Annotated in this window: 54 protein-coding genes (2 of these 54 only partly in view); 29 read left to right on the forward strand and 25 right to left on the reverse strand. The window is 59.7% G+C overall.

Annotation, left to right across the window (positions count from 1 at the left end; genetic code table 11):
* The 3 genes from mak to ACJ8HT_RS08785 form a co-directional block, all read left to right on the forward strand.
* On the forward strand, positions 1-395 hold the end of the coding sequence (mak, locus tag ACJ8HT_RS08775; protein ID WP_049199829.1) for a fructokinase. The gene continues 520 nt to the left of window position 1, outside the view; only the last 395 of its 915 coding nucleotides appear in the window; its start codon lies beyond the left edge, outside the window; its stop codon occupies positions 393-395.
* 102 nt (positions 396-497) lie between these two features.
* Positions 498-731, forward strand: a complete 234-nt coding sequence (locus ACJ8HT_RS08780; RefSeq protein WP_049199831.1) for a type II toxin-antitoxin system Phd/YefM family antitoxin — start codon at positions 498-500, stop codon at positions 729-731.
* Entirely contained in the window at positions 728-1,114 is a 387-nt protein-coding gene (locus ACJ8HT_RS08785) for a type II toxin-antitoxin system VapC family toxin (protein ID WP_194571473.1), read from the forward strand. Before ACJ8HT_RS08780 ends, ACJ8HT_RS08785 begins: the two co-directional genes overlap by 4 nt.
* On the opposite strand, the gene licT is transcribed toward ACJ8HT_RS08785, so the two are convergent.
* The 3 genes from licT to sbcD form a co-directional block, all read right to left on the reverse strand.
* Positions 1,111-1,959 carry a BglG family transcription antiterminator LicT gene (licT, locus tag ACJ8HT_RS08790; protein WP_197652302.1) on the reverse strand — a complete coding sequence of 283 codons (849 nt, stop codon included), beginning with the start codon at positions 1,957-1,959 and terminating at the stop codon, positions 1,111-1,113. The genes ACJ8HT_RS08785 and licT overlap by 4 nt on opposite strands.
* A gap of 231 nt (positions 1,960-2,190) precedes the next feature.
* Positions 2,191-5,442 (reverse strand): exonuclease subunit SbcC, encoded by a 3,252-nt coding sequence (gene sbcC / locus ACJ8HT_RS08795; RefSeq protein WP_197652301.1) that lies wholly within the window; start codon positions 5,440-5,442, stop codon positions 2,191-2,193.
* Positions 5,439-6,671: an exonuclease subunit SbcD gene (gene sbcD, locus ACJ8HT_RS08800; protein ID WP_197652300.1), complete on the reverse strand. Its 1,233-nt coding sequence runs from the start codon at positions 6,669-6,671 to the stop codon at positions 5,439-5,441. Before sbcD ends, sbcC begins: the two co-directional genes overlap by 4 nt.
* A gap of 215 nt (positions 6,672-6,886) precedes the next feature.
* On the opposite strand from sbcD, the gene phoB reads away from it, so the two are divergent.
* The 5 genes from phoB (at position 6,887) to proY (ending at position 13,185) form a co-directional block, all read left to right on the forward strand.
* Complete coding sequence (phoB, locus tag ACJ8HT_RS08805; RefSeq protein ID WP_004940438.1) at positions 6,887-7,576, forward strand: phosphate response regulator transcription factor PhoB; 690 nt, start codon at positions 6,887-6,889, stop codon at positions 7,574-7,576.
* A gap of 24 nt (positions 7,577-7,600) precedes the next feature.
* Positions 7,601-8,926, forward strand: a complete 1,326-nt coding sequence (phoR, locus tag ACJ8HT_RS08810; protein WP_442520128.1) for a phosphate regulon sensor histidine kinase PhoR — start codon at positions 7,601-7,603, stop codon at positions 8,924-8,926.
* Between the two features lie 14 nt (positions 8,927-8,940).
* Positions 8,941-9,903, forward strand: coding sequence for a PstS family phosphate ABC transporter substrate-binding protein (locus ACJ8HT_RS08815; RefSeq protein WP_197652299.1), 963 nt, complete (start codon positions 8,941-8,943; stop codon positions 9,901-9,903).
* Between the two features lie 485 nt (positions 9,904-10,388).
* The gene (gene brnQ / locus ACJ8HT_RS08820; protein WP_038873241.1) at positions 10,389-11,705 is read left to right on the forward strand and encodes a branched-chain amino acid transport system II carrier protein; all 1,317 of its coding nucleotides are present in this window, start codon (positions 10,389-10,391) and stop codon (positions 11,703-11,705) included.
* Positions 11,706-11,778: 73 nt separating this feature from the next.
* Entirely contained in the window at positions 11,779-13,185 is a 1,407-nt protein-coding gene (gene proY, locus ACJ8HT_RS08825; protein ID WP_019454218.1) for a proline-specific permease ProY, read from the forward strand.
* A gap of 46 nt (positions 13,186-13,231) precedes the next feature.
* Here the strand turns inward: proY and ACJ8HT_RS08830 are convergent, their stop codons facing one another.
* The 4 genes from ACJ8HT_RS08830 to ACJ8HT_RS08845 form a co-directional block, all read right to left on the reverse strand.
* Positions 13,232-13,519 (reverse strand): HigA family addiction module antitoxin, encoded by a 288-nt coding sequence (locus tag ACJ8HT_RS08830; RefSeq protein ID WP_025160069.1) that lies wholly within the window; start codon positions 13,517-13,519, stop codon positions 13,232-13,234.
* Positions 13,519-13,797 (reverse strand): type II toxin-antitoxin system RelE/ParE family toxin, encoded by a 279-nt coding sequence (locus ACJ8HT_RS08835; RefSeq protein ID WP_019454217.1) that lies wholly within the window; start codon positions 13,795-13,797, stop codon positions 13,519-13,521. Before ACJ8HT_RS08835 ends, ACJ8HT_RS08830 begins: the two co-directional genes overlap by 1 nt.
* An 85-nt stretch (positions 13,798-13,882) precedes the next feature.
* Entirely contained in the window at positions 13,883-14,152 is a 270-nt protein-coding gene (locus ACJ8HT_RS08840; protein WP_049199847.1) for a hypothetical protein, read from the reverse strand.
* 132 nt (positions 14,153-14,284) lie between these two features.
* Positions 14,285-15,541: a mechanosensitive ion channel family protein gene (locus tag ACJ8HT_RS08845; RefSeq protein WP_197652298.1), complete on the reverse strand. Its 1,257-nt coding sequence runs from the start codon at positions 15,539-15,541 to the stop codon at positions 14,285-14,287.
* Between the two features lie 247 nt (positions 15,542-15,788).
* Between ACJ8HT_RS08845 and malZ the strand changes: the two genes are divergently transcribed.
* Positions 15,789-17,612 carry a maltodextrin glucosidase gene (malZ, locus tag ACJ8HT_RS08850; RefSeq protein ID WP_197652297.1) on the forward strand — a complete coding sequence of 608 codons (1,824 nt, stop codon included), beginning with the start codon at positions 15,789-15,791 and terminating at the stop codon, positions 17,610-17,612.
* A 53-nt stretch (positions 17,613-17,665) separates the two neighbouring features.
* Here the strand turns inward: malZ and ggt are convergent, their stop codons facing one another.
* From ggt to ACJ8HT_RS08865, 3 genes are all read right to left on the reverse strand, one after another.
* Complete coding sequence (gene ggt, locus ACJ8HT_RS08855; RefSeq protein WP_197652296.1) at positions 17,666-19,429, reverse strand: gamma-glutamyltransferase; 1,764 nt, start codon at positions 19,427-19,429, stop codon at positions 17,666-17,668.
* A 233-nt stretch (positions 19,430-19,662) separates the two neighbouring features.
* Positions 19,663-20,265: a peroxiredoxin C gene (locus tag ACJ8HT_RS08860; protein WP_019454212.1), complete on the reverse strand. Its 603-nt coding sequence runs from the start codon at positions 20,263-20,265 to the stop codon at positions 19,663-19,665.
* A gap of 229 nt (positions 20,266-20,494) precedes the next feature.
* Positions 20,495-21,076 carry an ACP phosphodiesterase gene (locus ACJ8HT_RS08865; RefSeq protein ID WP_046688353.1) on the reverse strand — a complete coding sequence of 194 codons (582 nt, stop codon included), beginning with the start codon at positions 21,074-21,076 and terminating at the stop codon, positions 20,495-20,497.
* Between the two features lie 120 nt (positions 21,077-21,196).
* On the opposite strand from ACJ8HT_RS08865, the gene queA reads away from it, so the two are divergent.
* From queA to secF, 5 genes are all read left to right on the forward strand, one after another.
* Positions 21,197-22,267: a tRNA preQ1(34) S-adenosylmethionine ribosyltransferase-isomerase QueA gene (gene queA / locus ACJ8HT_RS08870; RefSeq protein ID WP_197652295.1), complete on the forward strand. Its 1,071-nt coding sequence runs from the start codon at positions 21,197-21,199 to the stop codon at positions 22,265-22,267.
* Positions 22,268-22,339: 72 nt separating this feature from the next.
* Positions 22,340-23,464 carry a tRNA guanosine(34) transglycosylase Tgt gene (gene tgt, locus ACJ8HT_RS08875; RefSeq protein WP_033647322.1) on the forward strand — a complete coding sequence of 375 codons (1,125 nt, stop codon included), beginning with the start codon at positions 22,340-22,342 and terminating at the stop codon, positions 23,462-23,464.
* A gap of 33 nt (positions 23,465-23,497) precedes the next feature.
* The gene (gene yajC, locus ACJ8HT_RS08880) at positions 23,498-23,830 is read left to right on the forward strand and encodes a preprotein translocase subunit YajC (protein WP_004940391.1); all 333 of its coding nucleotides are present in this window, start codon (positions 23,498-23,500) and stop codon (positions 23,828-23,830) included.
* 24 nt (positions 23,831-23,854) lie between these two features.
* Entirely contained in the window at positions 23,855-25,702 is a 1,848-nt protein-coding gene (gene secD / locus ACJ8HT_RS08885) for a protein translocase subunit SecD (RefSeq protein ID WP_071845295.1), read from the forward strand.
* 10 nt (positions 25,703-25,712) lie between these two features.
* Entirely contained in the window at positions 25,713-26,681 is a 969-nt protein-coding gene (gene secF, locus ACJ8HT_RS08890) for a protein translocase subunit SecF (protein ID WP_019454209.1), read from the forward strand.
* Between the two features lie 63 nt (positions 26,682-26,744).
* On the opposite strand, the gene ACJ8HT_RS08895 is transcribed toward secF, so the two are convergent.
* Positions 26,745-27,305, reverse strand: coding sequence for a DUF3251 domain-containing protein (locus ACJ8HT_RS08895; RefSeq protein ID WP_194572998.1), 561 nt, complete (start codon positions 27,303-27,305; stop codon positions 26,745-26,747).
* A gap of 175 nt (positions 27,306-27,480) precedes the next feature.
* On the opposite strand from ACJ8HT_RS08895, the gene nrdR reads away from it, so the two are divergent.
* From nrdR to pgpA, 6 genes are all read left to right on the forward strand, one after another.
* On the forward strand, positions 27,481-27,930 hold the full coding sequence (nrdR, locus tag ACJ8HT_RS08900) for a transcriptional regulator NrdR (protein ID WP_004940387.1): 450 nt from the start codon (positions 27,481-27,483) through the stop codon (positions 27,928-27,930).
* A gap of 10 nt (positions 27,931-27,940) precedes the next feature.
* Positions 27,941-29,050, forward strand: a complete 1,110-nt coding sequence (gene ribD, locus ACJ8HT_RS08905) for a bifunctional diaminohydroxyphosphoribosylaminopyrimidine deaminase/5-amino-6-(5-phosphoribosylamino)uracil reductase RibD (protein ID WP_197652294.1) — start codon at positions 27,941-27,943, stop codon at positions 29,048-29,050.
* Between the two features lie 107 nt (positions 29,051-29,157).
* Complete coding sequence (ribH, locus tag ACJ8HT_RS08910) at positions 29,158-29,628, forward strand: 6,7-dimethyl-8-ribityllumazine synthase (protein ID WP_004940385.1); 471 nt, start codon at positions 29,158-29,160, stop codon at positions 29,626-29,628.
* 20 nt (positions 29,629-29,648) lie between these two features.
* Complete coding sequence (nusB, locus tag ACJ8HT_RS08915; protein WP_004940384.1) at positions 29,649-30,065, forward strand: transcription antitermination factor NusB; 417 nt, start codon at positions 29,649-29,651, stop codon at positions 30,063-30,065.
* Positions 30,066-30,116: 51 nt separating this feature from the next.
* Positions 30,117-31,109 (forward strand): thiamine-phosphate kinase, encoded by a 993-nt coding sequence (gene thiL / locus ACJ8HT_RS08920; protein ID WP_070915536.1) that lies wholly within the window; start codon positions 30,117-30,119, stop codon positions 31,107-31,109.
* Positions 31,102-31,596: a phosphatidylglycerophosphatase A gene (gene pgpA / locus ACJ8HT_RS08925; RefSeq protein ID WP_004940382.1), complete on the forward strand. Its 495-nt coding sequence runs from the start codon at positions 31,102-31,104 to the stop codon at positions 31,594-31,596. The genes thiL and pgpA overlap by 8 nt, the downstream gene beginning before the upstream one ends.
* 33 nt (positions 31,597-31,629) lie before the next feature.
* Here pgpA and ACJ8HT_RS08930 read toward each other — a convergent pair whose 3' ends face one another.
* From ACJ8HT_RS08930 to xseB, 4 genes are all read right to left on the reverse strand, one after another.
* Positions 31,630-32,604, reverse strand: coding sequence for an aldo/keto reductase (locus ACJ8HT_RS08930; protein WP_197652293.1), 975 nt, complete (start codon positions 32,602-32,604; stop codon positions 31,630-31,632).
* A 114-nt stretch (positions 32,605-32,718) separates the two neighbouring features.
* Complete coding sequence (gene dxs / locus ACJ8HT_RS08935; protein ID WP_055316790.1) at positions 32,719-34,584, reverse strand: 1-deoxy-D-xylulose-5-phosphate synthase; 1,866 nt, start codon at positions 34,582-34,584, stop codon at positions 32,719-32,721.
* A gap of 34 nt (positions 34,585-34,618) precedes the next feature.
* Positions 34,619-35,539, reverse strand: a complete 921-nt coding sequence (ispA, locus tag ACJ8HT_RS08940) for a (2E,6E)-farnesyl diphosphate synthase (protein ID WP_016928868.1) — start codon at positions 35,537-35,539, stop codon at positions 34,619-34,621.
* 5 nt (positions 35,540-35,544) lie between these two features.
* Positions 35,545-35,808: an exodeoxyribonuclease VII small subunit gene (gene xseB / locus ACJ8HT_RS08945; RefSeq protein WP_015376838.1), complete on the reverse strand. Its 264-nt coding sequence runs from the start codon at positions 35,806-35,808 to the stop codon at positions 35,545-35,547.
* 160 nt (positions 35,809-35,968) lie between these two features.
* Here xseB and thiI point away from each other — a divergent pair, with 160 nt between their 5' ends.
* Positions 35,969-37,417, forward strand: a complete 1,449-nt coding sequence (gene thiI / locus ACJ8HT_RS08950; RefSeq protein ID WP_047728729.1) for a tRNA uracil 4-sulfurtransferase ThiI — start codon at positions 35,969-35,971, stop codon at positions 37,415-37,417.
* Positions 37,418-37,483: 66 nt separating this feature from the next.
* On the opposite strand, the gene yajL is transcribed toward thiI, so the two are convergent.
* On the reverse strand, positions 37,484-38,074 hold the full coding sequence (gene yajL, locus ACJ8HT_RS08955) for a protein deglycase YajL (RefSeq protein WP_063918839.1): 591 nt from the start codon (positions 38,072-38,074) through the stop codon (positions 37,484-37,486).
* Positions 38,037-38,948 (reverse strand): 2-dehydropantoate 2-reductase, encoded by a 912-nt coding sequence (gene panE / locus ACJ8HT_RS08960; RefSeq protein ID WP_033647309.1) that lies wholly within the window; start codon positions 38,946-38,948, stop codon positions 38,037-38,039. The genes yajL and panE overlap by 38 nt, the downstream gene beginning before the upstream one ends.
* Before the next feature lie 182 nt (positions 38,949-39,130).
* On the opposite strand from panE, the gene ACJ8HT_RS08965 reads away from it, so the two are divergent.
* A complete protein-coding gene (locus ACJ8HT_RS08965) occupies positions 39,131-39,622 on the forward strand; it encodes a YajQ family cyclic di-GMP-binding protein (RefSeq protein WP_025301759.1) in 492 nt (163 codons plus the stop codon).
* Between the two features lie 34 nt (positions 39,623-39,656).
* On the opposite strand, the gene ACJ8HT_RS08970 is transcribed toward ACJ8HT_RS08965, so the two are convergent.
* The 8 genes from ACJ8HT_RS08970 to ACJ8HT_RS09005 all read right to left on the reverse strand — a co-directional run bounded on the left by ACJ8HT_RS08970 (position 39,657) and on the right by ACJ8HT_RS09005 (position 48,564).
* Positions 39,657-41,021 (reverse strand): MFS transporter, encoded by a 1,365-nt coding sequence (locus ACJ8HT_RS08970; protein ID WP_060423360.1) that lies wholly within the window; start codon positions 41,019-41,021, stop codon positions 39,657-39,659.
* Between the two features lie 198 nt (positions 41,022-41,219).
* Complete coding sequence (gene cyoE, locus ACJ8HT_RS08975) at positions 41,220-42,110, reverse strand: heme o synthase (RefSeq protein ID WP_197652354.1); 891 nt, start codon at positions 42,108-42,110, stop codon at positions 41,220-41,222.
* A 17-nt stretch (positions 42,111-42,127) separates the two neighbouring features.
* Positions 42,128-42,466 (reverse strand): cytochrome o ubiquinol oxidase subunit IV, encoded by a 339-nt coding sequence (locus ACJ8HT_RS08980; RefSeq protein WP_019454195.1) that lies wholly within the window; start codon positions 42,464-42,466, stop codon positions 42,128-42,130.
* Positions 42,466-43,080, reverse strand: a complete 615-nt coding sequence (locus tag ACJ8HT_RS08985; protein WP_019454194.1) for a cytochrome o ubiquinol oxidase subunit III — start codon at positions 43,078-43,080, stop codon at positions 42,466-42,468. The genes ACJ8HT_RS08980 and ACJ8HT_RS08985 overlap by 1 nt, the downstream gene beginning before the upstream one ends.
* Positions 43,070-45,061, reverse strand: coding sequence for a cytochrome o ubiquinol oxidase subunit I (gene cyoB, locus ACJ8HT_RS08990; RefSeq protein ID WP_004940366.1), 1,992 nt, complete (start codon positions 45,059-45,061; stop codon positions 43,070-43,072). Before cyoB ends, ACJ8HT_RS08985 begins: the two co-directional genes overlap by 11 nt.
* Positions 45,062-45,064: 3 nt before the next feature.
* Positions 45,065-46,015, reverse strand: a complete 951-nt coding sequence (gene cyoA / locus ACJ8HT_RS08995) for a cytochrome o ubiquinol oxidase subunit II (RefSeq protein ID WP_033642069.1) — start codon at positions 46,013-46,015, stop codon at positions 45,065-45,067.
* 440 nt (positions 46,016-46,455) lie between these two features.
* Positions 46,456-47,934 (reverse strand): muropeptide MFS transporter AmpG, encoded by a 1,479-nt coding sequence (gene ampG, locus ACJ8HT_RS09000; RefSeq protein ID WP_194573004.1) that lies wholly within the window; start codon positions 47,932-47,934, stop codon positions 46,456-46,458.
* 51 nt (positions 47,935-47,985) lie between these two features.
* Positions 47,986-48,564, reverse strand: coding sequence for a lipoprotein (locus ACJ8HT_RS09005; RefSeq protein ID WP_197652292.1), 579 nt, complete (start codon positions 48,562-48,564; stop codon positions 47,986-47,988).
* Between the two features lie 314 nt (positions 48,565-48,878).
* On the opposite strand from ACJ8HT_RS09005, the gene bolA reads away from it, so the two are divergent.
* From bolA to ppiD, 7 genes are all read left to right on the forward strand, one after another.
* Entirely contained in the window at positions 48,879-49,193 is a 315-nt protein-coding gene (gene bolA, locus ACJ8HT_RS09010; RefSeq protein WP_004940361.1) for a transcriptional regulator BolA, read from the forward strand.
* 367 nt (positions 49,194-49,560) lie between these two features.
* Positions 49,561-50,865, forward strand: coding sequence for a trigger factor (gene tig / locus ACJ8HT_RS09015; RefSeq protein ID WP_004940358.1), 1,305 nt, complete (start codon positions 49,561-49,563; stop codon positions 50,863-50,865).
* Positions 50,866-51,303: 438 nt separating this feature from the next.
* Positions 51,304-51,927, forward strand: coding sequence for an ATP-dependent Clp endopeptidase proteolytic subunit ClpP (gene clpP, locus ACJ8HT_RS09020; RefSeq protein WP_004940356.1), 624 nt, complete (start codon positions 51,304-51,306; stop codon positions 51,925-51,927).
* A 143-nt stretch (positions 51,928-52,070) separates the two neighbouring features.
* The gene (gene clpX, locus ACJ8HT_RS09025; protein WP_004940354.1) at positions 52,071-53,342 is read left to right on the forward strand and encodes an ATP-dependent protease ATP-binding subunit ClpX; all 1,272 of its coding nucleotides are present in this window, start codon (positions 52,071-52,073) and stop codon (positions 53,340-53,342) included.
* Between the two features lie 194 nt (positions 53,343-53,536).
* Positions 53,537-55,891, forward strand: coding sequence for an endopeptidase La (lon, locus tag ACJ8HT_RS09030; RefSeq protein ID WP_033647305.1), 2,355 nt, complete (start codon positions 53,537-53,539; stop codon positions 55,889-55,891).
* A gap of 216 nt (positions 55,892-56,107) precedes the next feature.
* Positions 56,108-56,380, forward strand: coding sequence for a nucleoid-associated protein HU-beta (hupB, locus tag ACJ8HT_RS09035; RefSeq protein ID WP_004940351.1), 273 nt, complete (start codon positions 56,108-56,110; stop codon positions 56,378-56,380).
* A gap of 178 nt (positions 56,381-56,558) precedes the next feature.
* Positions 56,559-56,982, forward strand: partial view of a peptidylprolyl isomerase gene (gene ppiD / locus ACJ8HT_RS09040; protein ID WP_197652291.1) — the 5' end (the start) only. The gene runs 1,460 nt beyond the window's last position; the window shows 424 of its 1,884 coding nt (coding positions 1-424); its start codon is at positions 56,559-56,561; its stop codon lies off the right edge, out of view.

Raw genomic sequence — 56,982 nt, forward strand, 5'->3', positions numbered from 1 at the left:
TGCCGTGCTACTGCGGCAAGCCGGGCTGCATCGAAACCTTTATTTCCGGCACCGGTTTCGCCACCGACTATGCGCGCCTGAGCGGCAACGCGCTGCAAGGGCACGAGATCATGGCGCTGAGCGAGCGGGGCGATGCGCTGGCGGAGCAGGCGATCGTTCGCTACGAAATGCGGCTGGCGAAAGCGTTGGCGCACGTGATCAACATTCTGGATCCGGACGTGGTGGTGCTCGGCGGCGGCATGAGCAACGTGGATCGCCTGTACCGCACGGTGCCTGAAAGGGTGAAAGGTTGGGTATTTGGCGGCGAGTGTGAAACGCCGATCCGCAAGGCGGTGCACGGCGACTCCAGCGGCGTACGCGGTGCGGCCTGGCTGTGGCCGCAACAGCAGCGCTAAGCGTTGCAACAAAGCGCGAGACTGCTCGCGCTTTAAACGACTCCCTGTACAAAAACTGGACGGCGCTTTATGCTTTAGCTAACTTAGCTAAGGAGGACGCGTATGGCAATTCAGGCCAATATGCACGAAGCCAAATCCAATCTGAGCCAGTTGGCAGATAGAGCCGCGGAGGGAGAAACCGTGATTATTGCAAAAGCAGGGAAGCCGTACGTACAGCTGGTCGCCATCCAGGGCGAAGCGCGCCGCCCCGGTGCCGCCAAGGGCAAGTTCACCGTACCGGCGGATTTCAACGCGGGGGATGCGGCCATTGCGGCGCTGTTTGAGGGCGATGAATGAAGCGTCTGCTGCTGGATACCCACACATTGCTGTGGTGGCTGATTGATGACGCCTGCCTGGGCGCGAACGCCAAAAGGCAGATCGCCGATCCGGGCAATGCGGTGTACGTCAGCGCGGCCAGCATTTGGGAGATCTCGATCAAACAGGCGCTGGGCAAGCTGGCGCTGCCGGAGGACATCTTTGCGATCATCGAGGCCGAAGATTTTCTGTCGCTGCCGATGGACGCCTTTCACTGCCAACAGGCCGGGCAACTGCCGCCCTATCATCAGGATCCTTTCGATCGCATGCTGATCGCACAGGCGCAGGCCGAAGGGCTGACGCTGATCTCTGCCGACGCGGTGTTTCCGCAGTACGGCGTGCGGGTGGCGGACGCCCGCCGTTAATCCGGTTTTTCCTCGCTTTCGCTGCGCACTCGTTCGATATGAATGGTCAGGAACATCATCTCTTCCGTGGTGAGCTGATGCTGATAGTGTTTTTCGATGTGGCGGTTGATCTTGCCGGCGCAGGCGAATGACTCACGGTATTTCTCTTTCACCACCTGATACAGCGAGTCGTCGTCGCTGTCGACGTAGTTTTTCCCCAGCAGGCGCTGGGCGAAGAATTTCAAATGGGTGACGAAACGGTGGTAGCTCAGTGCCTCCTCGTTGTAATCAAAGCGGAAGTGGTATTTGACCAGGTTGAGGATCTCTTGCATCACGCGGGTGATGTGCAGCGTATTGTGCATCTCGTCGTTAAGCTGGGCGTTGACCAGGTGCAGGGCGATAAATCCGGCTTCGTCTTCCGGCAATGCGGTATCCAGCCGTTGGGCGATCAGGGCCAGCGCCTCCAGGCCGACGGCGAACTCGGCCGGATAGAGCTTTTTAATCTCCCACAGCAACGCATTTTTGATATCCAACCCTTCCGCATGGCGCTGCAGGGCGAAGTGGATATGATCGGTCAGCGTGATGTAGACGATGTTGTGCAACTTGCCCGGCAGCCGTTCGCGGGCGAGGGTAATAATCCTGTCGGCGGTGGTGACGCAGGCCAGCGGGATCTCGGAGAGCAGCTCTTTATAGCGCTCGGCGATTTCGCCGCCGTTATGGGTGAACACCTTTTCGATCAGGCTTTCGTCCAGCGTGTCGCCGGGCTTCTTTTTAAAGCCGATTCCTTTTCCCATTACCACCGTCTCTTCCTGACGGTCGTCCAGCGTAATCACCACGTTATTATTGAGTATTTTAGCGATTTTCATGGTCTTTCCCGGTGTTTCAGCATCCTGAAAACGAAAAAACCTGACGCCCGGAAGCGATCCCGGGCGTCAGGTTTTGCCTGTATTTTATGTTTCTGTCCTGCGGCCTGAGCGGCGGAGGGGATACAGTAACAATCCTGTTATGCCTGCATAATAACCCGTGCTCGCCGCGGCTCAACGCTTTTCACCGCGGAGTGCCGCCGCGGTCACACTTCTGTGCCGCGCACGGCGGGATCATTCCAGCCTGAAGTGCGCCTCCAGCCGGCTGACGCCGAGCCCGTTGACCTTTTTCACTTTGATCTGCACCGGAATGCGCTCTTTCATCGCCTCGACGTGGCTGATCACGCCAATGGTTTTACCGGAAGCATTCAGGCTGTCCAGCGCGTCCAGCGCGGTATCGAGGGTTTCGGCGTCCAGCGTGCCGAAGCCTTCGTCGAGGAACAGCGAGTCGATGCTGGTTTTGTGGCTGACCAGATCGGACAACGCCAGCGCCAGCGCCAGGCTGACCAGGAAGCTCTCGCCGCCGGACAGGGTACGGGTATCGCGCAGCGCGTCGGCCTGCCAGGTGTCCACCACCTGCAGCTCCAGCGCGTCGCTGGTTTTGCGCTGCAGCAGGTAGCGCCCGTGCAGCCGGCCGAGCTGAAGGTTGGCCAGATAAACCAGATGATCGAGCGTCAGCCCCTGCGCGAAGCGGCGGAACTTGTCGCCTTCTTTCGAGCCGATCAGCTGGTTGAGGTAGCTCCAGTCGTCGTAGTCTTGCTGGCTGCGGGCGATTTGCTCGAACAACGCCTGTTGATTGAGACGGCGGGCGGCGTCGCTTTCCAGCTGGTTGCGCAGCTCGCCCTGGCTCAGCTGCAGCGCCTTCAACTGCTGTGCCAGCTCGGCCAGCGATTGGGTGAGCGCGTCGAGATCCGCGTTGGCCTCATCCGTCCCTTCCGGGCGGTTCTGCCGATGCTGCTCCAGCGTTTGCGTCGCCTGAGCCAGCAGGGCCGCAGCCTCTACCTGCCGCTGTTGCAGCTGCTCTTTGCGCTGCTGCAATTCGCGGCGCAGGGCGTCGTCCAGCAGCGCGGCGGCGAAGGCAGTTTCATCGGCGAATTCGCTGTCGGCCAGCGCCTGCTGCCATTGCTGCTCCGCCTGCTGCAGCCGTTCCTGCATTTGGGCGTGCTGTTGTTGCAGCCCGGCCTGCTGGCCGGCCAGGCGCTCGCGCAGTTCCTGCGCCTTTTGCCACTGCTCGGCGGCCTGCAAGCTGGCCTGTTCACAGGCGGTTTGTTTGGCGCGCAGCTGTTCGCGCACCTCGGCGACCCGCTGTTCGCCGAACAGCGCCAGCCGCTGCGCGCGCCGCTCGGCGAGGGTCTTCTCGCCTTCCTGCCAGCGTTGAAGCAGGTCTTGCTGCTGTTGCAAGCTGTCGGTGTGGGTTTTCTGCAGCAGCGTAAAGCGCTCTTCGAGCAGCGCCAGCTGTTGCTGCGCCTGCTGCTGCTGTGTTTGCAGGGCGGCAAGCGCGTCTTTTGCCTGCTGTACCGCCTGCGCCGCCTGTTCATGCTGCTGCAGCGCGTGCTGCCCGCGCCGCTCTTCGTCGTCGCAGCCGCTCAGCCAGGCGCTGAGTTGCTCGCCCTCCGCCAGCGTAAAGTCGAATGCCAGCGGCGCGCTGAGCTGCTGCCACTGCTGCTGTTGGGCAGCTAGCTGCTGCTCATCCTGCGCGATAGCCTGCTGCTGGCGTTGCTGCTGCTCTTGCAGGCCTTCACAGCGGGTGCGCAGCTCGGTGCCCTGGGTTTGCAGTTGCTCGGCGAGGGTGCGCATCTCAACCAAGCGTTGTTCCGTCGCCGAAGGCTGCACCGCCTGATATTGCTCCACCGCCGGGTGGCTGGTGGAGCCGCACAGCGGGCAGGGGGCGCCGCTCTGCAACAGGGCGCGCTCCGCTTCCAGACTGACGATGCGTTTTTCCAACTCGTGGATCCGCTCCACTTCCTGCAGCTGTGCCTTGTGCTGTTTGAATTGCTGACGCGCGTTCTCCAACTGGTGTTGCAGCCCGGCGAGCTGCGTTTGCCGCTCGGCGTGCTCCGCCTGTTGCCGGGCCAGACGCTCGCGGGTCTGACGGTTAAGGGAAGCGAGCGTAAATAACTGCTGGCGCGTCGGGCGCAGATCCGCCAGGGCGCTCAGGCGCTGGCGCAGCGGGGCCAGCGGGGTTTGCGCCTCCAGCGCCTGCTGCCGTTGCCGTTGAGCGGCCAGCGCTTCGGTCAGCGCGTTCAGCTGCTGCTGATGCTGTGCGGCCTGCGCCGTCAGTTGGCTGCGCTGGGCGGTGAGCTGCTCCAGGGCGGTCTGCTGCTGGGCGCACTGCTGCGCAGCGGCATCGCCGGCCTGTCGCCGCTCGGCCTGCGTCGACTGCAGTTGGGCGATCTGATGGTCGAGCGGGGCGACCTGGTCATCGATCAGCTGTTGCTGTTGCCGCATATGCTCGGCATGAGCTTGCTGCGCCAGACGGGCCTTTTCCACCGCCTGCTGCAGCGGCGCCAGCTGCGCCGAGTGCTGCTCCTGTTGCTGCGTCAGCTGGGCTGCCTGCTGTTGTATCGTCTGCAGCTCGGCGCGGCAGCGATCGCGTTCGCCGCGCAGCGGCCGCAATTTCTCGGCCGGTTCGCTCAGCGCCAGCCGCTGCAGCTGCGGGGCGGCCTCGGCCTGCTCGCGCTGGGCGGTTTCCAGCCGCCGTTGCCCTTCGTTTTGCTGTTGCTGGAGGCGCTGCCATTGCTGCAGCCAGCTCAGCGCCTGTTGCTGTTGCTGGGTTTGCTTGCCGAGAGCGCTTTCCTGCGCGCTCAGTGCCGTCAGCCGTTCAGTCAGGGAGTGGCGCTGTTCATCGTTCAGCAGTTCGATGCCGCTGGCGCGCTGGTGCAACGCATCCAGGTCGGTTTTGGCCTGCTTGTGGGATTCGAACACCTGTTCGGACAGCCGCCCATAGATTTCGGTGCCGGTCAGCTCTTCCAACAGCTCGGCGCGATCGTTGGCGTCGGCGTTGAGGAACGCGGCGAACTGCCCCTGAGACAGCATCATCGATTTGGTGAAGCGGCCGAAGTCCAGCCCGGTGATGGCCGCGGTGATCTCCAGCTTATCGCGTACTTTATCTGCCAGGATCTTGCCGTCCTCGCGCCGCGCCAGTTCGACTTTCGGCGCCTGCAGATTGCCGTCCGGCGCGTTTTTGGCGCGGCGCTGGCTCCAGAAGGCGCGATAGCCGACGCCCTTGACCTCGAATTCGACCTCCGCCAGCGATTCGGCGGTGTGGCGGGTCATCAGTTCATTCTGGCTCGGCGTAACGTTGAGACGCGGCGTCTGGTGGTACAGCGCCAGGCAGATGGCGTCCAGCAGGGTGGTTTTGCCCGCGCCGGTCGGGCCGGTAATGGCGAACAGGCCGTTGCTGGCGAACGGTTCGGCGGTGAAGTCAATTTTCCACTCGCCCTGCAGCGAGTTGAGGTTTTTTAACCGCAGGCTGAGGATCTTCATGGGTGGGTCTCCTCAGGATTGTGCTGCACCGCATCGACCACCTGACGGAACAGTTGATGCATCCGCCGTTGGCGCGCTTCGGGCATGTCGGCCTCCTGCGCCAGGCGCCGTTCGAACACCTCGTTGACGCTCAGCTCGTTCAGCGTTTCCTTGTCCTGCTGCGCGATCGCCTGGCGGCGTTGCTCTTTGCTGCGTCGCAGCAGCACCACTTCCACCGGCAGCTCATCCGCCATCAGCTGGATACGGCGCTGGATATCGCTGAGGTAGTCCTGCGTCGCCACTTCGATATCCAGCCACACCGGCAGCTCGCCGGCATAGTCGGCAAATTGCTGCAGCTGCCGTTCGATTTCGGCCAGATCGCCTTTGATCAGCTGCATGGGTTGGAACTGCGGGATCGTTAACGCTTCTACCTGCTGCAGGACGCCGTCGGCGAAATCGACCAGGAAGACACTTTTGGCTTTGCCCAGTTCATCGAAGCTGAGCGGAATCGGTGAGCCGCTATAGCGAATATGTTCCGACTTGGCGACGTTCTGCGCGCGGTGGATGTGGCCCAGCGCGATGTAATCGGCAGGGGGGAAGGCCTGCGCCGGGAAGGCATCGAGGGTGCCGATATAGATGTCGCGCACCGAGTCAGAGGTGGTGACGCCGACGGTGGTCAGGTGGCCGGTGGCGACGATCGGCAGCGGCAGGCCCAGCTGCTCGCGGCGTTCGCAGGCCGCCAGATACAGCGCTTGGTAATGTTCGGCGATGGCTTCCTGCAGCGCCTGCTGTTTCTGCGCGCCGGATTCGCCGGCGCGGCTGGTGAGCAGATCGCGCGGCCGCAGAAAAGGAATGGCGCACAGCACGGCGCCCGGCTGACCGTCGCGCCGGTTAAGCACCACGATCTGCTGCTCAAGGGAGCCCTGCGCACTCGCGATCACCGTGGTGTTCAGGCAAGAGAGCAGTTCCCGCGATTCGTTCAGCGTCGCTACCGAGTCGTGGTTGCCGCCTAACACCACCAGTTGGCAGCCGGTGCGCTGCAGTTCCACCACGAAGCGGTTGTACAGCTCGCGGGCGTAGCTGGGCGGCGAGCCGGTATCGAACAGATCCCCGGCGACGATCAGCGCATCCACCTGCTGCTGCTCGATCTGTTCGATCAGCCAGTTCAGAAAAGCCTGGTGCTCGGCGGCGCGGCTTTTGGTGAAAAAGTACTGGCCAAGATGCCAGTCAGAGGTGTGGATCAGGCGCATGACACTCCCGGATGCAAAGGTAATGGCGATGATTATAAAGGCCGCGGCGGCGGCTGTCCCGGCGCAATGGCGACGACTACGGAATGATTTTTCTTTGCACCGGGAAATAATCGCTATGCTTACTGCCTATAACAGCCGCTTTTTTTCATAAAAGTGTCACAAAACTGACGCATAATGGCGCCCGCAAAGTCGCTAACACATTGGCAGGATTGACGATGGCAAGACGCATACTGGTGGTGGAAGACGAAGCGCCGATCCGTGAGATGGTGTGCTTTGTGTTGGAACAGAATGGTTACCAACCGTTGGAAGCCGAGGATTATGACAGCGCCGTGACGCGCCTGTCTGAGCCGTTCCCTGATTTGGTGTTGCTCGACTGGATGTTGCCCGGCGGTTCCGGCATTCAGTTTATCAAACATATGAAGCGCGAAGCGCTGACCCGCGATATTCCGGTCATGATGCTGACCGCGCGCGGCGAAGAGGAAGACCGCGTGCGCGGCCTGGAAGTGGGGGCGGATGATTATATCACCAAGCCGTTTTCGCCCAAGGAGCTGGTGGCGCGCATCAAGGCGGTCATGCGCCGTATTTCACCGATGGCGGTGGAAGAAGTGATTGAAATGCAAGGGCTGAGCCTGGATCCGTCCTCCCACCGCGTGATGGCTAACGATCAGGCGTTGGACATGGGGCCGACCGAGTTCAAGCTGCTGCACTTCTTTATGACCCACCCGGAGCGCGTTTATAGCCGTGAGCAGTTGCTTAATCACGTCTGGGGCACTAACGTTTATGTGGAAGACCGTACCGTTGACGTGCATATCCGTCGGCTCCGCAAGGCGTTAGAAACCAGTGGGCATGATAAAATGGTTCAAACCGTTCGGGGCACCGGCTACCGGTTCTCAACGCGCTACTGATCGCGCCGCGCTGGAGAATATGCCGTGTTAGAACGTCTGTCGTGGAAGAGGCTGGCTCTGGAGCTGGCTCTTTTTTGCCTGCCCGCCTTACTGCTGGGGCTGATTTTCGGTTATCTGCCCTGGTTCCTGCTGGCCTCCGCGCTGGCTGCGCTGGCTGCGCTGGTGTGGAATTTCTACAACCAGCTCAAACTTTCCCATTGGCTGTGGATCGACCGCAGCATGACGCCGCCGCCCGGCCGCTGGAGCTGGGAGCCGCTGTTCTATGGCCTGTATCAGATGCAGCAGCGCAATCGCCGCCGCCGGCGCGAGCTGGCGCTGCTGATCAAGCGCTTTCGCAGCGGGGCCGAATCGCTGCCTGATGCGGTGGTGATGACCACCGTCGAAGGCAATATCTTCTGGTGTAATGGGCTGGCGCAGCATCTGCTCGGCTTTCGCTGGCCGGAAGACAACGGCCAGCACATCCTCAACCTGCTGCGCTATCCGGAATTCAGCCACTACCTGCAACAGCAGGAGTTCTCGCGCCCGCTGACGCTGCAGCTGAACAACGAACACTACGTCGAATTCCGCGTAATGCCTTACTCCGAAGGGCAGCTGCTGATGGTGGCGCGCGACGTCACCCAGATGCGCCAGCTGGAGGGGGCACGGCGCAACTTCTTCGCCAACGTCAGCCATGAGCTGCGCACGCCGCTGACGGTGCTGCAGGGCTACCTGGAGATGATGGGCGATGAAGAGCAGGACGGCTCGCTGCGCAGCAAGGCACTCGGCACCATGCAAGAGCAGACCCGCCGGATGGACGGGCTGGTCAAGCAGCTGCTGACGCTGTCGCGCATCGAGGCGGCGCCCAATGTCGACATGAACGAGCGGGTGGATATCCCGCTGATGCTGCGGGTGTTGCAGCGCGAGGCGCAGTCGCTGAGCGGTGGCAATCACGAGATCACCTTCCGGGTGAACGAACAGCTCAACGTGTTCGGTAATGAAGACCAGTTGCGCAGCGCGGTGTCTAACCTGGTGTACAACGCGGTTAACCATACGCCGAAGGGCACCCATATCGAAGTGAGCTGGCAGCAGACGGCGCACGGCGCACAGTTCCAGGTCAGCGATAACGGGCCGGGCATCGCCGCCGAACACCTTCCGCGCCTGACCGAGCGTTTTTACCGCGTCGACAAGGCCCGTTCGCGCCAAACCGGCGGCAGCGGGTTAGGGCTGGCGATCGTCAAACACGCGCTCAGCCATCACGACGCGCGGCTGGAGATCCTCAGCGAGCCGGGGATCGGCACGCGCTTTATCTTTACCTTACCCAACCGGTTGATTGTTCCCGCCGCTTTATCAGAGAATGCGGTGAAAAATTAACGCGAGACACCGGTATGACCCGAATAACCCGAGGGCTGTTGCTTTGCCTGGCGCTGCTGGCCGGACGCGGCGCGCTGGCGCAGCCCGACGGCATGTTGGCGGGCAACCTGTCCAGCGTCGGCTCCGACACCCTGGCGAATCTGATGGCGTTGTGGGCGCAGGATTTCAGCCGGCATTACCCCAACGTTAACCTGCAGATCCAGGCCGCCGGCTCGTCGACCGCGCCGACCGCGTTGGCGGCGGGCGCCGCGCAGCTGGGCCCGATGAGCCGGCCGATGAAGGCGGCTGAAGTTTCAGCGTTTGAACACCGTTACGGCTATGCGCCGCTGGCGGTGCCGGTGGCGGTGGATGCGCTGGTGGTGTTGGTGCATCAGGACAACCCGCTGCGCGGCCTCAATCTGCAGCAGCTCGATCGCATTTTCTCCGCCACCCGGCGCTGCGGTGAAAGCAAACCGCTGACGCGCTGGGGCGATCTGGGGCTGAGTGGCGACTGGGCGACGCGCTCGCTGCAGCGCTTCGGCCGCAACTCGGCTTCCGGCACCTACGGCTATTTCAAACTGCGCGCGTTGTGCGGCGGCGATTTTATGCCGCGCGTCAATGAGCTGCCCGGCTCAGCTTCGGTGGTGCAGGCGGTGGCCGGTTCGCTGAACGGCATCGGCTATGCCAGCATCGGCTTTCGCGCCAGCGGCGTGCGGCTGCTGCCGTTGGCGGAGTCGGGAGAGGACTATGTCGCGCCTACCGCCGCCAATGTGCGCAACGATCGCTACCCGCTGTCGCGCTATCTCTATATCTATATAAACAAAGCACCCAATCAACCGCTGGAGCCGCTGACCGCCGCGTTCCTCGACCGCGTGCTGTCGACCGCAGGGCAGAGCCTGGTCAATCACGACGGCTATCTGCCGCTGCCGCCGGCCGCCCTGCAGAAGACCCGCCAGGCGCTCGGCTTGCAGCCGCTCGCGTCGGCCACGGTGCAATAAGCGGCAAAAACGGCGTAATTTTCGCCTTTTTTCACGGCCAAACGGAGCTTATGCCACGCGAAAACCGGGCATTTATTGGCGTTTTCGCGCGGTAAAGTGATATATGCTTCACGTTTCGTGAATCTGTTGTTCAAAAATGATACAAATCATGTAGTGTATATTTATTGATAGCCAATATGATCGACTGGTGGCAAAAGTTTATATGGTCGATAGCTCTGCTTTTCGCCGTGCGCCTTGCCTTGAAGCGCTATAAACGTTTACCTTAGCCTTCGTTGTCGGATTAAACCTCCATTTTTATAACTCCTAAAATTTTGCCCATCTTCATGAGCGGCCACTTTCGAATAGGGACATAAACGCCGGATCTATTGCGTTTAGGGTGCTTATTTTGCGCTGCAACGATCGGGCATGCCGGCAACCGGGTGGGGCGTCACGCCACCACGCTATCGGACCATATTTTTTCATTTGAACAGGCAACACGACATCGTATGAGTCATCGTTTAACGTCAAAAGATATCCTGGCACTGGGCTTTATGACCTTTGCCTTATTCGTTGGGGCCGGGAATATCATCTTCCCGCCGATGGTCGGCTTGCAGTCCGGTGAACACGTCTGGACCGCGGCGCTGGGCTTCCTGATCACCGCCGTTGGTCTGCCGGTCATCACCGTCATCGCGCTGGCGCGCGTCGGCGGCGGCATCGACGCCCTCAGTTCACCGATTGGCCGTGGCGCCGGCCTGCTGCTGGCGACCGTCTGCTACCTGGCCGTCGGCCCGCTGTTCGCCACGCCGCGTACCGCCACCGTGTCGTTTGAAGTGGGTATCGCCCCGCTGACCGGCGACGGCGCCATGCCGCTGTTCATCTACAGCCTGGTGTACTTCGCGCTGGTGATCGGCATCTCCCTGTATCCGGGCCGCCTGCTCGACACCGTCGGCCACGTGCTGGCACCGCTGAAGATTGTGGCGCTGGCCGTATTGGGCATCGCCGCGCTGTTGTGGCCTGCCGGCGCGCCGATTCCGGCGACGGCGGCTTACCAGAGCGTGCCTTTCTCCTCCGGCTTCGTTAACGGCTATCTGACCATGGATACGCTGGGTGCGCTGGTATTCGGCATCGTTATCGTCAACGCGGCGCGCTCGCGCGGCGTGAAAGACGCCGGTCTGTTGACCCGTTACACCATCTTGGCCGGTTTGATTGCCGGCGTGGGCCTGACGCTGGTTTACCTGAGCCTGTTCAAGCTGGGCTCCGGCAGCGGCGCGCTGGTGCCTGACGCCACCAACGGCGCGGTGATCCTGCACGCTTACGTTCAGAACACCTTCGGCGGCCTGGGCAGCTTCTTCCTGGCGGCGCTGATCTTCATCGCCTGTATGGTGACCGCAGTCGGCCTGACCTGCGCCTGCGCCGAGTTCTTCGCACAATACCTGCCGTTCTCGTACAAGACGCTGGTGTTTATCCTGGGCCTGTTCTCGATGGTGGTGTCCAACCTCGGCCTGAGCCACCTGATCCAGATCTCCATTCCGGTGCTGACCGCGATTTACCCGCCGTGCATCGTGCTGGTGGTGCTGAGCTTCACCCTGCGTTGGTGGCACAGCGCGCCGCGCATCATCGCGCCGGTGATGCTTGTCAGCCTGTTGTTTGGTATCCTTGACGCGGTGAAAGCCTCCAGTTTCCAGCAACTGCTGCCGGCCTGGACCACTCACCTGCCGCTGGCGGAGCAGGGGTTGGCATGGTTGCCGCCTTCGCTGCTGATGCTGGTGCTGGTCGCGATTTATGATCGGGTGTGCACGCGTTCCCAAGTGACCGCGCACTGATAATCCCCCGGCTTAATCCAGGGCCACGGACATGTCCGTGGCTTTTTTACGTTTAAAACTATGGGTCATCTTCATGCAACAACAGTCACCCACCACTGCCCCCGACAATAAGCTGAAACGCGGCCTCAGTACGCGTCATATCCGCTTTATGGCGCTGGGATCGGCCATCGGCACCGGGTTGTTCTACGGCTCGGCGGACGCCATCAAAATGGCCGGCCCGAGCGTGCTGCTGGCTTACCTGATCGGCGGCATCGTGGCCTTTATCATCATGCGCGCACTGGGGGAGATGTCGGTCAACAACCCGCAGGCCAGCTCGTTTTCCCGCTACGCGCAGGACTACCTCGGCCCGATGGCGGGTTACATCACCGGCTGGACCTACTGCTTTGAAATCCTGATCGTCGCCATCGCCGACGTGACCGCCTTCGGCATCTATATGGGGGTCTGGTTCCCGGAAGTGCCGCACTGGATCTGGGTGCTGAGCGTGGTGCTGATCATCGGCGCCATCAACCTGATGAGCGTCAAGGTGTTCGGCGAGCTGGAGTTCTGGTTCTCGTTCTTCAAGGTCGCCACCATCATCATCATGATCGCGGCCGGCATCGGCATCATCATCTGGGGCATCGGCAACGGCGGGCAACCGACCGGCATTCATAACCTGTGGTCGAACGGCGGCTTCTTCAGCAACGGCTTTATCGGCATGATCCTGTCGCTGCAGCTGGTGATGTTCGCTTACGGCGGCATTGAAATCATCGGCATCACCGCCGGCGAAGCCAAAGATCCGAAAAAATCGATTCCGAAGGCCATCAACTCGGTGCCGTGGCGCATTCTGGTGTTCTACGTCGGCACGCTGTTCGTCATCATGTCTATCTATCCGTGGAACCAGGTGGGCACCAACGGCAGCCCGTTCGTGCTGACCTTCCAGCATATGGGCATCACCGTGGCGGCGGGCATTCTCAACTTCGTGGTGATCACCGCTTCGCTGTCGGCGATCAACAGCGACGTGTTCGGCGTCGGCCGCATGCTGCACGGCATGGCCGAGCAGGGCCACGCGCCGAAGATGTTCAGCAAGGTGTCGAAACGCGGCATTCCCTGGGTGACGGTGGTGGTGATGATGCTGGCGCTGCTGCTGGCGGTATACCTCAACTACATCATGCCGGAGAGCGTGTTCCTGGTGATCGCGTCCCTGGCGACCTTCGCCACCGTGTGGGTGTGGATCATGATCCTGTTCTCCCAAATCGCCTTCCGCCGCAGCCTGAGCAAAGAGCAGGTGAAGCAGCTGGCGTTCCCGCTGCGCGGTGGGGTGTTCACCTCGGTGGTGGCGATCGTGTTCCTGGTGTTCATCATCGGCCTGATCGGCTACTTCCCGACCACGCGCGTCTCGCTGTACGCCGGCCTGGTCTGGGTGGTATTGCTGCTGGCGGGATACTGGTTCAAGGTCAACCATCAGAAAAAACGCGCGCCGCTGGCGACGCAGCAAGACTAAATGGAAAAACACCGGCTAAGGCCGGTGTTTTTTTTAGGGGCTGGCGTCAAGCGAAGTCCAGCTTGCGCAGTTTCGAAACGTCGATGGACTGCCTGGCCTGCCACAGATCGTAAGCATCCTGCATGCCCATCCAAACCTGTTCGGAACTGCCTATCACGATGGACAGGCGGATGGCCATTTCCGGCGAGATATCGGACTTTCCGCTGATCAGGCGTTGAACCGTGGAGGGCGCAACGTCCAGCGCTTTAGCCAGCGCGCGCGCGCTGAGATTCAGCGTTTCCATGGTTTCTTTGATCAACTCGCCAGGATGAGGGGGGTTATGCATGCGGTTCATTAGTGATAGTCCTCATAATTCACGATATAAACATCACCCTCGACCAGTTCAAACGTGATACGCCAGTTGCCGGTTACGGTGACGGACCATTGTCCGCTGCGAGCGCCCGTTAGCGGGTGCAAGAAGAAGCCGGGTAGATCTACGTCATCAATCACTTTCGCCAGATCCAGCACGCTCAGCCGCAGCGCGATTTTCTTCGCCTGCTTGGCGTCGATACCCGCTGTTGAACCGGTTTCGAAAAACTTTTTGAGTCCCTTATGCTTGAAGCTTCTTATCATCCTGACGGCTCCATGAGTGTTGCGCTATACGCATCATAGCCAGGTGTTGCGTATGGCGCAACAAAATGGGGCGTTTTTTAACCTATTATGCCAGGCGTTTGTCTTCCACTTCATCCTCCCCGGCGGCGCGCGCTTCGATACGCATGTCGCCGCCGTTAAGGCGTTCTTCCTCTTCCTCGCCGGCGCAGCGCGCCAGCACTTCGCGAATGTCCTGCATATTGCTGCTGAGGGCGCTCAGCGAAGGTTGCAGATTGCGGGGCATGCGGCTTTCGTCCAGCGAAGCGCTGTGCAGGCAGCCGATAAACAGCAGGGTGGCCATCAGGGTAAACAGCCGATGACGTAACCGTTTCAGCAAGGGCTTTCCCTCTCGGTGGTGAAGGTGATGGCGCATTAACGCCGTTTTCGCCGGGGAAAAGAAGGGGATGGAGATATCTGCTGGCAATTGAAAGAACATCATTACCAGCAGACACAGTTACGTCAGCCGACGTCAGGAAGCGTTCGCGTTTTGTAGCAGCATGCCGCGCAGGTCATTGCCGGTTGGCGTTTGATGCACGCGCAGGCCGAACTCGTCGATCACCGCCAGAATATGGTCGAAAATATCCGCCTGAATGCTTTCATACTCCGCCCAGACCGTGGTGTTGGTGAAGGCGTAGATTTCCAGCGGCAGGCCTTCCGGCGTCGGCGCCAGCTGGCGCACCATCAGCGTCATGTTCTGGTGAATGCGCGGGTGAGCGCGCAGATAGGCTTCCAGATAGGCGCGCAGCGTGCCGAGGTTGGTCAGGCGGCGGCCGTTGAGCGGCGAGGCCAGATCGACGGCGATCTCCTGGTTATGCTGGCTTAGCTCCTGGGTCTTGACGTTCAGGTAGCTGTGCAGCAGCGGGTTGCGCTGCAGGCGGCGCTGTTCCTCTTCCGACAGGAAGTGCACGCTGCCGGTGTCGATATTCAGGCTGCGCTTGATGCGACGCCCGCCGGATTCCGACATCGACCGCCAGTTTTTGAACGAGTCGGAGATCAGCGCGTAGGTGGGAATGGTGGTGACGGTGTTGTCCCAGTTACGCACTTTGACCGTGGTCAGACCGATGTCGGTGACCGCGCCGTCGGCGCCGTATTTCGGCATTTCCAGCCAGTCGCCGATCTTCAGCATATTGTTGGCGGAGAGCTGAATGCCGGCCACCAGCCCGAGGATCGGATCCTTGAACACCAACATCAAGACCGCGGTCATGGCGCCTAGGCCGCTGAGCAGCAGCAGCGGCGATTTGCCCATCAGCAGCGAGACGATCATGATGCCGATCAGGATCGCCGCCACCAGTTTCAGGCCCTGGAAAATGCCGCGCAGCGGCAGCTGATTGGAAATCGGGCTTTGGCGCAGCAGCGCCAGCAGCGTATCCAGCAGCGAGAACAGCGACAGCAGGGTGAAGGCGAGGATCCACACCTGCGCGGCGGTGACGATCACCGCCTGGGTCTGGCTGCCGCTCTGCAACCACAGCGTCGCCTGGATGCTGATGATCACCCCTTGCAGCAGCAGCGCCACGCGCTGGAACAGTTTGTATTGGGTGATGGCCTGTTGCCAGACGCGCTGCGATTGCTGGCCACGGCGCTGAAGGGCGGCCAGCACCACCCGGTGCAGCACCAGGTGGATCGCGACCGAGATCAGGACAATCAACCCCAATACCATCAACAGCGACATCACTCCGCCGAATTCCAAACCAAACTGTTCCAGCCAGCGCGTTATCTGTTGTTGCATTACCGCTCCTTAAAAAATGCGCAAAAAATATCCTGTAAACTTAAAACGCGTTAGCCTAAGGGGTAACGTGCAGGATTTGTGCCTGTTTACCTTTTTTTACATCGGGTTAGCGTTATTTTTCGGTCTCCGCCCCCCGGCTCATCCCCGGGTTTTGCGGCCAAAGAGGAGGGGGAGTTGCACTTAACGTGGCATTGTTCGTTTCTTGAAGAACGCCGTCGATTTCGTTTGGTACAGCAGGAGAAACAGTATGCTTAACGCCTGGCATCAACCGGTCCCGCCTTTTGTGGTGAAGCAAGGGCAACGTTTGGATATCACGCTGTGGTTACAGGGGGATGAACTGCCGGAACGGGTGTTTTTGCGCGCCGAACCGGACAACGAAGAGTGGCTGCTGGCGATGAAAGCGCAGCGCCACGAGGGGATGCGGCGCTACCAGGCCAGCCTGACGCTGAATGAGGGCGAGCCGACGCGGCGTTACTGCTTCAAGCTGCTGTGGGCCGATCGCCAGCAGTGGTTCGGCCCGCAGGGCTGGTCGCCAACGCCGCCGGGCCAGCTGGCGCAGTTCGCCGTCGATGAGCCCGACCATGGCCCCGAGTGGGTGGCGGATCAGCTGTTCTACCAGATTTTCCCCGATCGCTTCGCCAGCAGTGGCGGCGAACACGGCATCCAGAGCGGCAGCTACCGCCATCACGCGGCCGGGGCCGAGGTGATTCGGCGCGACTGGCAGCATCCGCTGGAGGATCGCCACGCCGCCTCGACCTTTTACGGCGGCGATCTGGACGGCATCAGCGCCAAACTGCCGTACCTGCAGCAGCTGGGCGTGACGGCGCTGTATCTGAACCCGATTTTTACCGCGCCGAGCGTGCATAAGTACGATACCGAGGACTATTACCAGGTCGATCCGCACTTTGGCGGCAACGCGGCGCTGCAGCGTTTGCGAGTGAGCACTCACAAAGTGGGCATGAAACTGGTGCTGGACGGGGTATTCAACCACACCGGCGACTCGCATCCGTGGTTCGACCGCCATCGCCAGGGCGAAAACGGCGCCTGTCACCACCCCGATTCACCGTATCGTGGCTGGTTCAACTTTTACCCGGACGGCCGCGCGCTCGACTGGAAGGGCAACGCCAGCCTGCCGAAGCTCAATTTCGCCGAGCAGCAGGTGGCGGAAGCGATCTATCGCGGGGAAGGCAGCGTGGTGCGCCACTGGCTGCGCCCGCCGTACAGCATCGACGGTTGGCGGCTGGACGTGGTGCACATGCTGGGGGAGAACGGCGGCGCCACCGGCAACCTGCACCACCTGGCTGGCATCTATCAGGCGGTGAAGCAGGAGAACCCGCAGGCCTACGTCTTGGGCGAGCACTTCGGTGACGCGCGCCGCTGGCTGCACGCCGGCGTGGAGGATGCGGCGATGAACTACATGGGGTTCGCGCTGCCGGTGCGGGCATTTTTGGCGGGGCTGGACGTGGCCTATCACCCGGTGCGGCTGGACGCCGCCGGGTGCGCGCAGTGGATGGACGGTTACCGCGCCGGGCTGCCGCACGGCCGCCAGCTGATCCAGTTCAACCAGTTGGACAGCCACGATACCGCGCGTTTTCTCACGCTGTTGCAGGGGAACGCGGCGCGCATGCAGATGGCAGCGGTGTGGTTGCTGAGCTGGATTGGCGTGCCTTGTCTCTACTACGGCGATGAGATTGGTCTGGACGGCGGCAACGATCCGTTCTGCCGCAAGCCGTTCCCGTGGGACGTCGGCGACTGGGACCGGCCGCTGTTGGCGCTGTTCCAGCGCATGGCCGCGCTGCGTAAACAGAGCGTGGCATTGCGTCGCGGCGGCTGTCAGGTGCTGTATGCCAGCGGAGAAACGCTGGTGTTCGTGCGCCTGTATCAGCAGGAGCAGGTACTGGTGGCGCTGCAGCGCGACGGCAGCGGCCAGGCGCAGCTGCCGCACAACCCGCTGTTGGCGCGCGGCCCGTGGCGGCGTGTGGAAGGGCGGGGAGAGTTGAGCGAAACGGCAGGCGGGCTGCGCCTGCAGCTGGCGGAAGAGTCGGCCACCGTGTGGCGCTGCGAAGGCTAAAGCAGCTGCGGGGGCCAAAGGGCCCCCGCGATAAAAGTGAGTAGGCGTTTACATCAGTAACCGACCGCAGAACCTGCCGGGCGACGCACGTCGTTGGCGCCGTACAGATAGCCTTCGCGCACCTTGCCGGAAACCGCCGAGTCGTTGCCGGAGTTGGCCGGGCTGACGCCCGCCGCGCCCGGCAAACCGACCAGAATCAGTTCGGCGGCGCCCCACGGCGTTTGCTCGACCATCTTATAGCCCATGCCGCTCAGCAGCTTCAGCGTATCGGCGGAAACGCCGCGCTGTTCGTAGTACACCTCATCCGGCAACCATTGGTGATGGATGCGCGGTGCGTCCACCGCTTCCTGCGGCGCCATGCCGTGGTCGATCACGTTCAACGCGGTCTGCAGGGTGATGGTGATGATGCGCGAACCGCCCGGCGAGCCCAGTACCATAAAGATCTTGTTGTCCTTGGTCACCAGCGTCGGGCTCATCGACGATAGTGGGCGCTTACCGGGGGCAATGCTGTTGGCGGTGCCCTGCACCAGCCCGTACAGGTTTTTCTCGCCCACTTTGACCGTAAAGTCGTCCATCTCGTCGTTGAGGAAGAAGCCGGTGCCCGGTGCGATCACCACGGCGCCGAAGCGGCCGTTGACGGTATAGGTGGTGGAGACCGCGTTGCCGTCGTGATCGACGATCGAATAGTGGGTGGTTTCCGGTTTCTCATGCGGTTCCATGCCGGGCTGCACGTTTTCCGACGGCGTGGCCTTGTCCGCGACGATTTTCTTGCGGATCTGCTCGGCGTAGCTCTTGCTCACCAGCCGGTCGATCGGGTTCTTGATGAATTCCGGGTCGCCGAGGTAGGTGTTGCGGTCCATGTAGGCATGGCGCATCGCTTCGGTCATGGTGTGAATGGCCGCCGCCGAGTTGAAGCCCATACTTTTCAGGTCGTAGCCTTCCACCACGTTGAGGATTTCGCACAGCGTCACGCCGCCGGAGCTGGGAGGCGGCGCCGACACGAACTTGTAGCCGCGATAGCTGCAGGTAATCGGCGGGGTTTCGGTGACCTTGTAATTGGCGAAGTCGGCCGTGGTCAATATGCCGCCGCCCTGTTTGGCCGCTGCCTCCACCGCCTGCGGGATCTTGCCTTTATAGAAGGCGTCGGTTCCCCCTTTGGCGATGGCTTCCAGCGTATTGGCCAGATCGGTTTGCACCAGCTTGTCCCCCGGCTGCAGCGGGCTGCCGTCCGGGCGCAGGAAGATTTTGGCCGACTCGGGATCCTGTTTGAAGCGCGCGACGGTGGTGTCGAGGATATCGGTATCGGCGCGGGTCAGCACAAAGCCTTCGCGCGCCAGCCTGATAGCCGGCGCCAGCACCTGTTCGCGGCTCAGCTTGCCGTACTTCTCACGCGCGGTTTCCATCCCCAGCACGGTGCCCGGCACGCCCGCCGCCAGATAGCCGTACAGGCTGGCGTCTTTCTTCACCTTGCCGTCGGCATCCAGATACATGTTGGCGCTGGCCGCCGCCGGCGCGGTTTCACGGAAGTTGATGAAGGTGTCGGTGCCGTCCGCCAGGTGGACGGTCATAAAGCCGCCGCCGCCGATGTTGCCGCAGCAGGGGTTAACCACCGCTTGCGCATAGCCCACTGCCACGGCGGCGTCGATGGCGTTGCCGCCCATCTTCAGGATATCCACGCCGACCTGCGAGGCCAGGTGTTGCGAGGTGACCACCATGCCGTTTTTGGCTTCTACCGCCGGGTTGGATGCCGCATACAGGCTGCCGCTGACCAGCAGCGCCGCCATGGTCAGGGGTTTGCTCCATTTCTGTAAAAACATAGTTATTCCTACCCTGTCAGTTTTTATTGTGTTGTGTTTGCTTGCCGCTGTTCACTTGCAAAGCGCGAGCCAGCGTTATTGATAGTAGCCGCAGATGGGCGTGCGCGCGGCGAGCAGGGTGGGAAATGTGAGCGGAAACAGGGAAATAAAGCACTGAAGGTGGGCGCTCTGCCCCATAAAGGGGCATAAAAAAACCGGCCGCGTGGGCCGGTTGATTCACTATCAGGCTGAAATTACAGCTTGGCAGCGTTTTCAGACAGGTATTTTGCAACGCCGTCTGGAGAAGCGCCCATACCTGCTTTGCCTTTTTCCCACTGAGCCGGGCACACTTCACCGTGCTCTTCGTGGAATTGCAGCGCATCAACGGTACGGATCATTTCGTCGATGTTACGGCCGATTGGCAGGTCGTTAACAACCTGAGCACGCACGATGCCGTCTTTGTCGATCAGGAAGGAGCCGCGCAGCGCAACGCCGGCTTCCGGGTGTTCGATGCCGTAAGCTTTCTGGATTTCACGCTTGATGTCAGCAACCATTGCGTATTTCACTTCACCGATGCCGCCTTTGTCGACAGGGGTTTTACGCCATGCGTTGTGGACGAACTCTGAGTCGAAGGAAACGCCAACCACTTCAACGCCACGCTTCTGGAACTCTTCATAGCGGTGATCGAAAGCGATCAGCTCGGAAGGGCATACGAAGGTGAAGTCCATTGGCCAGAAGAACAGCACGGCCGGTTTGCCGTTCAGGTGCTTCTTCAGGTTGAAGTTTTCAACGATTTCGCCGCTACCCAGTACGGCAGCTGCAGTGAAGTCAGGGGCTTGACGAGTTACCAGGACCATAATTACTCCTGTAATAGGTGTTAAAGGGTGGATGTAAAAACAAGGGCCAGTATAGGGGCCGCGACTTGGTGAATAAAGGGTAAAAGACCAATCGATGAGATAGCTTTCACCTATCAAAGTCGTTGATATAATTTAGCGAGCTTTAAAAATAACCTTTTCCCACAAAAGGGCAAGCGGCAAAACGTAAATTCTTGCAAGGCGTTGCAATTTCAATGGCTTGGGCTTGACCTCAGAGCGCTTTGTCCTTCGCCTGCCGCATCATTTGCGGGTAAAACTGCCAGAACTGTGTTTCAAGCTGATGATAATGTTGCTCGACGTCGGCGAACGAGCCGGCCAGCGCATCGAGGCGCGGGCGGCGGCTGGCCATGCCCTGCAGCACCCGGGCGATGAACGGCAATTCGGCGTAGCGCTCCAGCCAGCGTTCCGGCCACAGGTAGCCGTTCAGGTTTTGAAAGCGCGGCGGCGTGAGCGGCAGAAAAGGTTCGATCTGGCTGCGGGCTTCCTGGGTAAACTGGTGCAGGTCGCGCGAGGGCTCCAGCTGCTGCCAGTGGCGCGCCAGAAAATGGTCCCACACCACGTCGAGGGTGATCGGCGCCACGCGGCGGTAGGGGGCGCTGAAATAGTCGCGGCTGGCTTTGACCTGCGGCAAGCTGTCGGTCAGCACGTCGACGCGGCGGTGCATCATGATGCCGGCCACCACGTCGGGCTGGTAGTCGGCGGCGGGGTTGCCGCGCACGAAATCGGCCAGCAGGTTGCCCAGCAGCGAGCTGTCCGCCAGCATGGCCAAGTGAAGATGAGCGAGAAAATTCATCCCTCAACTATACCCGAAGTCAGGCAAATCCTCCTTATTTCTTGCCGCTGACCGCCCCCGGCTTTAGACTAGGCCGCCTGTTTTTTACCAACCAGCCCTAAATTGAAGAAGTGAATACCCATGCGCGTCGCTGATTTTTCGTTTGAACTTCCCGAATCCCTGATTGCCCACTATCCCCAGGCCGAACGCAGCGCATGCCGCCTGCTGCAGCTGGACGGGCCGAGCGGGGCGCTGACGCACGGCGTATTCACCGATCTGCTGGATAAGCTGGAAGCCGGCGACCTGCTGGTGTTCAACAATACCCGCGTGATCCCGGCGCGCATGTTCGGCCGCAAGGTCAGCGGCGGCAAGATTGAAGTGCTGGTGGAGCGAGTGCTGGACGACCACCGCGTGCTGGCGCACGTGCGTGCGTCGAAAGCACCGAAGCCGGGCGCCGAGCTGCTGTTGGGGGATGACGAGAGCATCGCCGCCACCATGGTAGCGCGCCACGAGACGCTGTTCGAGCTGCGCTTCAACGACGAACGCGACGTGTTCACTATCCTCAACGCCGCCGGCCATATGCCGCTGCCGCCTTATATCGCCCGCCCGGATGAAGACGCCGACCGCGAGCTGTATCAGACGGTTTACAGCGAGAAACCCGGCGCGGTCGCCGCGCCGACCGCCGGCCTGCACTTCGACGAACCGCTGCTGGCGGCGCTGCGCGCCAAGGGCGTGGAAATGGCGTTCGTGACGCTGCACGTCGGCGCTGGCACCTTCCAGCCGGTGCGCGTGGAAACCATCGAAGATCACGTGATGCACGCCGAATACGCCGAAGTGCCGCAGGACGTGGTCGATGCGGTGCTGGCCTGCAAGGCGCGCGGCAAACGCGTCGTGGCGGTGGGCACCACCTCGGTGCGCTCGCTGGAAAGCGCCGCGACGGCCAGCAAAGAGGCGCTGATTGCGCCGTTCTTCGGCGATACCAGCATCTTTATCTATCCGGGCTATCACTATCAGGTGATCGACGCGCTGGTGACCAATTTCCACCTGCCGGAATCGACCCTGATCATGCTGGTGTCGGCCTTCGCCGGCTATAAAAATACCATGAACGCCTATCAGCAGGCGGTGGCCGAGCAGTATCGCTTTTTCAGCTACGGCGATGCGATGTTCATCAGCCGTAACCCGCAGGCGGAAAACGAGTCCGTCGGCGGTTAATTTCCTGGGCTGCGCCCACGGCGCGGCCCCGTTTCAACGACATCAGACTGTTTCTCTGATGCTGGAGGCTTTGTGAAGTACGAACTACAAACTACCGATGGCCGCGCGCGTCGCGGCCGCCTGATCTTCGACCGCGGCGTGGTGGAAACCCCGGCCTTTATGCCGGTCGGTACCTACGGCACGGTCAAGGGCATGACGCCGGAAGAAGTGAAAGAGACCGGCGCACAGATCCTGCTGGGCAACACCTTCCACCTGTGGCTGCGCCCGGGCCAGGAGATCATGAAACTGCACGGCGATCTGCACGACTTCATGCAGTGGCATGGGCCGATCCTTACCGATTCCGGCGGTTTCCAGGTATTCAGCCTGGGGGCGATGCGCAAGATCAAAGAGGAAGGCGTGTACTTCCGCAACCCGATCAACGGCGACAAGGTGTTCCTGAGCCCGGAAAAATCGATGGAAATCCAGTATGACCTGGGTTCCGACATCGTGATGATCTTCGACGAATGTACGCCGTACCCGGCCGACTGGGACTACGCCAAGCGTTCGATGGAAATGTCGCTGCGCTGGGCGGAGCGCAGCCGCAAGCGTTTCGACGAGCTGGAAAATAAAAATGCGCTGTTCGGCATCATTCAGGGCGGTGTTTACGAAGATTTACGTGATGTTTCCGTCAAAGGGCTGGTGGATATCGGCTTTGACGGGTACGCTGTGGGCGGCTTGGCTGTAGGCGAGCCGAAAGAGGATATGCATCGCATTCTTGAACACGTTTGCCCGCAAATTCCGGAAGATAAGCCACGCTATTTGATGGGCGTCGGCAAGCCGGAAGATTTGGTGGAAGGCGTGCGTCGCGGCATCGACATGTTCGACTGCGTCATGCCGACCCGCAACGCCCGCAACGGCCATCTGTTCGTGACTGACGGTGTGGTAAAAATCCGTAATGCCAAGCACAAGGATGATACTTCTCCGCTGGATAAGGACTGTGATTGCTACACGTGTCGCCATTACAGCCGCGCCTACTTGCACCATCTCGACCGTTGCAACGAAATATTGGGTGCTCGACTGAACACGATTCATAACCTGCGTCACTACCAGCGCCTCATGGCGGGTTTACGCCAGGCTATCGAAGAGGGTAAATTAGAGCAGTTTGTTGCGGATTTCTATGGTCGGATCGGCAAGCCGATTCCGCCTTTAAACGCTTGATCTAATAATTGATAACTTAATGAGGGAATTTCAATGAGCTTTTTCATTTCTGACGCCGTCGCATCCGCAGGGGCTCCGGCTCAGGGAAGCCCGTACTCTCTGATCATTATGCTGGTGGTGTTCGGCCTGATCTTCTACTTCATGATCCTGCGCCCACAGCAGAAGCGCGCGAAAGATCACAAGAAGCTGATGGACTCCATCGGTAAAGGCGACGAAGTGCTGACCACCGGCGGCCTGATCGGTCGCGTGACCAAAGTGGCCGACACCGGCATCATCGCCATCGCGCTGAACGACACCACGGAAGTGATGATCAAGCGTGACTTCGTGGCGGCCGTTCTGCCGAAAGGTACCATGAAGGCCCTGTAATCTTTTTTCCCGAAGGGAATTGCCGTGCTAAACCGTTATCCTTTGTGGAAGTATCTGATGTTGATCGTCGTGATCCTCGTCGGTCTGCTTTATGCGCTTCCCAACATCTACGGTGAGGATCCGGCCGTACAAATCACTGGCGCGCGCGGCGTCGCCGCCAGTGAAACTACGCTGGACCAGGTCCGTACCGTATTAGAAAAAGACAACATCGCGAGCAAGTCGATTGCGCTGGAAAATGGCGCCATCCTGGCTCGCTTTAAAGATCCTGACGTTCAGCTGCGCGCCCGCGAAGCGCTGGTGACCGAGCTGGGTGACAAATTCGTCGTGGCGCTGAACCTGGCGCCGGCCACGCCGACCTGGCTGGCCATGCTGGGCGCAGAGCCGATGAAACTCGGCCTGGACCTGCGCGGCGGCGTGCACTTCCTGATGGAAGTGGACATGGACACCGCGCTGAGCAAGCTGCAGGAACAGACCATGGATACCCTGCGCAGCGAGCTGCGCGAGAAGGGCATTCCTTACGCGTCTATCCGCAAGCTGGACAACAACGGCGTGGAAGTTCGCTTCCGTGACGATGCGGCCCGCGATCAGGCCATCAGCTACATCGGCCCGCGTCAGCGCGATCTGGTGCTGTCCGCCAACGGCGCCAACACCATGAAAGCCAGCCTGACGGACGCCCGTCTGAGCGAAGCGCGCGAATACGCCGTCCAGCAGAACATCACTATCCTGCGTAACCGCGTCAACCAGCTCGGCGTCGCCGAACCGCTGGTGCAGCGCCAGGGCGCCGACCGCATCGTGGTCGAGCTGCCGGGCATTCAGGACACCGCGCGCGCCAAAGAAATTCTGGGCGCCACCGCGACCCTGGAATTCCGTCTGGTGAACACCAATGCGGACGCCACTGCGGCGGCCAACGGCCGCGTGCCGGGCGACTCCGAGGTGAAATACACCCGTGACGGCCAGCCGATCGTGCTGTACAAGCGCGTGATCCTGACCGGTGACCACATCACCGACTCTACCTCGAGCACCGACGAATACAACCAGCCGCAGGTTAACATCTCGCTGGACAGCGCCGGCGGCACGTCCATGTCCAACTTCACCAAGGACAACATCGGCAAGCCGATGGCGACCCTGTTCGTGGAGTATAAGGACAGCGGCAAGAAAGACGCCAATGGCCGTGCGGTGCTGGTGAAACAGGAAGAAGTGATCAACGTGGCGAACATTCAGTCGCGTCTGGGCAACAGCTTCCGCATCACCGGTATCGGCAACCCGAACGAAGCGCGTCAGCTTTCGCTGCTGCTGCGTGCCGGTGCGCTGATCGCGCCGATTCAGATCGTCGAAGAGCGCACCATCGGTCCAACCCTGGGTCAGCAGAACATCACCCAAGGTCTGGAAGCCTGTCTGTGGGGCCTGGTGGCGTCCATCGTCTTCATGGTGGTCTGGTACCGTAAGTTCGGCGTGATCGCCACCACGGCGCTGGTCGCCAACCTGGTGCTGATCGTCGGCGTGATGTCCCTGTTGCCGGGGGCGACGCTGACCATGCCGGGCATTGCCGGGATCGTGTTGACGCTGGCGGTGGCGGTTGACGCCAACGTACTGATTAACGAACGTATCAAGGAAGAGCTGAAGAATGGCAGGTCCGTTCAGCAGGCGATCCATGAGGGCTATAAAGGCGCGTTCTCCAGTATCGTCGACGCCAACATCACCACGCTGATCACCGCGGTCATCCTGTACGCAGTCGGCACCGGTTCGATCAAAGGCTTTGCGATCACCACCGCTATCGGTGTGGCGACGTCCATGTTCACCGCGATTGTCGGTACCCGTGCCATCGTCAACCTGCTTTACGGCGGCAAACGCATTAACAAGCTGTCTATCTGAGGAGTGCGTTGTGGCACAGGATTATACTGTTGAGCAACTCAACTACGGCCGTAAAGTCTACGACTTTATGCGCTGGGACTACGTGGCCTTCGGCATCTCGTTGGTGCTGTTGGTCGCGTCGATCGCCACCATGTCGGTGCGCGGGTTTAACTGGGGTCTGGATTTCACCGGCGGTACGGTAATTGAAATCAACCTGGAGAAACCGGCTAACCTCGACCTGATGCGCGACACGCTGGAGAAGGCCGGGTTCCAGGATCCGATCATCCAGAACTTCGGCAGCAGCCGCGACGTGATGGTGCGTATGCCACCGGCCACCGGTACCGCAGGCCAGGAACTGGGCAACAAGGTGATCGGCGTGATCAACGACTCGGTGGATAAAAACGCCACCGTGAAGCGTATCGAGTTCGTCGGCCCGAGCGTGGGCAGCGAGCTGGCGCAAACTGGCGGCATGGCGCTGCTGGTGGCGTTGATCTGTATCCTGATCTACGTTGGTTTCCGCTTCGAATGGCGCCTGGCGCTGGGGGCGGTTATCGCGCTGGCGCACGACGTGATCATCACGCTGGGCGTGCTGTCGCTGTTCCACATCGAGATTGACCTGACCATCGTCGCGTCTCTGATGTCGGTTATCGGCTACTCGCTGAACGACAGCATCGTGGTTTCCGACCGTATTCGTGAGAACTTCCGCAAGATCCGCCGCGGTACGCCTTACGAGATCATGAACGTGTCGTTGACCCAGACGCTGAGCCGTACGCTGATGACTTCCGGGACCACCCTGATGGTGGTGCTGATGCTGTACATCTTCGGTGGCGCGATGCTGCAAGGCTTCTCGCTGGCGATGCTGATCGGCGTGTCGATCGGTACCGTCTCCTCCATCTACGTCGCGTCCGCGCTGGCGTTGAAACTGGGGATGAAACGCGAACACATGCTGCAGCAAAAAGTGGAAAAAGAGGGCGCAGACCAGCCTTCGATTCTGCCTTAACCGCCGCAGTATTCAGCGAAATGAGGGGGAGCGCCGATGGCGCTCCTTTTTTTGCTTCGGGTTTCAGTGCGGCTGCACCACCGCCGGTTGGGCGGTCGAAACCAGACTGTGCAGGCGGATATAGCCCAGCTGTTCCGGCGTCAGGCCGCTGAAGCGCAGCTCGAAGTCCTGACCGGGCTTCGGCAGCAGCGAGTCGGCGCTGGCGATCGGTTGCGACAGTGCTTCGGCGGTCAGCGGCCGGCCGGTGGCCTCATCCAGTTGACCCCATTCCACCACCGCGTTGAACGGCGGTAGCGTAGCCTGTGAGAGGATGCGCACATGCAGCTGCGCCTGCGTGCCGTTGGCTTCGCTCTTGATGTGGCTCAGCGAAACGCTCAGCTCGCCGAGGCTGCTCTGCAAACGGGCGGCGCTCCGGGCTGCCGGCAGCAGGTAGACGCCGTTGTCGGAGTGCTGATTGAGCAGATTCTGCCGCTCCAGCGCGGTGGTTTGATCGGTCAGCACGCTCACTTTCTGGTTCAGTGCGGCGACCTGATGGCGCAGCTGAGGCACGGCGGCGTTGTGCGCGCAGCCCGCCAGTAACACGGCGGCGGCGAGCAGGGCGATTTTGGGGTAACAGGTTGTCATGACGGCGATTTCCTATGCTGAATCTCCTGCTATCAGCTTAGTCCGCCCGGAGGCGAAAGTCATATTGGCGCCGTCTCCCGGCCGCGTGTCGCAACAAATGGCCGCCGCCCTTTGTTGTGGCTGCACTTCGGGGTAAACTGCATTTATCTATAAAAAACGTTTATCAGGACGTGTTATGCATTGCCCTTTCTGCGCCGCCGTTGATACCAAAGTCATTGATTCCCGCCTGGTGGGGGACGGTTCGCAAGTGCGCCGTCGCCGCCAGTGTTTGGTGTGCAATGAACGCTTCACCACCTTTGAGGTGGCCGAGCTGGTGATGCCGCGAGTGATTAAAAGCGATGAGGTGCGCGAGCCGTTCAACGAAGACAAACTGCGCCGCGGTATGCTGAAAGCGCTGGAAAAGCGCCCGGTAAGTTCGGACGACGTGGAAAACGCCCTTAACCATATCAAATCCCAACTGCGCGCCACCGGCGAACGCGAAGTGCCGACCAAGCTGGTGGGCAATCTGGTGATGGACGCGCTGAAAAAGCTGGATAAGGTCGCCTATATTCGCTTCGCGTCGGTGTACCGCAGCTTCGAAGACGTGCGCGAGTTCGGCGAAGAGATTGCCCGCCTGCAAGACTAAAGGATCTTTCATGCATCACGACGAATTTTACATGGCGCGCGCCTTCGAACTGGCGCGGCTGGGGCGTTTTACCACCGCGCCCAATCCGAACGTCGGCTGCGTTATCGTGTGCGACGGCGAAATTGTCGGTGAAGGCTATCACCTGCGCGCCGGCGAGCCGCACGCGGAAGTGCATGCGCTGCGCATGGCGGGCGACAAGGCGCGCGGCGCCACCGCCTATGTCACGCTTGAGCCCTGCAGCCATCACGGCCGCACGCCGCCCTGCGCCGATGCGCTGGTGGCCGCCGGCGTCACGCGGGTGGTCGCAGCGATGCAAGATCCTAACCCGCAGGTGGCGGGGCGCGGGCTGTACAAGCTGCAGCAGGCCGGCGTCGAGGTGCGGCATGGCCTGATGCTGGCCGAGGCCGAAGCGGTCAATCTGGGTTTCCTCAAGCGCATGCGCACCGGTTTCCCTTACGTTCAGCTGAAGCTGGGCGCGTCGCTGGACGGCCGCACGGCGATGGCCTCCGGCGAAAGCCAGTGGATAACCTCACCTGAAGCGCGTCAGGACGTGCAGCGCCTGCGCGCGCAGAGCGCCGCCATCCTCAGCACCAGTGCCACCGTGCTGGCGGATGACCCGTCGCTGACGGTGCGTTGGGATGAATTGGACGCCGAGACGCAGCGCCTCTATCCGCGCGAGAATCTACGCCAGCCGCTGCGCATCCTGCTCGACAGCCAAAACCGCATTACCCCGCAGCACCGCGTGGTGCAGCAGCCGGGCGCCACCTGGCTGGCGCGCCTGCAGGCAGATGAACAGGCCTGGCCGCAAGACGTTGAGCAGTTTATCTGCCCGGCGCACGGCGGCGGCGTCGATCTGGTGGTGATGATGATGCTGTTGGCCAAGCGCCAAGTGAATTCAATCTGGGTGGAGGCGGGCGTATCGCTGGCCGGCGCGCTGCTGCAGGCCGGCCTGGTGGATGAGCTCATTTTGTACATCGCGCCGAAACTGTTGGGCGATAATAGCCGTGGCCTGTGCCACCTGCCGGGCCTGGAGCGGTTGGCCGACGCGCCGGAATTCGTCTTTAGCGATGTGCGTCAGGTCGGCCCCGATCTGCGTTTGCGCCTGCGGGCGAAACACTGAATCTCGCGCCCGCGCGCCGGTTTTACAAAAGCGCCGCGCAGGCGATGAAAGAATATGATAGAATCCGCCCCCCTGCGGGGTATTGAACCCATTTTTAAGGAAAGCCCATGAAAGTTATCGAAGGTGTTGTTGCTACTCCAAATGCCCGTGTGGCGATCGCAATTGCACGTTTTAACAATTTCATCAACGACAGCCTGCTGGAAGGTGCCATCGACGCGCTGAAACGCATTGGTCAGGTTGCTGACGACAACATCACCGTTGTCTGGGTCCCGGGCGCTTACGAGCTGCCGCTGACGGCGAGCGTATTGGCCAAAACCGGCAAATACGACGCGGTTATCGCGCTGGGCACCGTTATCCGTGGGGGCACTGCGCACTTTGAATATGTGGCGGGCGAAGCCAGCTCCGGCATCGGCAACGTTGCAATGAATGCCGAAATCCCGGTTGCTTTTGGCGTGCTGACCACCGAAAGCATCGAGCAGGCGATCGAACGCGCCGGCACCAAAGCGGGTAACAAGGGCGCTGAAGCCGCGCTGACCGCACTTGAAATGATTAATGTTATCAAAGCTATTAAAGCCTGAATTTAGTTAAGGGGAATTCCGTGAAACCTGCTGCTCGTCGCCGCGCTCGTGAGTGCGCTGTTCAAGCGCTTTACTCTTGGCAGTTGTCTAAAAACGACCTTGCCGATGTTGAACACCAGTTCCTGACGGAGCAGGATGTCAAAGATGTTGACGTCGCCTATTTTCGCGAGTTGCTGTCCGGCGCGGCAGTGAATGCAGGTATGCTGGACGAACTGATGGCGCCTTACCTGTCGCGTCAACTCGAAGAGCTGGGCCAGGTGGAGCGCGCGGTGCTGCGCGTCGCGCTGTTTGAACTGAAAATGCGCGAGGATGTCCCTTACAAGGTGGCGATCAACGAAGCGATCGAACTGGCGAAAACCTTCGGCGCGGAAGACAGCCACAAGTTTGTGAACGGGGTGCTGGATAAAGTGGCGCCAACCCTTCGCAAGAAAAAGTAAAACTTTAAGGCCGGCATTCCCGGCCTTAATTTCTTCTAGTGGAATATCGATATGGCATGCGGCGAATTTGACCTCATTGCCCGCTATTTTGACCGGTTTAAGCGCGTGCGCCGGGATGTACAGTTGGGCATTGGAGATGACTGCGCACTGCTGGCAGTGCCGGAAAAACAGCTGGTGGCCGTCAGTACCGATACGTTGGTCGCGGGCATTCACTTCCTGCCGGACATCGATCCGGCCGATCTCGGCTATAAGGCGCTGGCGGTCAATCTGAGCGATCTGGCGGCGATGGGTGCCGATCCGGCCTGGCTTTCGCTGGCGCTGACCCTGCCGGAGGTGGACGAGCCGTGGCTGAAGGCCTTCAGCGACAGCCTGTTCGATCAGCTCAACTATTATGGCATGCAGCTGATCGGCGGCGATACCACGCGCGGCCCGCTGAGCATGACGTTGACCATTCAGGGGCTGATCCCGGCCGGCCGGGCGCTGACCCGCAGCGGTGCGCGCATCGGCGACTGGATCTATGTGACCGGCACGCTGGGCGACAGCGCCGCCGGTCTGGCGATCCTGCAGGATCGCCTGGCGGTGAAGGATGCGGCGGCGCGCGATTATCTGGTCGCCCGCCATCTGCGGCCGCAGCCGCGGGTGCTGCAGGGGCAGGCGCTGCGGGATCTGGCCAGCTCGGCGATCGACATCTCCGACGGCCTGATTTCCGATCTGAAGCATATCCTGAAGGCCAGCGACTGTGGCGCGCGCATCGTGCTGGACGAGCTGCCGATGTCGCAGGCGCTGAGCAGCCACGCCGATGCCGAGCAGGCGCTGCGTTGGGCGCTGGCGGGCGGCGAAGATTATGAGCTGTGCTTCACCGTGCCGGAGATCAACCGCGGCGCGCTGGAAGTGGCGCTGAGCCACCTCGGGGCCGACTACACCTGCATCGGCCAAATTGGCCCGCTGTCTGAAGGCATCCGCTATTATCGCAACGACGAAGCGGTAGAGCTGGATTGGATTGGGTTCGATCATTTCAACGCGGAGCCGGGCACCCATGGATGAAGCCAAGCGTCGGCTGCGGATGAGCAATCCGTGGCACCTGCTGGCCACCGGGTTTGGCAGCGGTTTGTCGCCGGTGATGCCGGGCACCATGGGATCGCTGGCGGCGATCCCGTTCTGGCTGCTGCTGATCCAGCTACCGTGGCAGCTTTACTCGCTGGCGGTGATGTTCAGCATCTGCATCGGCGTCTATATTTGCCACCGCACGGCAAAAGACATGAAGGTGCACGATCACGGCAGCATCGTCTGGGACGAGTTCGTCGGCATGTGGATCACGCTGATGGCGCTGCCGGTCAACGACTGGCGCTGGGTTGCCGCCGGTTTCGTCATCTTCCGCATTCTGGATATGTGGAAACCGTGGCCGATCCGCTGGTTCGACCGCAACGTGCATGGCGGCATGGGCATCATGGTCGACGATATCATCGCCGGCGTGCTGTCCGCCGGCATCATCTACCTGATTGGGCACCACTGGCCGATCGGGCTGTTCTGACAGACGGGCGCGCTGTTTCGCGCCCGCTTCTCTTTATTCAAATCCTGTCACCCGATGCGGCACGTAAGCCGTCTCCAGCTCCGCGACTTCTTGCGGCGACAAACTCAAATCGACCGCGGCGATGGCGTCGTCCAGCTGTTCGCTGCGCGAAGCGCCGACGATCGGCGCGCTGACCGCCGGTTTGTTCAGCAGCCAGGCCAGCGCGATCTGTGCGCGTGAAACGCCGCGTTCCTCGGCGAGGCTGGCGACGCGCTCGGCGATAATGGCGTCGATGCCTTCAGTTTCCTCATACAGGCTCTTGCCGAACTGGTCGGAAACCAGCCGCGCGGTGGTTTCGCCCCAGGGGCGGGTCAGGCGGCCGCGCGCCAGCGGGCTCCACGGCAGCACGGCGATGTCTTCGGCGGCGCACAGCGGATGCATTTCGCGCTCTTCTTCGCGCTGAATCAGGTTGTATTGATCCTGCATGCTGACGAAGCGCGTCCAGCCGTGCAGATCGGCGGTATACAGCGCCTTGGCGAACTGCCAGGCGTACATCGAGGAGGCGCCGATGTAACGCGCCTTACCGGCTTTCACCACGTCGTGCAGCGCTTCCAGCGTCTCTTCCAGCGGTGTTTCGTAATCCCAGCGGTGGATCTGCAGCAAATCGACATAGTCGGTGCCCAGGCGCCGCAGGCTGTCGTCGATGGACTGCAGGATGTTGGCGCGCGATAAACCGCGCTTCAGGTTACTCAGCGGGAAATACACCTTGGTGGCGACCACCACGTCTTCGCGGCGTGCATAGTCGCGCAGCGCCCGGCCGAGGATTTCCTCGCTGCTGCCGTCGGAATAGCTGTTGGCGGTGTCGAAAAAGTTGATGCCGGCTTCCAGCGCCTGTTTCAGCAGCGGGCGGCTGCTCTCTTCCGGCAGCGTCCAGGCGTGATTGCCGCGGTTCGGTTCGCCGTAGGTCATGCAACCCAGGCAGATACGCGAGACGTTCAGATCGGTGTTGCCCAGTTTCAGGTACTTCATGCTTGCCTCCCATTCACAACTCAGACAGTAACTGTAGCGCGGATCTCGGGGGAGAGGGGGCGGAAACAAAAACGCCCCCGAAGGCGGAGGCGTTTTGTCAGGCGCGAGTGGCGATTACTGCGCCAGCCAGGTTTCGATTTGGCGCTGAATGCCAGCGGCATCCAACCCCAGATCGGCGCGCAGTTCTTCCTGGGTGCCCTGCGAGACGAAGCTGTCCGGCAGGCCGAGGTTCAGCACCGGCACCGGACGGCGTTTGGCCATCAGCAGTTCGTTGACGCCGCTGCCGGCGCCGCCCATGATCGCGTTCTCTTCCAACGTGACCAGCGTTTCATGGCTGGCGGCCAGTTCGAGCACCAGCTGCTCGTCCAGCGGTTTGACGAAGCGCATGTCGACCAGCGTGGCGTTGAGCGCTTCCGCCGCTTGCGCGGCCTCCGGCAGCAGGGTGCCGAAGTTGAGAATGGCGATCTTCTCCCCCTGGCGGCGTACCACGCCTTTGCCGATCGGCAGCAGGCTGAGCGGCTCCAGCGCCGCGCCGGTGCCGGTGCCGCGCGGATAGCGCACGGCACTCGGGCCGGCATTGTAGTGATAGCCGGTATACAGCATCTGGCGGCATTCGTTCTCGTCGCTCGGCGTCATGATCACCATGGTCGGGATGCAGCGCATGAACGACAGATCGAACGCCCCCTGGTGAGTCTGGCCGTCGGCGCCGACGATGCCGCCGCGATCGATGGCAAACATCACCGGCAGGTTCTGGATTGCCACGTCATGGATCAGCTGGTCGTAGGCGCGTTGCAGGAAGGTGGAATAGATCGCCACCACCGGCTTGTAGCCGCCGATCGCCAGCCCGGCGGCGAAGGTAACCGCGTGCTGCTCGGCAATCGCCACGTCGAAATATTGCTGCGGGTAGTCGCGGGAGAACTGCACCATGCCGGAACCTTCGCGCATTGCCGGCGTGATTGCCATCAGCGAGCTGTCTTTGGCGGCGGTTTCACACAGCCAGTCGCCGAAGATTTTCGAATAGGTCGGCAGACCGCCGGCGCTTTTCGGCAGCGTGCCGCTGGCAGGATCGAACTTCGGTACGGCGTGGAAGCTGATCGGATCTTTCTCCGCCGGTGCGTAACCGCGGCCTTTCTTGGTCATGATGTGCAACAGCTGCGGGCCTTTCAGATCGCGCATGTTTTTCAACGTGGCAACCAGCCCCTGCACGTCGTGCCCGTCTACCGGGCCGATGTAGTTAAAGCCCAGCTCTTCGAACAGCGTGCCCGGCACCACCATGCCTTTCAGGTGCTCTTCGGTGCGTTTCACCAGCTCTTTGATCGGCGGCACGCCGGCCAGCACTTTCTTGCCGCCTTCGCGCAGGGTGGAGTAAAGCTTGCCGGACAACAGCTGCGCCAGGTGGTTGTTCAGCGCGCCGACGTTTTCCGAGATCGACATCTCATTGTCGTTCAGCACCACCAGCATGTCCGGGTTGATGTCGCCGGCGTGGTTCATCGCTTCGAACGCCATGCCGGCGGTGATGGCGCCGTCGCCGATCACACACACCGTGCGGCGGCCTTTGCCTTCACGCTCTGCCGCCACCGCCATGCCGAGGCCGGCGCTGATCGAGGTCGACGAGTGGCCGACCGACAGCACGTCGTATTCGCTTTCGGCGCGCCACGGGAAGGGGTGCAGGCCGTTTTTTTGCCGAATGGTGGCGATGCGGTCGCGGCGGCCGGTCAGAATTTTATGCGGGTAGGCCTGGTGGCCGACGTCCCACACCAGGTGATCGAACGGCGTGTTGTAGACGAAATGCAACGCCACCGTCAGTTCGACGGTACCCAGCCCGGAGGCAAAGTGGCCGCTGGAGCGACTGACGCTGTTCAGCAGGTATTGCCGCAGCTCATCGCACAGCTTCGGCAAGCTCTCTTTGGGCAGTGAGCGGAGTTCCTCGGGGTTTTCCGCTAGCGCCAGGGTTGGGTATTTGGCTATATCAAGACTCATTCGATACTCATATCAGAGGAGTTAACGTCACACGTTAATTGTCGCGTTCAATAATGAAGCTGGCTAACGCTCGCAATGGCGCTGTGTTATAAGATTGTGCTGCCAAAGTGTCTAATGCAGCTAATGCTTCCTGATAGAGATCCCACGCTTTTGCTTTCGCGCTGTCAAGCCCGAGTAACGCCGGGTAGGTACTCTTTCCGTGTTGTTGGTCCGCTCCCTGGCGCTTGCCGATTTTTTCAGTCTCGCCGACAACGTCCAAAATGTCATCCTGCACCTGGAACGCCAGGCCAACCGCGGCGGCGTAACGATCCAGCTGCGGCAGCGCCGCACGTCCGGCTTCGCCGGCGCTCAGCGCGCCCAGGCGCACCGCTGCGCGGATCAGCGCGCCGGTTTTATGGCGGTGGATCTGCTCCAACGCCTGCAGATCAACGTGCTTGCCTTCGGCTTCCAGATCCAGCGATTGGCCGCCGCACATGCCGGCTACGCCGCTGGCGGTCGCCAGTTCAGAGACCATCGCCAGCCGATCGCGCAGGGCCACGTCAGGCATTTCGGCATCGGCCAGGATCGAAAACGCCAGCGTTTGCAGCGCATCGCCGGCCAGTATCGCGTTGGCTTCGCCGAATTTAATGTGGCAGGTCGGCTGGCCGCGGCGCAGATCGTCGTCGTCCATCGCCGGCAGATCGTCGTGGATCAGCGAGTAGGCGTGAATGCATTCCACCGCCGCCGCCGGCGCGTCCAGGTTGGCCAGCGACACGCCGAACATCTGGCCGGTGGTGTACACCAGAAACGGGCGCAGGCGCTTGCCGCCCAGTAAGGCGCCGTGACGCATCGCCGCCACCATGTTGCCGTCGTTGAACGGCAGCGGGGCGATGAAGTCCAGCAGCGCGCGATCGGCGCGCTGGCGGAAAATCTGCAGTTGATCGGCAAAAGCGGCCGATGGGGCGATCTCAGACATGTCGGTTACTCGGCATCCGGTGTGAAAGGCGCCAGCGCCGCATCGTCGGCGCTGTCGTTAAGAAGTATCTGCACACGCTGTTCCGCCTGTTGCAGTTTCTGCTGGCCCTGACGCGCCAGCTGTACGCCGCGTTCGAACTCGTTCAGCGCGTCTTCCAGCGGCAGTTCGCCCGACTCCAGACGCGTCACGATGCTTTCCAGCTCGCCGAGGGCGCTTTCAAAGCTGGCAGTTTGCTCTGTACTGGCTGATTGTGCTGGTTTTTTCGGCATAATTTTCTTTTTACGTCATCATGTGAACCGTGGCGCCAGAGCCTATCCTAGCGGATCTTGATTAGCAAATCATGGCGCTCATGTGTGGTTTTGTGCGCAGAGCACGGCGATATGGTGATATACTCCGCGCCGTAATTCTTATCTGACAACAAAGACCGCCATGAAGTTTATCATTAAATTGTTCCCGGAAATCACCATCAAGAGCCAATCTGTGCGCTTGCGCTTTATCAAGATTCTCTCGACCAATATTCGCAACGTCCTGAAGCAGTATGATGAAACGCTGGCGGTCGTCCGTCACTGGGATCATATCGAAGTTCGCGCCAAAGATGAAAACCAGCGGCCGATCATTGCCGACGCCCTGACGCGCATTCCCGGTATCCACCATATTCTGGAGGTGGAAGATCGCGCTTATACCGATATCCACCACATCTTTGAGCAGACGCTGGAAGCCTACCGCGCCCAGCTGGAAGGCAAAACCTTCTGCGTGCGCGTCAAGCGCCGCGGCAAGCAGGCGTTCAACTCGCAGGACGTGGAGCGTTACGTCGGCGGCGGCCTGAACCAACACATCGAAAGCGCGCGCGTCAACCTTACCCGCCCGCAGGTTACGGTAAACCTGGAGATCGAAGACGACAAGCTGATGCTGGTCAAACGCCGCCTCGAAGGCATCGGTGGTTACCCGGTCGGCACTCAGGAAGACGTAATGTCGCTGATTTCCGGCGGTTTCGACTCGGGCGTGTCCAGCTACATGCTGATGCGCCGAGGCTGCCGCGTGCACTTCTGCTTCTTCAACCTGGGTGGCGCCGCGCACGAGATCGGCGTGAAGCAGGTGGCGCACTACCTGTGGAATCGCTTCGCCAGCTCGCACAAGGTGCGCTTCGTCGCCATCGACTTCGAGCCGGTGGTGGGTGAGATCCTGGAGAAGGTCGACGACGGCCAGATGGGCGTGGTGCTCAAGCGCATGATGGTGCGAGCCGCTTCGCAAGTGGCTGAACGCTACGGCGTGCAGGCGCTGGTGACCGGCGAGGCGCTGGGGCAGGTCTCCAGCCAGACGCTGACCAACCTGCGTTTGATCGACAATGCGTCCGATACCCTGATCCTGCGTCCGCTGATCTCGCACGATAAAGAGCACATCATCAAACTGGCGCGCGAAATCGGCACCGAAGACTTCGCCAAAACCATGCCGGAATACTGCGGCGTGATTTCGAAGAGCCCGACGGTGAAAGCGATCAAGGCCAAGATCGAAGAGGAAGAGAGCCACTTCGATTTCAGCATTCTCGACCGGGTGGTGAGCGAAGCGAAGAACGTCGATATTCGCTCTATCGCCGAGCAGGCGCAGGAGCAGGTAACCGAGGTGGAAACCGTCGCGGCCTTCGGCGCCGACGAGGTGATCCTGGATATCCGCTCCAACGACGAGCAGGAAGAAAAACCGCTGCAGCTGGAACAGGTTGAAGTGAAAGCGCTGCCGTTCTACAAGCTGAGCACCCAGTTCGGCGATCTGGACCAGAGTAAAACCTACCTGCTGTATTGCGAGCGCGGCGTGATGAGCCGCCTGCAGGCGCTGTACCTGCTGGAGCAAGGCTTCAGCAACGTGAAGGTTTATCGCCCGTAACGCACGGAGCGGCATAAACGACAAGGGCTGAACCGGTGTTCAGCCCTTTTTTTATCAGCAAGCCGCTCAGTCGCGAAAATCGTACATCCCCGGGATCAGCACCAGCTGCGCGGCGATCTCCGCCGCTTTGGCCTTGCCGAGCAGCAGGTCTATCAGCTTCAGCGCGAACTCCATCGCGGTGCCCGGTCCCTGGCTGGTGAGCAGGTTGACGCGGGCGTCGTACACCACGCGGCGCTCCATCCATTTATCCGCCGGGATCTGGTCTTTCAGGCCAGGGAAGCCGGTCATGTTGCCGACCGGGAACAGATCGTGGTGCTGCAGCACCAGCGCCGGTGCCGCGCAGATGGCGGCGACGATGTTGCCCTGCAGATGCATCTGCCGTACCTTTTCCACCAGCAGCGGGCTGTCGCGGAAGCATTCTGCGCCTTTCAGGCCGCCGGGCAGCACGATGGCGTCGAACGGCTCATCGACGATCGCCACCAGCGGCGCGTCGGCCAGCAGTTTGACGCCGCGCGAACAGACGATAGTCAGCTCGCCGTCGCCGGCAACGCTGGCGGTAGTGACTTTTACGCCCGCCCGCACCAGCAGATCGATGGCAGTGACGGCTTCGGTTTCTTCGCTACCAGGTGCCAGGCAGACCAGCGCCGATACGCTCATATTCATTTTCCTTTCGTTTAATCAGTTCAAACAGCCGCGCATTCTCCGGCAGCGTGAGGCCGTGGCTGCGCGCGCGGCGCAGCAGATAGCCGGTGATGTAGTCGATCTCGGTGTGCCGCTGGCTGCGGATGTCCTGCAGCATCGACGAAACGTTGTCGGCGGTGCTGTGGATCACGTCCATCACGTATTGCATCAGGCCTTCGCAGGAGGTGTGGTAGCCCTCCATTGCCATCACGCTGGCGACTTCACGGCACAGCGTTTCGATCTGTTCCGGGTAGCGCTGCAGATCGCCGTTGCGGCAGCCATACAGCGCCGTCAGCGGGTTAATCACGCAGTTGACCGCCAGCTTGCGCCAGTTGGCTGAGGCGATGTTGTTGTGCCAGGCAACGTCGGGCAGCGCTTGATGCAGCACTTCCGCCAGGTGGCTGAGGTGCTGGGCGGCCGGCGAGGTCGGGCCGATGTGGGTGATGCCGGTGGCGACGTGGATAATGGTGCTGCCTTCGTGGCGCGCGGCGTGGGTGGTGGTGCCCTGCAGGATCGGCTGGCCGTTCGGCGGCAGCTCCTCCTGGGTGCCCATGCCGTTGTGCAGCAGCAAAATGGCGCACTGGGGGTTCAGCTTCGGCAGCAGCGCGCTGACCGCGCTGGACACCTGCCAGGCTTTCAGCGTCACCAGCAGCAGCTCGCTTTGCGCAAGGTGCTCCGGATCGTTAGTGGGTAAGTTGCGATTAAACGAGACGCCTTCCGGCTCTATCACGTTCACCGCGCAAAAAGGCTGCGGCACTCTTAGCCATCCCTGTACATCGTGGCCCTGCTGATACAGCCGGGAGAGCCACAGTTGTCCGAGCGCGCCGCAACCAAGAATGGTTATTTTCATTCAGTCTCCTTGGAAACACGGGAATACCGCTCAATTACCGTGAATTAACTATAGGCTTTATGGCAGCCCGAAGCGCTATCCCTACGTGCGTTCAGCAGATTTTGTCTGAGGCGGCAAAGCGGTTATCATGCTCGGCATCAAAATCGCCTAAGCTATTAGGCACTCATTCAGGAGGAAGAAGTATGCCATCTTTCGACATCGTTTCCGAAATTGATATGCAGGAAGTACGTAACGCCGTTGAGAACGCCACCCGCGATCTCGGCACCCGCTGGGATTTTCGCAACGTGCCGGCCAGCTTTGAGCTAAACGAGAAAGACCAGAGCATCAAGGTTGCCACCGAGTCTGATTTCCAGGTGCAGCAACTGCTCGACATTCTGCGCGAAAAGCTGAGCAAACGCAGCATCGACGGCGCTGCGCTGGAGATCCCGGAAGAGTTTACCCACAGCGGTAAAACCTACAGCGTGGAAGCCAAGCTGAAGCAGGGGATTGAAACCTCTGTGGCGAAGAAAATCGTCAAGCTGATCAAAGACAGCAAGCTGAAGGTGCAGGCACAGATCCAGGGCGAAGAGGTGCGGGTGACCGGTAAGTCACGCGACGATTTGCAGAGCGTGATGGCGCTGGTGCGCGGCGGCGATCTGGGGCAGCCGTTCCAGTTCAAGAACTTCCGCGATTAATCTCTACGGGGCCGGCATTGCCGGCCCTGATTCTTTACAGCGAATTGACCAGCGCTTCCAACTGGCCGCGATTGGTCTGTTTGGTATCCACCTTGACGTAGGCGCTGCGCTCTTCCGGCACTACGATCGCCTCGGCCACGCCGGGCTGCGCCTTCAGGCGGCTTTCCAGCGCCGAATCCTTCACCGCCAGTTCCGACAGCGTAATGCGCAGGCTGCTGACATACGGCGGCTCTTTCATGGTGCTGCTGACCAGGAACCAGAGCGCGGCCAGCACGGCGCCGGCGATAAACACTAAGCCTGCCCCCTGCAAACCGTACAGCCAGCCGCCGAGGCTGCCGCCTATCGCCACGCCGATAAACTGGCTGGTGGAGTAGACCCCCATCGCGGTGCCCTTGTAGCCGGCCGGTGACTCTTTGCTGATCAGCGAAGGCAGAATGGCTTCCATCACGTTGAAGGCCATAAAGAACAGCTGCACGCCGGCGATGATGCCCCACAGGTGCGCGCCGGAGAGCCACAGCAGCACTTCGGCGCAGAACAGCACCGCCACACAGCCCATAAAGACCTGCTTCATGCGGCGATACTTTTCGGCATAGATGATGAAAGGCACCACGGCGGCGAACGACACCAGCATGGTGACCAGGTAGACGATCCAGTGCTCGCTGGCCGCCAGCCCGGCTTTTTCCATCGCCAGCGGCAGCGCCACAAAGCTCGACATCAGCAGGATATGCAGGCACATGATGCCGAAGTTGAGCTTCAGCAGGCGCGAGTTGCTCAGCACCTTGCGGAAGCTGCCGCGCACGATGCTGGACTCGCGGTTCAGCAGGTGAGTGTCGGCGGAAGGCACCACCGCCAGGGTGATGACAATGCCGGCCAGCGCCAGTACGGCGATCATCCAGAATAGCGCATGCAGGCCGAAGGCGTGGGTGATGATAGGGCCCAATACCATGGCGATGGCAAAGGTGATGCCGAAGCTGACGCCGATAAACGCCATCGCCTTAGTGCGGTTCTGCTCGCGGGTCAGATCGGAGAGCAGCGCCATGACCGCGGCGGCGATCGCGCCGGAGCCTTGCAGCGCGCGGCCGAGGATCACGCCCCAGATCGAATCGGTCGCGGCGGCGATCACGCTGCCGAGGGCAAAGATCAGCAGGCCGCCGACGATCAGCGGCTTGCGGCCGATGCGATCGGACACTAGGCCGAATGGGATTTGAAACACCGCCTGCGCCAGGCCGTAGATGCCGATGGCGATGCCGATCAGCGCTTCGCTGGCGCCGTTGAGCGCCATGCCGTAGGTGGTCAGCACCGGCAGTACCATAAACATGCCGAGCATGCGCAGGGAGAATACGGTGCCCAATCCCCAGGTGGCGCGGCGCTCCTGCGGGGTCATTGAATTATCGTTCACATCAAACCTCGGTAAAAACCATGCCATCAGACGTTGAAACAGCGCCTGATGGCATGACTTCTGTAAAGCTGCGTCATTTTAGTGTGCAGGGCAGGGGGGGTAAATCGAATGTTGTTTAACAGATATTACAGTTCGGCCGCTTTTCGGCGTGACAAATAAAATGGGCCGCAAAAGCGGCCCATTCACAGATGATTTGGCTTACCAAACGTAGGTCACCAGCGCTTCAGGCGCCGCCGTGGTGCTGAAGTCGATCGACATCATCACGCTCAGCGAGGTAATGGCGACGATGGAGAACACGAACAGTTTACGCGCCCAGACGCTGTCGTTTTCGGTCTTGTAACCGCGCAGCGCCATGCCGAGCCACCATACGCTCACCGCCGCAGCGACGATCAGGTACTTGTAGCCGGCATAACCTACCAAGGTCAGCATCAGCGTGGCGATCATAAATGCCAGGATGTAAACCGTGATGTGGTTCTTGGCGACGGAAATGCCTTTCACCACCGGCAGGACCGGAATGTTGGCCGCCTGGTAATCTTTAAAGCGGAAGATAGCGATCGCATAAGAATGCGGCATCTGCCACAGGCTAAAGATAGCCAGCAGGATCAACGCGCCGGCGTCGAACTCGTTGGTCACCGCGCAATAGCCGATAACCGGCGGCGCGGCGCCCGACAGGCTGCCGATCAGCGTGCCGTAGACCGAGTGGCGTTTCATGTACAGGCTGTAAACGCCGACATAAACCACGAAGCCCATCACCGCCAGCCACATGGCCAGCGGGTTGGCTGCGATATACAGCAACGCAAAGCCCACAATACCCAAAGCGGTCGCATAAACCAGGGTGACACTCGGCGCGATCAGGCCTTTTACCAGCACCCGATTCTTCGTTCTCTCCATTTTCTTGTCGATGTCGCGGTCGATGTAGTTGTTAAACACACAGCCCGACGCGACCACCAACGAGACACCCACCAGGGTGGCGAGAAACAGGGGATAGTCGATGCTCCCTTTGGAAGCGAGCAGGAATCCCCCAACGACAGAAATTAAATTGCCGAAAATAATTCCTGGTTTAGTGACTTGCAGGTATTGCTTAATCATCACGTGCAGCTCAGCTCTTAATCGACCATCATATTGATGTTGAGGTTGTACATAATCCAGAGTGAACCTACAACAACGATACCGATGATCATAGCGGTGAACAGCAATGCCACCAGGTTCCAGCGCTCTTCCGATGAGGTGTTCATGTGCAGGAAGTAAACCAGGTGAACAATCACCTGGATAACCGCCATACCGACAACAACCGCCAGGATGGTGGAATGAGAGGCAGTGCCGTTCATTACCATCGCAAATGGAATTACCGTCAGGATGATCGACAGGATAAAGCCGACCAGGTATGACTTCACGCTGCCGTGGCTTGCGCCGCCGTGAGAGGTTTCATGGGATGAATGGCTCATTACATAACCCCCAGCAGGTAGACAACGGTAAATACGCAGATCCAGACCACGTCCAGGAAGTGCCAGAACAGGCTCAGGCACATCAGGCGGGTTTTGTTGGTCGCGGTCAGGCCGAACTTGCTCACCTGAATCATCATCACGATGATCCAAATCAGGCCGGAAGTTACGTGCAGACCGTGGGTGCCGACCAGCGCGAAGAAGCTGGACAGGAACGCGCTGCGATCCGGACCGAAGCCTTCGGCGATCAGATGATGGAATTCATAGATTTCCATCGCCACGAAGCCCAGACCAAACAGGAAGGTCAGGAACAGCCAGGTGTTTACACCGCCAACTTTACCCTTGTTCATGGCGATCATCGCCATGCCGTAGGTGATGGAGCTGAACAACAGCAGGAAAGTTTCGACCAGGACAAACTTCAGGTCGAAGATGTCTTTGCCTGAGGGACCGCCCGCGGTCCCGTTCACCAGGACTGCATAAGTCGCGAACAAGCTCGCAAACAAAATACAGTCGCTCATCAGGTAGATCCAGAATCCGAAGACTTTGGTCTCACCCGCATCGTGGTGCCCATGCTCTGCATGGGCTGCGTTATGATTGGTCAGAGTTTCAGTTGACATGGTTCACGCCTGCTTTACGGATTTGTTCGTAGTGTTGGTTCTCAATGCGCTCGATTTCATCAACCTGCACATAGTAGTCAACATCGTGATCGAAGCTCTTGCCGATCCAGACAACGATCATACCGATGAAGCCGGCCAGAGCCATCCACCAGATTTCCCAAATCATTGCGAAACCGAAGACCAGGCTGAAGAAGGCGATGATAACGCCGGCGCCGGTGTTCTTAGGCATATGAATCGGTTCGTATTTAGCCGGTTTCTTATACGCTTCGCCTTTTTCTTTCATGTCCCAGAATTCATCACGGTCATGAATCTGAGGGACTACGGCAAAGTTATAGAACGGCGGTGGAGACGAAGTTGACCACTCCAGAGTACGAGCGCCCCATGGGTCACCGGTCAGATCGCGGTTCTGTTCGCGGTCACGGATACTGACGAAAATCTGGGTCAGCTGGCACAGGATGCCGCAGGCGATCAGCGCCGCACCACCGGCTGCAACCAGCAGCAGAGGGTGGAACTCAGGGTTGATATTCTGGCTGATACGACGGGTCATGCCCATAAAGCCCAATGCGTACAGCGGCATGAAGGCGGTGAAGAAGCCGATGATCCAGAACCAGAACGCGCGGATGCCCCATTTTTCGTTCAGCGTGAAGCCGAAGGATTTCGGGAACCAGTAGGTCAGACCCGCGAAGCAACCGAACACCACGCCGCCGATGATGACGTTGTGGAAGTGAGCGATCAGGAACAGGCTGTTGTGCAGCACGAAGTTCGCGCCCGGCACCGCCAGCAGAACGCCGGTCATACCACCTACGGAGAAGGTGATGATGAAGCCAACGGTCCACAGCATCGCGGAGTTGAGCTTGATACGGCCCTGATACATGGTGAACAGCCAGTTGAAGATTTTCACCCCGGTCGGGATGGAAATGATCATGGTGGCGATACCGAAGAAGGCGTTAACGTTCGCGCCGGACCCCATGGTGAAGAAGTGGTGCAGCCAGACGATGAACGACAGAACGGTGATCGCGATGGTTGCCCATACCAGTGAGGTATAGCCGAACAGGCGTTTTCTGGAGAAGGTCGCGGTGACTTCGGAGAACACGCCGAACACCGGCAGAACCAGGATATACACCTCTGGGTGACCCCAGGCCCAAATCAGGTTGATGTACATCATCATGTTGCCGCCCATATCATTGGTGAAGAAATGGGTGCCCAGATAGCGATCCAGGGTCAGCAGCGCGATGGTGACGGTCAGAATTGGGAAAGAAACGATGATCAGGACGTTAGTACACAGGGCCGCCCAGGTGAACACCGGCATCTTCATCATAGGCATGCCAGGGGCACGCATCTTCAGAATGGTGGCGAAGAAGTTCACGCCGGTCAGCAGGGTACCCAGACCGGAAATCTGCAGACTCCAGATCCAGTAATCGACCCCGACGCCAGGACTGTACTCTTTACCCGACAGCGGCGGATACGCCAGCCAACCGGTCTGAGCGAACTCACCGACCCCCAGGGAGATGTTGATCAGCACAACGCCCACCACGAAGAACCAGAAGCTCAGGGAGTTCAGGAACGGGAAGGCGACGTCGCGCGCACCGATTTGCAGCGGCACCACGACGTTCATCAGGCCGACCACGAAAGGCATCGCCATGAAGAAGATCATGATAACGCCGTGCGCGGTGAAGATCTGGTCGTAGTGGTGCGGCGGCAGGAACCCGGCTTCGCCGGCGGACGCCAACGCCTGCTGGCTACGCATCATGATGGCGTCGGCGAAGCCGCGCAGCAGCATGACCATCGCCACGATGATGTACATGATACCAATTTTTTTATGGTCGACCGAAGTCAGCCATTCGCTCCACAGCCACTTCCATTTGCCGAAATATGTCAGCAGCGCCAGCACTGCCAGGCCCCCGACAATAATTGCGGCTACGGTGACCATGATGATCGGTTCGTGGTACGGAACCGCATCAAGTGTTAATTTTCCCAACATCAGTTATTCCTCGGCTCCGGCGTGAGCAGCATGTTCACCCATGTCCATACCTTGGCTCATGTCCATGCCTTCGTGCGCGCCAGCGCCTTTGTGCATATCCATGTCGCCCATGAATTTGGCAATTGTTTCTTTGAACAAATTCGGTTTGACAGCGGCAAAGTACTCAACCGGGTTGTTTTCACTCGGCTCTGCCAGTTTGTTAAAGTCGTCGGTGGTGTTCAGGTTTTTAGGCGATGCCTTCACCTTGGCCACCCACTGATCGAAGTCGCCTTCGGTCGGGGTAACGATCGCGGTGAATTTCATACCGGAGAAGCCTGCGCCGCTGTAGCTGCTGGAGATGCCCTTGTAGGCACCGGCTTCGTTGCCGATCAGGTGCAGTTTGGTCTGCATGCCGGCCATCGCATAAATCTGTCCACCCAACTGCGGGATAAAGAACGAGTTCATTACCGAGTTAGAGGTGATCTTGAATTCGACTGGAACATCTTTCGGGAAAGCCAGCTCATTAACGGTCGCAATGCCTTGTTCCGGGTAGATGAACAGCCATTTCCAGTCGAGCGACACCACTTCGATCGTCATCGGCTTCTTGTCGGTGACAATCGGCTTGAACGGGTCGAGTTCGTGGGTAGTCTTCCAGGTAATGGTGCCAAGGATGGCGATGATAATGATAGGAATGGTCCAGACGACCGCTTCGATCTTGTTGGAGTGGGCCCAGTTCGGACTGTACTTGGCGTCTTTGTTGGAAGCGCGATACTTCCAGGCAAAGGCGAACGCCATGAAGATAACTGGCACCACTACGATCAACATCAAAGCGATTGCAGTGATAATCAGTGTCCGTTGCTCAACACCAATTGCTCCTTTGGGATTCATCAAAACCATATCGCAGCCACTGAGCAATACAGTGCCTGCGATTAATGACAGCATCCCAATACTTTTATTGTATTTCTTAAGTCTCATCTAACGACCTCAATAACAAAGGCTCAATTGTCGTTTCATGTGTGCGGGCATTTTACGGGAAGGTTGCAGTACTGTAAACATGCTTAAGGGAGTGTCAGCGGCTTGTTGACACTTTCTGTTAAGGGGGTCACAGATGTAACCCTGCGTGACAATTTACCAATGACAACAACGCGTTGGCACGCTGAATCGTGACGAGCAGTCCGTATGTTAAGGAAAACTAAAGGTATGATGAATTTGGCGAAGAAATGCGCGGCGGGGAAATACGCAGAAAAGGTTTATTTAATGTAAAATAATTGTGTCTTAAAGGTGAATTTAATTTTATTTCCGAGTGCGGCAGTCGGATAAAAAAATAATTTCCGCGTCGATTATCTTTTTTTATCAAAATAAATATACCCGCGGATCGCTTTTTTTTCGGCCGGCGAAATCGCCGGCCGGTCAGATTATGCCAAACGGGTGCGGCGCAGGGCCAGGTAATCCAGCGCGCTGCCCATCGCGACGCCGAGCAGGCTCAGCGCGGCGCCGGCCTGCAGCAGCCGATCGGCCAACAGCGGTGCCTGCGTCCAGTCCAGCGCATTGGCGATCAGTAACAGCAACCACAGGCCCAACAGCGAACAGCCCAGCGTCAGCAGGCGCAGCGCCCAGCGGTAAGATCCGGAAAACTCGGTGCGCGGCATAAAGTCGCCATGTTGCTGGGTGTGCTCCAGCGTCTGGCGGCAGATGCCGAGCAGCAGCAAGCCGGGCAGGGCGGCGGCGATAGAGAACAGGTAGAACAACGGCCAGCCATGGGCTTCGACGAACCAGCCGGCGATCGGGCCGACATAGACGCGCCCCACGGCGGACAGCGCCGACAGCAGCGCGAACTGGGTGGCGGAGAACGAACGGTTGCACAGCGTCATCAGCAGCGCCACGAAGGCCGCGGTGCCCATGCCGCCGCACAGGTTTTCGAGGAAGATGGCGCTGCCCATGGTGAGCAGGCTCTTGTCGGTCACCGCCAGGATCCAATACCCGAGGTTGGAGACCGCCTGCAGGACGCCGAACAGCATCAGCGCACGGAACAGGGTGAGACGCTGCATCAGCACGCCGCCGAACAGGGCGCCGACGATGGTGGCGAACAGGCCGAGGGTTTTGTTCACCAGCCCGACTTCACCGGCGTCGAACCCCACGCCGCGGATCAGGAACGTGGTGCTCAGGCTGCCGGCGAAGGCGTCGCCCATTTTGTACATCACGATCAGCAACAGGATCAGCCAGGCGTTGTTGCGGCCGAAGAAATCACGCAGCGGCGCGACGACCGCCTGTTCCATGGTGCGCGGCGCCGGGATGCTTTCATCCGGCTCCGGTGCCAGCAGCGTGGCGGCCACGCCGATCAGCATCAATCCGGCCATCAGCCAGTAGGTGGCTTGCCAGCCGAAATAGCGATCCGCCAGCCACAGCGCCAGGCCGCCGGAAACCAGCATCGCCAGCCGGTAGCCCAGCACCGAGATCGCCGCACCTGCCCCGCGCTCTTCGGCTTTCAGCAGGTCGGTTTTATAAGCGTCGAACACGATATCTTGCGAGGCAGAGCAGAACGCCACCAGCACCGCCAACGCCGCCAGCCACCACAGGTGCTGCGCGGGTTGCATGAAGCCCATCGCCACGATCGCCGCCACCAGCAGCAGCTGGCTGATCAGCAGCCAACCGCGCCGCCGCCCGAGGAACGGTGGGGTATAGCGGTCCATGAACGGCGACCAGAGGAATTTGAAGACGTAGGCCTGGCCCACCAGCGAGAAAATGCCGATGGTCTTCAGATCGATGTTTTCGACGGTCATCCAGGCTTGCAGCGTGCCGGAGGTCAATGCCAGCGGCAGACCCGACGCGAAGCCCAGCAGCAGCAGAATGGCGGAGTTACGCTGGGTGAAGATGTTCAGATAGTGTTTCGACATGAGTTCCCTGTCTGTGCCGCCCGATCCGCCGGGCGGCACAAGGCGCGGTGATTAGCGCGCGTTTTGCTTGATGAAATCGTTGACGCTGGTGTCCTGGGCCATGTCGGCGATCACGTCGCCCAGTACGGAGTTGACGGCGTCGGTGATCTTCTCGTTGGTCGCCGTGAAGGCGCCCTGCACGTTATAGGTCGAGCGGTAATTCTTCACCTGCTTGTTGCCGTTTTTCGCCTGGGCGATGATCGAAATGTCGGCTTTAGTGGTGATGTTGTAGCGCAGGTTACCTTCGGAAACGTCCGCGTACAGGTGATTGACGACGATCTGCAGCGCCACCGGGCCGTCGGCGCCGATCATGTAGCCGCGAGCGCCCATCTGTTTCTCCAGCACTTCCTGCAGCAGGAAACGCAGATCGCGCGATGGCGTCAGCGTGACCAGTTGGCCGTCGCGATTCACCTTGGCCAGCGCCTGATCGGTGCGCTGATCCGCGCCGTTGATGCTGATGGTGATGCCCTGCAGGGTAGGATCCTGCTGCGGCAGAACGATTTTCGGCGTGACGTTCAGGGTGTTGCTGCTGGTCGCGCAGCCGGCCAGCAGCAGGGCGGCCAGCAAAGGAAGACAAAGTTTCTTTAACATGTTTTCTGTCTCATTCTCGATGGATTTAGCAATAATCAGAGCGGGATAGCCGACAACAAATTGCCGACATCATAGCATCGCCGCCGTGCGGTGGAAGCGCGGAAGGCGCTTGAGTGACAAATTTTTACCTGCCGTTGATAAAAACACGCTTTTTTGGCCCGCTCAATCGGATAATCCCCCAAGCGGCGGGGATGGCGCTCATCATTTGACCGCAGAAAACAGAAATTTGTCCCGGCGATGGTCTAAACGGGGGAAAACCGGCTAATATTGAACTAGATGGGCACGGTCCTCTGCCGGTGTTGTAAGGAGATCCTATGATTCGCGAGCAAATAGAAGCAAAGTTAAGGGCGGCGTTTGAGCCCGCGTATCTGGAAGTCGTTGATGAAAGCTATCGTCATAACGTTCCGGCGGGTTCAGAAAGCCATTTCAAAGTGGTATTGGTCAGCGATCGCTTCGTCGGCGAACGGTTTTTGACGCGTCACCGCTCTATCTACGGCGTACTGTCGGAAGAACTGGCCGATGGCGTACACGCGCTGGCGCTGCACACCTATACGCTCAAAGAGTGGGAAGGATTGCAGGACACCGTGCCGGCCTCGCCGCCGTGTCGCGGCGCTGGAACGCTGGCCTGAGGGGGAAATTTTCAGGTATCAGTGGAACTTTGCCCTTGAATTAGGGTATTACTACTGACGAATTTTGAAACGGCCTGCGGGCCGTTTCTGTTTTTGACGACGACACGGCCGACGCGCAATATGGCCAACGTTCGGTCTGTTTTGGCGGCCTTTTGGCGATCGAATCGGCAAAAGTGTGAGTTTTAGCGCGCCTGCGCCGCCTAGCTTTCCTCGACTCGCCATGCATGCGCCGCTATAATGTCGCGTCTTATTTTTCCGGAATGGTTTCGGGACGCTTCTGTCATCAGGGAACTCGGTTCTTATTTGTAGCCGTCCTGGTTCTTGGAACGGAGTTGACCGAGCACTGTGATTTTTTTGAGGTAACAAGATGCAAGTTTCAGTAGAAACCACTCAAGGCCTTGGGCGCCGTCTCTCTATTACTGTACCGGCTGATACTATCAAGCAGGCGGTGAAGAAAGAGCTGATCAACGCAGCGAAAAGCGTGCGTATCGACGGCTTCCGCAAAGGCAAAGTGCCGATGAACATCGTGGAACAGCGTTACGGCGCCTCCGTTCGTCAGGACGTGCTGGGCGAAGCGATGCAGCGCAGCTTCGTTGACGCGATCATCAAAGAAAAGATTAATCCGGCCGGCGCACCAAACTACGTGCCGGGCGAGTACAAAGAAGGTGAAGACTTCACTTTCGCCGTTGAATTCGAAGTGTATCCAGAAGTTGAGCTGAAAGGCCTGGAAAACATCGAAGTTGAAAAACCAGTGGTTGAAGTGAACGACGAAGACGTCGACGCGATGCTGGATACCCTGCGCAAGCAGCAGGCGACCTGGAAAGAAACCGATCGCGCAGCGGAAGCTGAAGATCGCGTGACCGTTGACTTCACCGGTTCTATCGACGGTGAAGAGTTCGAAGGCGGCAAAGCGTCCGACTTCGTACTGGCAATGGGCCAGGGCCGCATGATCCCAGGCTTCGAAGAAGGCCTGGTCGGTCACAAAGCGGGCGAAGAGTTCTCCATCGACGTGAACTTCCCGGAAGATTACCACGCGGAAAACCTGAAGGGCAAAGCGGCCAAATTCGCTATCGTGCTGAAGAAAGTTGAAGAGCGCGAGCTGCCGGAACTGACCGAAGAGTTCATCAAGCGTTTCGGCGTGGCGGACGGTTCCGTTGCCGGCCTGCGCACCGAAGTTCGCAAGAACATGGAGCGCGAGCTGAAAGGCGCCGTGCGTAACCGCATCAAGTCTCAGGCGATCGACGGTCTGGTGAGCGCGAACGAAATCGACGTGCCTGCTGCCCTGATCGACGGCGAAATCGACGTACTGCGTCGTCAGGCTGCACAGCGTTTCGGCGGCAACGAGAAGCAAGCGCTGGAACTGCCACGCGAGCTGTTCGAAGAGCAAGCGAAACGCCGCGTAGTGGTTGGCCTGTTGCTGGGCGAAGTGATCAGCACCAACGATCTGAAAGCTGACGAAGACCGCGTGAAGACGCTGATCGAAGAAATGGCTTCTGCCTACGAAGATCCGAGCGAAGTCATCGAGTTCTACAGCAAAAACAAAGAGCTGATGAACAACATGCGCAACGTGGCTCTGGAAGAGCAAGCGGTTGAAGCCCTGCTGGCAAAAGCGAAAGTGACTGAAAAAGCCACTACCTTCAGCGAGCTGATGAACCAGACTCAACAGGCGTAATGCCGGCGTGCCGGGCGCGATGAACGGCGCCCCCGGTTTCGCCTGGCGAACCGGCGCACGATGAAAAAGCCCGCAACCTCAGGTTGCGGGCTTTTCTTTTTGCCACGTTGCTGATTAATCTCAGGTTAAGCGGGGCAATATGCACTATATTTACCCTGTTGCCTGGGGAACTGGCTGGCATGATAACGGTCAGAATAACGGCATCGTTTTCGGCGCGCGGAGAAAATCGGCTTCTGGGCTTGAAATCGCGTCGGGATCCCCCAATCTGTTAAGAATAATTCTGGGGCTGTTTGCCAAAGTGCGCGGGATGAAATAACCGTCGGGTACGTGTGGCGCGGGTCGAATGCTTGAGCATAGTCATCATGGCCGTTCTCAAGTAGAATCGGCGTATTAGGGTGACACCCTGGCCGCCAAGGCAATTTCTATTAGGAGACGGTAATGTCATACAGTGGCGAACGAGATCAATTTGCACCGAACATGGCGCTGGTGCCGATGGTGGTAGAGCAGACTTCACGCGGGGAGCGTTCTTACGACATCTATTCCCGCCTGCTGAAAGAGCGCATCATTTTCCTGACCGGCCAGGTGGAAGATCACATGGCCAACCTGATCGTGGCGCAAATGCTGTTCCTCGAAGCGGAAAGCCCGGAAAAAGACATTTACCTCTACATCAACTCGCCGGGTGGGGTAATTACCGCGGGCATGTCGATTTACGACACCATGAAGTTCATCAAGCCGGACGTCAGCACCATCTGTATGGGCCAGGCTTGCTCGATGGGCTCCTTCCTGCTGACCGCGGGTGCCAAAGGCAAGCGTTTCTGCCTGCCGAACTCGCGCGTGATGATTCACCAGCCGCTGGGCGGCTACCAGGGCCAGGCGACGGACATCGAAATCCATGCGCGTGAAATCCTTAAGGTGAAAGCGCGCATGAACGAACTGATGGCCGAGCATACCGGCCAGCCGCTGGAGCAGATCGAGCGCGACACCGAGCGCGATCGCTTTATGACCGCGGAAGAAGCCGTGGAATACGGCCTGGTTGACGGCATTCTGACACACCGCAGCTAGAACCACGCGGCGCCGATGGACTATAGTAATCAGAGTGGGCAGGGGCTCGCTCTGTTGTGGCCCCTCGGCGTTCCCGATATGAGTTTGGGCGCACTGCCGCCGTGATTTTCCTGCGGGACAAGACTAAAGAAGAGGTTTGACTGATGACAGATAAGCGCAAAGACGGTTCAGGAAAGCTGCTGTACTGCTCTTTTTGCGGCAAAAGCCAGCATGAAGTGCGTAAGCTGATTGCCGGGCCGTCAGTGTATATCTGCGATGAATGTGTCGATCTGTGTAACGACATTATTCGCGAAGAGATTAAAGAAGTTGCCCCGCATCGTGAGCGCAGTGCGCTGCCGACGCCGCACGAAATTCGCCACCACCTGGATGACTACGTCATCGGCCAGGAGCAGGCGAAGAAAGTGCTGGCGGTTGCGGTGTACAACCACTACAAACGCCTGCGCAACGGCGATACCAGCAACGGTATCGAGTTGGGCAAGAGCAACATCTTGCTGATCGGCCCGACCGGCAGCGGTAAAACCCTGCTGGCGGAAACGCTGGCGCGCTTCCTGGACGTGCCGTTCACCATGGCCGACGCCACCACGCTGACCGAAGCCGGTTACGTGGGCGAGGACGTGGAAAATATTATCCAGAAGCTGTTGCAAAAATGTGACTATGACGTGCAGAAAGCGCAGCGCGGCATCGTTTATATCGATGAAATCGATAAGATTTCCCGCAAGTCCGATAACCCGTCGATCACGCGTGACGTCTCGGGTGAAGGCGTGCAGCAGGCGCTGCTGAAGCTGATTGAAGGCACCATCGCCGCGGTTCCGCCGCAGGGTGGGCGCAAGCATCCGCAACAGGAGTTCCTGCAGGTTGATACCTCCAAGATCCTGTTTATCTGCGGTGGCGCTTTCGCCGGCCTGGATAAGGTGATCGGTCAGCGCGTCAACACCGGCTCCGGCATCGGCTTCGGCGCGACCGTCAAGGGCGAGTCCGAGAAGGCGACCGAGGGCGAACTGCTGCTGCAGGCCGAACCGGAAGATTTGATCAAGTTCGGTCTGATCCCAGAGTTCATCGGCCGTCTGCCGGTGGTGGCGACCCTGAGCGAGCTGAGCGAAGATGCGCTGATTCAGATCCTGAAAGAGCCGAAGAACGCCCTGACCAAGCAGTATCAGGCGCTGTTCAATCTGGAAGGCGTGGAGCTGGAGTTCCGCGACGAAGCGCTGAACGCCATCGCCAAGAAAGCCATGGCGCGCAAAACCGGCGCCCGCGGCCTGCGTTCCATCGTGGAAGGCGCGCTGCTCGACACCATGTACGATCTGCCGTCGATGGACAGCGTAGACAAAGTGGTGATCGACGAGTCGGTCATCGCCGGCCAATCCAAGCCGCTGCTGATTTACGGCAAGCCGGAAGCCCAGGCATCTGGCGAATAATTAGCCAGTTAAACCAGAGCGTTATCAGCAAAATGGGGGATTTCATCCCCCATTTCTTTTTCCTGCATTCTTGCCGTTGAATGTAAGAGATTCATCCCCATATACTCATTAACCAGATTTTATGAAACGTTAGATGCTTGCGTCTCATGAGATTCCCCCTCAACCTGGCGGAAATTAAACTAAGAGAGAGCTCTATGAACCCTGAGCGTTCCGAACGCATTGAAATCCCCGTCTTGCCATTGCGCGACGTGGTGGTTTATCCGCACATGGTGATCCCGTTATTTGTTGGCCGGGAAAAATCGATTCGGTGCCTCGAAGCCGCAATGGATCACGATAAGAAGATCATGCTGGTGGCACAGAAAGAGGCCTCAACGGATGAACCTGGCATTAACGACTTGTTCTCGGTTGGCACCGTAGCGTCGATCCTGCAGATGCTGAAGCTGCCGGACGGCACGGTAAAAGTGCTGGTCGAGGGGCTGCAGCGCGCGCGTATCACTACGCTGTCCGACAGCGGTGAGCATTTTGCCGCGCAGGCGGAATACCTTGAGTCGCCGGCTATCGACGAGCGCGAGCAGGAAGTGCTGGTGCGCACCGCGATCAATCAGTTTGAAGGCTATATCAAGCTGAACAAAAAAATCCCGCCGGAGGTGCTGACTTCACTGAACAGCATCGACGACGCCGCGCGCCTGGCGGACACCATCGCTGCCCATATGCCGCTGAAACTCAGCGACAAGCAATCGGTGCTCGAGATGTCCGACATCACCGAGCGTCTGGAATACCTGATGGCGATGATGGAGTCGGAGATCGATCTTCTGCAGGTCGAGAAACGCATCCGCAATCGCGTCAAGAAGCAGATGGAGAAGAGCCAGCGCGAGTACTATCTGAATGAGCAGATGAAGGCGATTCAGAAAGAACTGGGCGAGATGGACGACGCGCCGGACGAGCACGAAGCGCTGAAGCGCAAGATCGATGCGGCGAAAATGCCGAAAGAGGCGCGCGAGAAAACCGAAGCGGAACTGCAAAAGCTGAAGATGATGTCGCCGATGTCGGCGGAAGCGACCGTGGTGCGTGGCTACATCGACTGGATGCTGCAGGTGCCGTGGAATGCGCGCAGCAAGGTGAAAAAAGACCTGAACAAGGCGCAGGAAGTGCTCGATACCGATCACTACGGCCTGGAGCGCGTCAAGGATCGCATCCTCGAGTACCTCGCGGTACAGAGCCGCGTCAGCAAAATCAAGGGGCCGATCCTGTGTCTGGTGGGGCCGCCGGGCGTGGGTAAAACCTCGCTGGGGCAGTCGATCGCCAAAGCGACCGGTCGCCAGTACGTGCGCATGGCGCTGGGCGGCGTGCGTGACGAAGCGGAAATCCGCGGTCACCGTCGTACCTACATCGGTTCGATGCCGGGCAAACTGATCCAGAAGATGGCCAAGGTTGGGGTGAAGAACCCGCTGTTCCTGCTGGATGAGATCGACAAGATGTCTTCCGATATGCGCGGCGATCCGGCCTCCGCTCTGCTGGAGGTGCTGGATCCGGAACAGAACGTGGCGTTCAACGACCACTACCTGGAAGTGGATTACGATCTGTCCGACGTGATGTTCGTCGCCACCTCGAACTCGATGAACATTCCTGCGCCGCTGCTGGACCGTATGGAAGTGATCCGCCTGTCGGGTTACACCGAGGACGAGAAGCTCAACATCGCCAAGCAGCACCTGCTGCCGAAGCAGCTTGAGCGCAACGCGCTGAAAAAAGGCGAGCTGACGGTCGACGACAGCGCCATCATCGGCATCATTCGCTTCTACACCCGCGAAGCCGGGGTGCGTAGCCTGGAGCGTGAAATCTCCAAGCTGTGCCGTAAAGCGGTGAAAACGCTGTTGATGGACAAGAAGCTCAAGCATATCGAGATCAACGGCGACAACCTGAAGGATTACCTGGGCGTGCAGCGCGTCGATTACGGCCGTGCGGATACCGAAAACCGCGTGGGCGAAGTCACCGGGCTGGCGTGGACGGAAGTGGGCGGCGATCTGCTGACCATCGAAACCGCCTGCGTGCCGGGCAAAGGCAAGCTGACCTACACCGGTTCCCTGGGTGAAGTGATGCAGGAATCGATTCAGGCGGCACTGACCGTGGTGCGCGCGCGCGCGGAGAAATTGGGCATCAACGCCGATTTCTACGAGAAACGCGACATCCACGTGCACGTGCCGGAAGGGGCAACGCCGAAAGACGGCCCGAGCGCCGGTATCGCGATGTGCACCGCGCTGGTCTCCTGCCTGACCGGCAACCCGGTACGCGCCGATGTGGCGATGACCGGCGAGATCACGCTGCGCGGCCAGGTGTTGCCGATCGGCGGCCTGAAAGAGAAGCTGTTGGCGGCACATCGCGGCGGCATCAAAACCGTGCTGATCCCTTACGAGAACAAGCGCGATCTGGAAGAAATTCCGGACAATGTTATCGCCGATCTGGAGATTCATCCGGTGCAGCGAATCGATGAAGTTTTGAACATTGCGTTGCAAAACCCGGCCTTCGGCGCACTGCCGGTAGCGGCAAAATAGTGACGAATCGCAAAAACCATTGATAAAACTTATACTGGCAAGCCATTTCGGACTTGCCAGTATTTTTTTGTACCGCTAAGTTAGATCTCTGTCGGCCCGCGTTTTGCCACCCAGTCGGTGGCTTGCTAAGGTTCGATGGGATTGATATAACAGCTGCGCTGTCGCAACCGTAGGGATTTTTCGGTGCGACGATAGAATTCTAGAGGGGATGATAGAGTGAATAAGTCACAACTGATCGACAAGATTGCCGCAGGTGCTGATATTTCCAAAGCGGCAGCGGGACGTGCTTTAGACGCAGTAATCGCTTCCGTTACCGACTCTCTGAAAGCAGGGGATGACGTGGCTCTGGTAGGTTTCGGTTCCTTCACCGTGCGTGAACGTTCGGCTCGTACCGGCCGCAACCCGCAGACCGGTAAAGAGATCAAAATCGCGGCAGCCAAAGTACCGGCCTTCCGTGCAGGGAAAGCGCTGAAAGACGCTGTAAACTGATTTAGCGTCTAACCGTTTAGCGTAACAGGGTTTTGTAATAAACAATCACCTGACGCAGCGGTGCTGGTAAGGTAAGATACAAGGCGCATCGGACTGATGCGCTTTTTTTATTTTTGTCGCAGGGAACGCGCCTGCACAAGGGTTGTTAATCCACATCACAGCGGAGTGTTGTCACACTATGATGGACAATTTACGCGCGGCTGCTAATCACGTCGTGCTCAAAATCATCCTGGCCCTGATCATCCTGTCATTCGTTCTGACCGGGGTGGGTAACTACCTGATCGGCGGCTCCGGCGATTATGCTGCGAAAGTAAATGGTCAGACGATCGAACGCGCTCAGCTGGAACAGGCTTTCCAAAGCGAGCGTAGCCGCATGCAGCAGCAGCTGGGTGACCAGTTCTCTGCGCTGGCCGGCAACGAAGGCTACATGCAGCAGATGCGCCGTCAGGTGTTGTCCCAGTTGATCGACAACATGCTGCTCGACCAGTACGCCAAGAAGCTGGGCCTGGCGGTCAGCGACGATCAGATCAAGGACGCCATCCGCAAGGCGCCTTACTTCCAGACCAACGGCCAGTTCGATAACGCCAAATACCTCGACCTGA

Origin of the sequence: Serratia sp. CY44782, assembly GCF_052168715.1 — a bacterium.
GTDB classification, from domain to species: Bacteria; Pseudomonadota; Gammaproteobacteria; order Enterobacterales; family Enterobacteriaceae; genus Serratia; species Serratia nevei.

Excerpts from the sequence above, each read along its gene's own strand:
- ACJ8HT_RS08860 (WP_019454212.1), bottom strand. The coding sequence starts at position 20,265 with ATGGTCCTGGTAACTCGTCAAGCCCCTGACTTCACTGCAGCTGCCGTA.
- ribH (WP_004940385.1), top strand. The coding sequence starts at position 29,158 with ATGAAAGTTATCGAAGGTGTTGTTGCTACTCCAAATGCCCGTGTGGCG.
- ACJ8HT_RS08835 (WP_019454217.1), bottom strand. The coding sequence starts at position 13,797 with ATGATAAGAAGCTTCAAGCATAAGGGACTCAAAAAGTTTTTCGAAACC.
- ACJ8HT_RS08930 (WP_197652293.1), bottom strand. The coding sequence starts at position 32,604 with ATGAAGTACCTGAAACTGGGCAACACCGATCTGAACGTCTCGCGTATC.
- phoB (WP_004940438.1), top strand. The coding sequence starts at position 6,887 with ATGGCAAGACGCATACTGGTGGTGGAAGACGAAGCGCCGATCCGTGAG.
- sbcC (WP_197652301.1), bottom strand. The coding sequence starts at position 5,442 with ATGAAGATCCTCAGCCTGCGGTTAAAAAACCTCAACTCGCTGCAGGGC.
- yajL (WP_063918839.1), bottom strand. The coding sequence starts at position 38,074 with ATGAGCGTATCGGCGCTGGTCTGCCTGGCACCTGGTAGCGAAGAAACC.
- ACJ8HT_RS08865 (WP_046688353.1), bottom strand. The coding sequence starts at position 21,076 with ATGAATTTTCTCGCTCATCTTCACTTGGCCATGCTGGCGGACAGCTCG.
- licT (WP_197652302.1), bottom strand. The coding sequence starts at position 1,959 with ATGAAAATCGCTAAAATACTCAATAATAACGTGGTGATTACGCTGGAC.
- cyoA (WP_033642069.1), bottom strand. The coding sequence starts at position 46,015 with ATGAGACTTAAGAAATACAATAAAAGTATTGGGATGCTGTCATTAATC.
- thiI (WP_047728729.1), top strand. The coding sequence starts at position 35,969 with ATGAAGTTTATCATTAAATTGTTCCCGGAAATCACCATCAAGAGCCAA.
- sbcD (WP_197652300.1), bottom strand. The coding sequence starts at position 6,671 with ATGCGCCTGATCCACACCTCTGACTGGCATCTTGGCCAGTACTTTTTC.
- pgpA (WP_004940382.1), top strand. The coding sequence starts at position 31,102 with ATGGATGAAGCCAAGCGTCGGCTGCGGATGAGCAATCCGTGGCACCTG.
- bolA (WP_004940361.1), top strand. The coding sequence starts at position 48,879 with ATGATTCGCGAGCAAATAGAAGCAAAGTTAAGGGCGGCGTTTGAGCCC.
- ACJ8HT_RS08965 (WP_025301759.1), top strand. The coding sequence starts at position 39,131 with ATGCCATCTTTCGACATCGTTTCCGAAATTGATATGCAGGAAGTACGT.
- ispA (WP_016928868.1), bottom strand. The coding sequence starts at position 35,539 with ATGTCTGAGATCGCCCCATCGGCCGCTTTTGCCGATCAACTGCAGATT.
- malZ (WP_197652297.1), top strand. The coding sequence starts at position 15,789 with ATGCTTAACGCCTGGCATCAACCGGTCCCGCCTTTTGTGGTGAAGCAA.
- proY (WP_019454218.1), top strand. The coding sequence starts at position 11,779 with ATGCAACAACAGTCACCCACCACTGCCCCCGACAATAAGCTGAAACGC.
- clpX (WP_004940354.1), top strand. The coding sequence starts at position 52,071 with ATGACAGATAAGCGCAAAGACGGTTCAGGAAAGCTGCTGTACTGCTCT.
- tig (WP_004940358.1), top strand. The coding sequence starts at position 49,561 with ATGCAAGTTTCAGTAGAAACCACTCAAGGCCTTGGGCGCCGTCTCTCT.
- ACJ8HT_RS09005 (WP_197652292.1), bottom strand. The coding sequence starts at position 48,564 with ATGTTAAAGAAACTTTGTCTTCCTTTGCTGGCCGCCCTGCTGCTGGCC.
- cyoB (WP_004940366.1), bottom strand. The coding sequence starts at position 45,061 with ATGTTGGGAAAATTAACACTTGATGCGGTTCCGTACCACGAACCGATC.
- thiL (WP_070915536.1), top strand. The coding sequence starts at position 30,117 with ATGGCATGCGGCGAATTTGACCTCATTGCCCGCTATTTTGACCGGTTT.
- dxs (WP_055316790.1), bottom strand. The coding sequence starts at position 34,584 with ATGAGTCTTGATATAGCCAAATACCCAACCCTGGCGCTAGCGGAAAAC.
- ACJ8HT_RS08845 (WP_197652298.1), bottom strand. The coding sequence starts at position 15,541 with ATGCAACAACAGATAACGCGCTGGCTGGAACAGTTTGGTTTGGAATTC.
- brnQ (WP_038873241.1), top strand. The coding sequence starts at position 10,389 with ATGAGTCATCGTTTAACGTCAAAAGATATCCTGGCACTGGGCTTTATG.
- ampG (WP_194573004.1), bottom strand. The coding sequence starts at position 47,934 with ATGTCGAAACACTATCTGAACATCTTCACCCAGCGTAACTCCGCCATT.
- ACJ8HT_RS08780 (WP_049199831.1), top strand. The coding sequence starts at position 498 with ATGGCAATTCAGGCCAATATGCACGAAGCCAAATCCAATCTGAGCCAG.
- ACJ8HT_RS08980 (WP_019454195.1), bottom strand. The coding sequence starts at position 42,466 with ATGAGCCATTCATCCCATGAAACCTCTCACGGCGGCGCAAGCCACGGC.
- ribD (WP_197652294.1), top strand. The coding sequence starts at position 27,941 with ATGCATCACGACGAATTTTACATGGCGCGCGCCTTCGAACTGGCGCGG.
- ACJ8HT_RS08815 (WP_197652299.1), top strand. The coding sequence starts at position 8,941 with ATGACCCGAATAACCCGAGGGCTGTTGCTTTGCCTGGCGCTGCTGGCC.
- ACJ8HT_RS08895 (WP_194572998.1), bottom strand. The coding sequence starts at position 27,305 with ATGACAACCTGTTACCCCAAAATCGCCCTGCTCGCCGCCGCCGTGTTA.
- cyoE (WP_197652354.1), bottom strand. The coding sequence starts at position 42,110 with ATGATTAAGCAATACCTGCAAGTCACTAAACCAGGAATTATTTTCGGC.
- queA (WP_197652295.1), top strand. The coding sequence starts at position 21,197 with ATGCGCGTCGCTGATTTTTCGTTTGAACTTCCCGAATCCCTGATTGCC.
- panE (WP_033647309.1), bottom strand. The coding sequence starts at position 38,948 with ATGAAAATAACCATTCTTGGTTGCGGCGCGCTCGGACAACTGTGGCTC.
- xseB (WP_015376838.1), bottom strand. The coding sequence starts at position 35,808 with ATGCCGAAAAAACCAGCACAATCAGCCAGTACAGAGCAAACTGCCAGC.
- ggt (WP_197652296.1), bottom strand. The coding sequence starts at position 19,429 with ATGTTTTTACAGAAATGGAGCAAACCCCTGACCATGGCGGCGCTGCTG.
- lon (WP_033647305.1), top strand. The coding sequence starts at position 53,537 with ATGAACCCTGAGCGTTCCGAACGCATTGAAATCCCCGTCTTGCCATTG.
- clpP (WP_004940356.1), top strand. The coding sequence starts at position 51,304 with ATGTCATACAGTGGCGAACGAGATCAATTTGCACCGAACATGGCGCTG.
- nrdR (WP_004940387.1), top strand. The coding sequence starts at position 27,481 with ATGCATTGCCCTTTCTGCGCCGCCGTTGATACCAAAGTCATTGATTCC.
- yajC (WP_004940391.1), top strand. The coding sequence starts at position 23,498 with ATGAGCTTTTTCATTTCTGACGCCGTCGCATCCGCAGGGGCTCCGGCT.
- ACJ8HT_RS08785 (WP_194571473.1), top strand. The coding sequence starts at position 728 with ATGAAGCGTCTGCTGCTGGATACCCACACATTGCTGTGGTGGCTGATT.
- ACJ8HT_RS08830 (WP_025160069.1), bottom strand. The coding sequence starts at position 13,519 with ATGAACCGCATGCATAACCCCCCTCATCCTGGCGAGTTGATCAAAGAA.
- ACJ8HT_RS08985 (WP_019454194.1), bottom strand. The coding sequence starts at position 43,080 with ATGTCAACTGAAACTCTGACCAATCATAACGCAGCCCATGCAGAGCAT.